Raw genomic sequence first — 44,211 nt, forward strand, 5'->3', positions numbered from 1 at the left:
CGGTTACATTCCGAACCCGGAAGCTAAGCCTTACAGCGCCGATGGTACTGCAGGGGGGACCCTGTGGGAGAGTAGGACGCCGCCGAACAAATTTTGAGGAAAACCCCCGTGTCATTCGGCACGGGGGTTTTCTGCGTTTACGCACCGTACCAGGGGCTTACGCCCCCGTCCCCTGCTCTTTTGCTCTCTCTTTCAAAGTCTTCCCGCTGTCTTCAGCGCCAGATAGGCGTCTGCCAGCGCCGGCGCCAGATCGTCCGGTGTGGCGTCGACGACGGTGACTCCGTGGCGGCGGAGTTGCTCCGCGGTGCGGTGGCGCTCGGTCTGCGCCTGGGCCGCGGCGGCGGCTTCGTAGACCGCGTCCACGCTTCCCCGGGACGCGGCCATCTGTGTCACCAGCGGATCCGCCACCGAGGCCACCAGGACCGTGTGGCGCTGGGTGAGTTGAGGGAGCACGGGCAGCAGGCCCTCCTCGACGGGCGCCGCGTCCAGGCTGGTCAGCAGGACGATCAGCGACCGGCGCGGTGCCGTACGCAGGGCTGTGGCCGTAAGGCCCCGGGCGTCCGTCTCGATGAGTTCGGGTTCCAGTGTCGCCATGGCGTCGACCAGGGACGGCAGGACATCGCCTGCGGAGCGGCCCTGGACGAGGGCGCGAAGCCGGCGATCGTAGGCCAGGAGGTCCACGCGGTCGCCGGCGCGGGAGGCTAGGGCCGCGAGGAGCAGGGCGGCGTCCATGGAGGCGTCCAGGCGCGGGGCGTCGCCCACACGGCCCGCGGAGGTGCGGCCGGTGTCCAGGACGAGCAGGATGTGCCGGTCGCGTTCGGGGCGCCAAGTACGGACGGCGACCGAGGACTGGCGGGCGGTGGCGCGCCAGTCGATGGAGCGGGTGTCGTCACCGGGGACGTACTCGCGCAGGCTGTCGAACTCCGTTCCCTCTCCGCGGATGAGCACACTGGTGCGGCCGTCGAGTTCCCGCAGCCGGGCGAGTTTCGAGGGCAGGTGCTTGCGGCTGGTGAACGGCGGCAGCACGCGTACCGTCCAGGGGACCTTGTGGGTGCCCTGGCGGGCGAAGAGCCCGAGGGGGCCGTAAGAGCGGATGGTCACGCGGTCGGCCTGGCGGTCGCCGCGACGGGTGGGGCGCAGGCGTGTGGTGACACGGCGCCGTTCGCCGGGCGGCACGCTCAGGCGATGCCGGGAGGCCGTCATCTCGGTGCCCGACTGCCAGCTGCTGGGGGGCCAGGCGTCACGGAGGCGGGCGCGCAGCAGGCGGCGTGAGGGGTTGGTGACCGTGAGGGTGATGTCGGCGCTCTCTCCCAGGCGCACGGAGGTGTCCCCGGAGCGGGTTAGGCCGAGGCGTCGCACCGGCGCCGCCAGGGCGTAGTCGCAGGCGCAGGCCACGGCCAGGGGCGCGTTCACGGCGAGGATGCCCGACCAGCCCGGGTCCCAGATGCCGACGGGGAGGGAGCCGAGGGCCGCGAGGAGCGCGGCGCGTCCGGTGAGGGGCATCAGCGGGGGACCGGCACGTGAGCGAGGATCGCGTTGATCACCGAGTCGGCGGTCACGCCTTCCATCTCGGCCTCCGGGCGCAGTTGTAGTCGGTGGCGGAGTGTGGACAGGGCCAGAGCCTTGACGTCGTCGGGGATGACGTAGTCGCGGCCGGTCAGCCAGGCCCACGCACGGGACGTCGACAGCAGCGCCGTCGCTCCGCGCGGGGAGACGCCGAGGGCCAGGGACGGTGATTCCCGGGTCGCCCGGCAGATGTCGACGACGTAGGCCGTGATCTCGGGGGAGACGGTCGTCCTGGCGATCGCGGCGCGGGCCGCGTCCAGGTCGGCGCGGCCGGCCACTGGGCGTACGCCGGCGGCGCGCAGGTCGCGCGGGTTGAAGCCGTCGGCGTGGCGGGTCAAGACGTCTATCTCGTCCTGGCGGGAGGGCAGCGGGATGGTCAGCTTGAGGAGGAAGCGGTCCAGTTGGGCCTCGGGGAGGGGGTAGGTGCCCTCGTACTCGACCGGGTTCTGGGTCGCGACGACCAGGAAGGGATCGGGGAGCGGGCGCGGGGTGCCGTCGACGGTGACCTGGCGCTCCTCCATGGCCTCCAGCAGCGACGACTGGGTCTTGGGCGGGGTGCGGTTGATCTCGTCGGCGAGGAGGAGGTTGGTGAAGACCGGGCCGGGCTGGAAGGAGAACTCGGCGGTGCGGGCGTCGTAGACCAGCGAGCCGGTCACGTCGCTCGGCATCAGGTCGGGGGTGAACTGGACGCGCTTGGTGTCGATGTCGAGCGCGGCGGCGAGCGTGCGGACGAGCAGGGTCTTCGCCACTCCGGGGACTCCTTCGAGGAGGACGTGTCCACGGCAGAGGAGGGCGACGACGAGACCGGTCACGGCGGGATCCTGGCCGACCACGGCCTTGGCGATCTCGGCGCGCAGGGCTTCCAGGGAGGACCGGGCGTGGCCCGTGTCCCCGGTGCGCCCGGCGTTGTCAGTGGTCGGGTCCATCATGGACGGCGTACCTCTCTTTCGAGGGCGTCGAGTCGGTCGGCGAGGGTGACGAGGGCCGCGTCGTCGCCGGGCGGCGGGCCGAAGAGCAGGTCGTGCAGGGGCTGTCCCTCGCCGTGGAGGCGGGCGGACAGGGCGGGGAGCAGGGCCTCGGGCGTGTGCGCCTGGGTGACGGGGACGCCGACGAGGGGGGCCAGGCGGGTGCGTGTGGTGGAGCGAAGAGCGGTGGCGGCGCGGTCGCGGGCGTTCGCCTTGCGGTAGAGGCGGGCGCGGCCTTCGACGGTTTCGGAGGCGCGGATCGCCACGGGGAGTTTTTCGGGCACGAGGGGACCGAGCCGGCGTGCCCGCCACAGGGCGGCCAGGGCCGCGGCGATGAAGAGTTGCAGGGTGCCCCAGAGCCAGCCCGAGGGGAGCAGATCGAAGAAGCCGCGGTCGCCGGTGTCGGGGGCCGACGCGTCGGAGAGCGAGGGGAGGTACCAGACCAGATGGGGGCGGGAGCCGAGGAGTTGCAGGGCGAGCGAGGCGTTGCCCTGCTTGGCGAGACGGTTGTTGTAGAGGATGTCGGGGGTGCCGAGGACGACGGTGTCTCCGCCCTTGGTGGTGTGCGGGATGCGCAGCAGGGTGGGCAGGCCGTCGCTGGGGTAGCAGGCGTCCGCGTTCTTGGCGGTGGTGGAGTAGCGGATGCCGCCGCCGGTGTCCGCGATACCGGCGCGGCGGGCGGCGGGCAGGGCGCAGCCGGGGGAGAGGGCGGTGTCGAAACTGGGTGTGTGAGCCGCGGTGACGCCCGGGGCCAGGCCGCTGACGGAGGGAAAGTCGGGGGCGACGAGGACGGTCCGTCCGCCGGTGGCGTCGGTCGCGTGGCGCAGCCGGGACTGCTGTCCGTCCGTCAGCAGGTCGGGGACGGCGACCAGCAGGGTGGTGTCGGGTCCGGCGGCGGCGCGTGCCTGGTCGAGGGTGGCGACCACGCGTGTGGACACGTCGTGGTCGGCGAGGAGCGCGGCGACGGCGCGGCTGCCGTAGGGGTCGGCGGAGCGCGGGTCCAGGCGGCCGTGCTGGGCGCCCGACTGGACCGCGGCGATCGCGACGGCGGCGGCGAGGAGGAGGACGAGGGCGAGCAGGATCCCGCGCGTGCGGGTCCACACCTGGCGGCCGGTGCGCGAGACCGAGGTGGAGGGGAGCGTGGCCTCGGTGGTCATCCGGCGGCTCCCTGGTGGCCGCTGGGCGCCGTGCCGTGGCCGGTGCCGGCGAGTTGGGGCCTGGCGCGTTCGAGGTCGGAGTCGAGTTCGGCGATGCGGTGGTACGCCGCTTTGGTCGCCTGGCGGCCGCCGTATGTGACGTCGTCGAAGTCCCGGGAGGCGGCGCGCAGCCGGTCGGTGTGCGCGGGAAGGGCGCGGCCCGCCTCGGCGGCGGCCTCGTCGGCGGTGCGGCCGGGGCGGACGTCGAGCAGGGCTCGCTCCTCCAGGGAGCGGACGATGGCGCGCATGCGTTCCTGGACGGCCTGGTTCCAGTGGCCCTGGACGGCGTGCGCCTCGGCGGCGGCGCGGTGTTCGGCGGCGCTGCGGGGGCGGTCGTCGAACAGGGCTGCGGAGGAAGTGGGTTCGCGGCGCGGTGTGCCGAGGCGCCACCACAGGGCACCGAGCACGGCGAGGACGGCCACGATGACGACGATCAGTCCGACGCTCCCGCCAGGGGTGGCGACCGAGGCGGAGTCGAACAGTTTGCCGACCCAGTTCCAGAAGGCGTTCAGGGCGCGTTGCAGCAGGCCTGGGTCGTGCTCGTGGTACATCGGCTTGGACAGTTCGCGCCGGGCCTCCTCGCGTGCCGGGTCACGCGGGACGGTCACCGGTGGCTCGGTTGCGGAGCGCGACTGTGCCAGGGCCGTGCCGTGGGTGTGCAGCGCGATCCGCATGGCTTTGTCCGCGGCGCGTGGGAACGCCGGCAGTGCTGCGAGAACTCCCCCCGCCAGACTCACGGCATCAGCTCCCGGAGGCTGGTGCGTCGGATCCGTAGCCCTGGACGCCCGCGGCACGGGCCAGGTCGAGATCGAGAGCCTCGCGGCGGATGCGCTGGTCGATGTAGAGCAGCACGGTGACACCGGCCGTGATCGGGAAGGTGATCGTGGAGCCGAGCACGGCCCCGATCCCGGTGATGATCAGGTAGGCCCAGCCGACGTTCGGGGTGCCGCTGAGGAAGGCGGACATGCCTCCCCCGCCGAAGACCAGGGCGAGGGCGAAGAAGGGGACGGCGATGACCGCGGAGACGAGGCCCGCGATGAGTCCCCCCAGCAGCTGGATGCCGAAGACGCGCCACCAGGAGCCGCGGATCAGCTTGGCGGAGCGGCTCATCGACTTGGCGATGCCCTGCTTCTCCAGCATCAGGGCGGGCGAGGCGAGCGAGAAGCGGACCGCCAGCCACAGGGCGGGTACGCAGGCGACCAGGCCGCCCAGGAAGGCCAGTGCTATGCCCCCCAGGGTCGAGGACGTGGTGGCGACGAGGATGCCGGGCAGCGCGCCGACGGCGATGACGCCGAGGCAGATGATGAGCAGCAGGATGACCAGCCCGAACAGCTTGAGCACCTGGGGGCGGGCGTCCCGCCAGGCCTCCGCGGTGGTGACCGGCTTGCCGAGGACCGCGCGGCTGGTGACCGTGGTGAGCAGTGCGGTGGCCATGACGGTGGCGACCAAGGAGACGATGAGGACGGCGCCGGAGCCGAGCATGGCGTCGCCCATGGCGCGGCCGACTTCGCCGGGGGTGGCGTTCGGGTCGCTGAGGACCTGGTTGCTCGTGCTGTCGAGGACCAGGCGCTGCAGCAGGACGACGATGATCTGGGAGAAGACCGCGACGACCAGGGTGATGCCCAGGACGGTGCGCCAGTGGGCGCGCATGGTGGACACCGTGCCGTCGAGGATCTCGCCCACGCCCAGCGGGCGCAGCGGGATCACGCCGGGCTTGGCCGCGGGGGGCGGGCCGCCCCAGCCGCCGCCGCCCCAGCCGCCGCCGCCCCAGGCGCCGTAGCCGGCCGGACCGCCGTAACCGGGAGCGCCGTAACCACCTGGGCCGCCGTAACCACCAGGGCCTTGCCCGCCGGGGCCGTAGCCGGCCGGGGGCTGTCCGCCCCAGGAGGGGCCGGCGGGTGGCGGTGGTGCCTGACCGGGGGCCGGGGCTCCCGTGGGCGCGGACCACTGGCCCGGCGGCGGCTGCTCCTTGGACCACTTCACGCCGGGGCCCTGCGGCTGCTCGCCCGACTGGTCCGCGGGTGGTGCGGCGTCGGGGCGGCCGGCGGCGTCGGCAGGTCCGGACGCGCCGGTCTCCTGTCCGTCGGACGGGGCGGATCCGGGCGAGGCCCAGCCCGGAGTGTCAGTCATCGTCGCTCCTTCACGGTGCCCGTCCGCCGTCGCGGCGGCAGGTTGGCAGCCATCGTGCCATGGGGTGGTCTTCGGGCGACCGGCGGTGGTGGCGGCTGCGTACCTTCAAATGTCCGCCGGATAGGGGGCACACTGACGGCATGGCTGATCAGTACGCGCAGACCCGCGAGGACGACCGGGCGGTCGGTACCTCGGCGATCCGCTGGGAAGAGCCGCCCGAGGGCCCGGTGCTGGTCCTCCTCGACCAGACCAGGCTTCCCGCCGAGGAGGTCGAGTTGGTGTGCACGGACGCGCCCGCGCTGGTGGAGGCGATCCGGTCGCTGGCCGTGCGCGGGGCGCCGGTGCTCGGCATCGCCGGGGCATACGGCGTCGCGCTCGCCGCCGCGCGCGGCTTCGACGTGGACGAGGCCGCGACCGCGCTGGCGGCCGCCCGGCCCACGGCCGTGAACCTCTCCGTCGGTGTGCGCCGGGCGCGGTCCGCCCATCAGGCGGCGCTCGCCAGGACCGGCGACCCCGGGCAGGCCGCCTCGGCGGCGCTGGCCGCGGCGCGGCAGCTGCACCAGGAGGACGCCCGGGCCAGCGCGCGGATGGCCGAGCACGGGCTGGCGCTGCTGGACGAGCTGCTGCCCGGCGGCGGGCACCGCGTCCTCACTCACTGCAACACCGGGTCGCTGATCTCGGGTGGGGAGGGCACGGCTTTCGCGGTGGCGCTCGCGGCGCATCGAGCCGGACGGCTGCGGCGGCTGTGGGTGGACGAGACCCGGCCGTTGCTCCAGGGCGCCCGTCTGACGGCGTACGAGGCGGCCCGCAACGACATGTCGTACACCCTGCTCACCGACAACGCGGCGGGCTCCCTGTTCGCGGCCGGTGAGGTGGACGCCGTGCTGGTCGGCGCGGACCGTATCGCCGCCGACGGCTCGGTGGCGAACAAGGTGGGCAGCTATCCGCTCGCGGTGCTCGCGCGCTACCACCACGTGCCGTTCATCGTGGTGGCGCCGGTGACGACAGTGGACCCGGCGACCCCGGACGGCGCGGCGATCGAGGTCGAGCAGCGACCGGGCTACGAGGTGACCGAGTTCATCGCGCCCCAGGTCCCGGTCACGGGAGCCGGCGGCGGTCTCCCGGTCGCGCCGCTGGGCACGCAGGCGTACAACCCGGCGTTCGACGTGACCCCGCCGGAGCTGGTGACGGCGATCGTCACCGAGGAGGGAGCCGTCTCGCCGGTGACCGCCAAGGGACTGGCCGAATTGTGCGCCAGGTCGAGGGGGACCACGACAGACTGAGCACCGGCACCCCCGTTCTCGGGCCGCAGGCAGACAGTGACGGCTCCGTACGACTATCGTCACAGGCCAGTGAGCTGTCTCACCTGGATCTTCGCCACCGTTACGAGAATGGGATGATGTCGGTTATGAAGGGACGAGTCCTTGTCGTCGACGACGACACCGCACTGGCCGAGATGCTCGGGATCGTGCTGCGTGGTGAAGGTTTCGAGCCGTCTTTCGTGGCCGACGGCGACAAGGCGCTGGCCGCTTTTCGTGAGACGAAACCCGATCTGGTCCTGCTCGACCTGATGCTGCCCGGCCGTGACGGCATCGAGGTGTGCCGCCTGATCAGGGCGGAGTCCGGCGTGCCGATCGTGATGCTGACGGCCAAGAGCGACACCGTGGACGTCGTCGTGGGCCTGGAGTCCGGCGCCGACGACTACATCGTGAAGCCGTTCAAGCCGAAGGAGCTCGTGGCCCGTATCCGGGCGCGGCTGCGCAGGTCGGAGGAGCCCGCACCGGAGCAGCTCGCCATCGGCGACCTCGTCATCGATGTCGCGGGGCACTCCGTGAAGCGGGACGGGCAGTCGATCGCGCTGACGCCGCTGGAGTTCGACCTGCTGGTCGCGCTGGCCCGCAAGCCGTGGCAGGTGTTCACCCGCGAGGTGCTCCTGGAGCAGGTCTGGGGCTACCGGCACGCGGCCGACACCCGCCTGGTGAACGTGCACGTCCAGCGGCTGCGCTCCAAGGTCGAGAAGGACCCGGAGAAGCCGGAGATCGTGGTGACCGTCCGCGGTGTCGGTTACAAGGCCGGACCGAGCTGACGTGTCGGGGGACAGCGCCGCTTCGGCGCCCGGGGGTTCCGGGGCCGGCGCGGGGCGGCCTGTCGGCCGGACGACCGTCGGCTCCCGCTGGGGACGCCTCCTGGAGGGCGGGCTGCTGCACGGTGGTGTCCAGGGCAGCCCGGTCCTGCGTCTCTTTCTGCGCTGGGTGCGCCGGCCGTTGCTGCCCGTGATGCGGCTGTGGCGGCGCAACATCCAGCTCAGGGTCGTCGCCACCACCCTGCTGATGTCGCTGGGCGTCGTAATGCTGCTGGGTTTCGTCGTCATCGGCCAGGTGCGCAACGGACTGCTCGACGCCAAGGTGAAGGCCTCGCAGAGCCAGGCCACCGGTGGTTTCGCGGCGGCCAAGCAGCGGGCCGACGAGAAGGCGACCGGCCTCGGCGACAACGTCTCCGCCGTGGACGGCCACTCCTCGCAGAACGTCATCCAGTGGATGAGCGACCTGGTGTCGTCGTTGTCCAGCGGCGGTCAGGGCGCCTTCGACGTGGTCACGCTGCCCGCCGGCGACGACAGCGGTGGCGGGCGCGGTCCGCGCGCCTCCGGCGGCGTGGATTGGACGGCGAGCGTTCCGGAGGAGCTGCGCGCCCGCGTCAACAACGGCATGGTGGCCGCCCAGAGTTACGCCCGCATCGTCTACCAGGGCGGCGACAAGGGCTCCCAGCCCGCGCTGGTCATCGGTAAGCAGGTCAATGACCCCAACGGCGATCCGTACCAGCTGTACTACCTCTTCCCGCTCACCCAGGAGGAGAAGTCGCTGAGCCTGGTCAAGGGCACGCTGGCGACGGCCGGTCTCTTCGTCGTCGTACTCCTCGGAGCCATCGCCTGGCTGGTGGTGCGGCAGGTCGTCACGCCCGTGCGGATGGCGGCGGGGATCGCCGAGCGGCTGTCGGCCGGGCGGCTCCAGGAGCGGATGAAGGTCACCGGTGAGGACGACATCGCGCGGCTCGGCGAGGCCTTCAACAAGATGGCGCAGAACCTTCAGCTGAAGATCCAGCAGTTGGAGGAGCTGTCGCGGATGCAGCGCCGGTTCGTCTCCGACGTCTCGCACGAGCTGCGCACGCCGTTGACGACCGTGCGGATGGCCGCCGACGTCATCCATGAGGCGCGCGAGGACTTCGACCCGGTCACCGCCCGCTCCGCGGAACTGCTCGCCGACCAGCTCGACCGGTTCGAGTCGCTGCTCGCGGACCTGCTGGAGATCAGTCGTTTCGACGCGGGCGCGGCGGCGCTGGAGGCCGAGCCGATCGACCTCAGGGAGGTCGTGCACCGGGTCGTCAGCGGCGCCGAGCCGCTCGCCGAACGCAAAGGGACGCGGATACGGGTCGTCGGCGACCAGCAGCCGGTCGTCGCGGAGGCCGACACCCGGCGTGTGGAGCGCATCCTGCGCAATCTGGTCGTCAACGCTGTTGAGCACGGCGACGGCAGGGACGTCGTCGTCAGACTCGCCGCGGCGGGCGGCGCGGTCGCGGTCGCGGTGCGCGACTACGGCGTGGGGCTCAAGCCGGGTGAGGCGACTCGTGTGTTCAGCCGCTTCTGGCGGGCGGATCCGGCGCGTGCCCGCACCACGGGCGGCACCGGTCTGGGGCTGTCGATCGCCTTGGAGGACGCCCGTCTGCACGGTGGCTGGCTTCAGGCGTGGGGCGAGCCGGGCGGCGGCTCGCAGTTCCGCCTGACGCTGCCGAGGACCGCGGACGAGCCGCTGCGGGGCTCGCCCGTCCCACTGGAGCCGAAGGACTCGCGCCGCAACCGCGGGCTCGACGACGCCGGTCTGCCGAGCGGGAAGCGTGCCACCGTGCCGGTCCAGGCGACGGGTGAGCGGATGGCGTCCTCACGGGACCCGATCGCGTCCCGGTCGGCGGGGGCGGCCCCGACGGCCGATCCGACGGCGCTGCCCGGCAACGGCGCGCGTGTGGTGCCCCGGCCGGCCGCGGGCGGGCGACGTCAGGAGGCGACGTCCGCCGTGGACGCCGCAGGGGAGGGGCCTGCGGACTCCGCTGCTGCCGAGGAAGCCGGGCCGCGGGACAACGTGACACAGCAAGGGGAGGCATTTCGTGGGCGCTGACCGCGTGGGGGGCGTGCGGCGGCCGGTGCGCGCGGTGGCGTACGCCGCTTGCGGGGTCGTACTGCTGGCGGGGTGCGCCTCGATGCCGGACAGCGGGGATCTGCGGGACGTGGAGTCCACCCCGCGCCAGGACAGCCAGTTGCGGGTGTTCGCCATGCCGCCCCGGGAGGATGCCCCGCCGGCGGAGATCGTGCAGGGCTTTCTGGAGGCCCTGACCAGCGACGATCCGCAGTATGCGACGGCGCGTCAGTATCTGACGGGGACGGCGTCGGGGCACTGGCGGCCGGAGCAGTCCACGACCGTGCTCGCGGGCGGCCCGGACATCCAGGTCGATCGCACCACGGGACACGACACCAGCCACGACAACAGCGACGACTACGCGTTCATGCTGACCGGTACGAAGGTGGCCCGGGTGGACGTGCAGCAGTCGTACACGCCGATGGGCGGCGATTACAGTCAGCCGGTTCATCTGACGCGGGACAAGAAGAGTGGGCAGTGGCGCATCGACGTGCTGCCGCAGGGCGTCGTCATGGGGCAGTCGGACTTCCAGCGCAACTACATGTCCGTCAACAAGTACTACTTCGCCTCCAACACCTGGGCGGATTCGGCCACATCGGCGACCGCCGTCTCCGACCCCGTCTTCGTGCGCCGGCGCGTGGACGCGATGACGCAGGTGGTGCGCTCCGTGCTGAGCGGGCCCACGCACTGGCTCGAGCCGGCGGTCAGTTCGAGCTTCCCGGCCGGGACGGAGCTGCGCCGCGGGGTCACCTCGCTGGCGCCCGACGACCAGAACCGGCTGACGGTGCCGCTGAACGAGAAGGCCTCCGGGGTCGGGCGCGAGAAGTGCCGGGAGATGGCGACCCAGCTGCTGTTCACGCTGCAGAACCTGACACCCACCGTGGACAGCGTCACGCTCCAGCGCGCCGACGGCGGCACACTGTGCTCGCTCGATGAGGAACAGGCCGAGGCCGTCGCCACGCGCGGGTCGGTGAAGCGGCCCGACTACCTGTACTACGTCGTTGACAAGCAACGGCTGGTGCGGATCGCCGGCGGCGGCACCGCCACGAGCGCCGAACCCGTGCCGGGGGCGCTGGGTGAGGGCGTCCAGAAGCTCCAGGCGGCGGCGGTGTCGTGGGACGAGCGCACCGCGGCCGGGGTCGGCGACGACGGCAAGTCGCTGTTCGTGGGCTCCCTCGTGGCGGGCGGCGCCCTCGACGCGCCGGTCCTGCAGAGCCAGGGCAAGGCCGAGGGCGACCGGCTGACGGTACCGAGCTGGGACGCGCGAGGTGACCTGTGGGTGGCCGACCGCGATCCCGCCCGACCGCGGCTGGTGGTGTTGGAGCAGGGCGGGGGCCAGCCGCTCGACGTGCGAGTCCCCGGGCTGAAGGGGCGTGTCCACGCGGTGCGGGTGGCCGCCGACGGGGTGCGGATCGCCCTGGTCGTGCGGGCGGAGAACGGCAGCAAATCCCTGTTCGTCGGGCGGATCGAACGCGACGACAAGGCCGGGGACCGGCCGGTGGTGTCGGTGCGCGAGTTGCGTTCGGCGGCTCCGGAGCTGGAGGACGTCACCGCCATGTCGTGGGCCGGCGACAGCCGCCTCGTGGTGGCCGGGCGGGAGAAAGGGGGCGTGCAGACGATGCGGTACGTCCAGGTCGACGGCTCCACGCCGGAGGGCCCGCCACCGGCGGCGCTCACGGGGGTGCAGTCGCTCGCCGCGGCCGAGGACGACCGGTCGCCGCTGGTGGCGTACTCCTCGGAGGACGGGATCGTCCGGCTGCCGTCCGGGGCGCAGTGGCAGAAGGTGCCCAAGGACGGGTTGGCGCCGGTCTACCCGGGCTGAGCGGCCTTCCGTCCCGACCGGGCCGAGCCTCTTTCCTCCTGAGCGGGTCGAGAGCTCTTCTCCCTCCCGAGCGGGCCGAGAGTCTTCCTCCCTCCCGACCGGGCCGGGGGCATCCGTCGGTCGCCCGTGTGGGGGAAGCCCCGGGGCCGGTTGGGGGGAGTTGTCCACAGGGGGTTGTCCACAGGGCTGGCCGGGACGGTGCGCCGTAGGCACAGTGGAAGTCATGCACGGGTGGTGGCAGGACCTCACCGACCTGGTGCTGCCGACCGAGTGCGGCGGCTGTGGCAGGCCTCGCGCGGTGCTCTGTCCTCGGTGCCGTGCCGCTCTGAGCCGGGGCGCACCACGCCGGGTGCGACCGGTGCCGGAGCCGTCCGGACTGCCGGTGGTGTACGCGGCGGCGGCGTACGCGGACGCGGCGCGGGCGGCCCTGCTCGCCCACAAGGAGCGGGGCGCACTGGCTCTCGCGCGCCCGCTGGGTACGGCGCTGGCGGGTGCGGTACGGGCCGGGCTGCGGGCGGCGGCGACGGGAGCGGGGAGAACGGGAGCGGGAGCCGGGGCGGCTGAGGTGGCGGGTGGGGCCGTGCTGCTCGTCCCCGTGCCGTCCGCGCGGCGTGCGGTGCGGGCCCGGGGGCACGATCCCGCGCGGCGGATCGCGCTCGCGGCGGCCGGTGGGCTGCGGCGGTCCGGGACTCCGGCCCGGGCCCTGGCGGTGCTGCGCCAGCGGCGCGTCGTGGCGGACCAGTCGGGGCTGACCTCCCGGCAGCGGCTCGAGAACCTCGCGGGCGCGCTGGAGGTGGCCGCGGGCGGTGCGCGGTTGCTGCTGAGCGGTCCGGTGGTGCTGGTCGACGACGTCATGACGACGGGAGCCTCGTTGGCGGAGGCGGCGCGGGCGGTCAGGACGGCCGTGTACACGGCGCGGGGCCGGGAAGGGATGAGGAAACAGAAGTCGAGATCAAGGCAGAACGAGCAGAAGGAGGGGGACTCGATGTATGGCACACCGGAAATGGTGAGGCTGTACGGCGCCGGTGATGTGGTCTGCGCGGCGGTCGTCGCGGCCTCTCCGGATTCCTTCGGAATAGACCGGAACTGACTGAGAACTTGCATCGTTGCAGGTAATGAGCGGGTCAATTCACCTGAACGGAGGTACGCCGCAGTAGAGGGTGACGTCATCCGTCCGGGCGAGATATGTTCGGGTTGTGAGGGAAAGGCGCAGGCCATCCCCGTCATATCCGAACGCCGTGCTGCGGGTTTTCGCTATCACCCGTACCGGCCGGGTGGACATCTCGCCCGCGGGGCAGGAGGAGGTGGACGTCACCGAGTCCGAGGTTCCGGAGCTCACCGGAACCGGGTGCACAAGGGAGATGCTCCGCCGTCGGAGCGGAGCGATCCGGGAACGGAGTTCTGCGTGGACATCGTCGTCAAGGGCCGCAAGACCGAGGTGCCCGAGCGGTTCCGCAAGCACGTGGCCGAGAAGCTGAACCTGGAGAAGATCCAGAAGCTCGATGGCAAGGTGATCAGCCTCGACGTCGAGGTGTCCAAGGAGCCCAACCCCCGACAAGCCGACCGCTGCGACCGGGTGGAGATCACGCTCCGCTCCCGCGGTCCGGTGATCCGGGCGGAGGCAGCGGCCAGCGATCCGTACGCCGCGCTCGACCTGGCGGCGGAGAAGCTCGGTGCCCGGCTGCGCAAGCAGCACGACAAGCGTTTCTCGCGGCGTGGCGCACGACGGATCTCGGCCGCCGAGGTCCCCGACCACGTTCCCGGTGCGGCGACCCTGAACGGCAGCGGTCAGACCGTCACGGAAGCGGACGCGGGCCAGGTGCCCACCAAGAAGGTCGGCTCGCTGGAGGTGCAGGGGGAGGGGCCCCTCGTCGTCCGCGAGAAGACCCACCTCGCCTCCCCGATGACCCTCGACCAGGCCCTCTACGAGATGGAGCTGGTCGGGCACGACTTCTATCTCTTCGTCGACTCCGAGACCAAGGAACCCAGCGTCGTCTACCGGCGGCATGCCTATGACTACGGAGTGATCCACCTCCGGACGGACACGATGGTCACTCAGGCGCCCGAGGCGGGCGGCACACTGGGCGGTTGAGCCACCCCGGCGACAACAACAGCTGCGACGGTGCCCCTGGAGCGCGGTGTGCGCCCCCAGGGGCACCGGTGTGCGCCCCCTTCACACGCCGCTTGGTCACCGCAGTGTCGGCCGGGCATGGAATCATGGCGGCAACGGCCCAACCGATGGGCCGTTGCCTTGGGTTGGCCACCGCACCACAGACCGGGCCACAGCCTCAGGGGGAGGAACAACGATGGCGGACAGCTTCGGACCGATGAGGGACGCGGACGCCGACGGTGGCGTCGTCGGCGTGGCACCGGAGGCGGGCACTGCGCGCAAGGAGCCGATCAGAGTCCTTGTCGTGGACGACCACGCGCTCTTCCGTCGCGGCCTGGAGATCGTGCTCGCCGCCGAGGAGGACATCCAGGTGGTCGGCGAGGCGGGTGACGGGGCCGAAGCCGTCGACAAGGCCGCCGACCTGCTGCCCGACATCGTGCTGATGGACGTGCGCATGCCCAAGCGCGGCGGGATCGAGGCGTGCACGTCCATCAAGGAGGTCGCGCCCAGCGCCAAGATCATCATGCTGACGATCAGCGACGAGGAGGCCGACCTCTACGAGGCGATCAAGGCCGGCGCCACCGGCTACCTCCTCAAGGAGATCTCCACGGACGAGGTGTCCACCGCCATTCGCGCCGTGGCCGACGGGCAGTCGCAGATCAGCCCCTCCATGGCGTCGAAGCTGCTTACCGAGTTCAAGTCGATGATCCAGCGGACCGATGAACGCCGCCTCGTCCCCGCCCCCCGGCTGACCGACCGTGAGCTGGAGGTCCTCAAGCTCGTCGCCACGGGGATGAACAACAAGGACATCGCCAAGGAGCTGTTCATCTCCGAGAACACGGTGAAGAACCACGTCCGCAACATCCTGGAGAAGCTCCAGCTGCACTCCAGGATGGAGGCCGTGGTCTACGCGATGCGGGAGAAGATCCTCGAGATCCGGTAGGGCCCGGTAAGGCCCGGCGGGGCTGCCCGGAAGGTCAGCCGTCGGCGCGGGAGAGTTCCAGCACGAGGGGCTCGCGCAGCTTGGGCGGTTCCACCCGTTCCACGCGTACGTCCGTGCAGTCCACCCAGCCCGCCGCCTCGACGAGCGCCTGGGCGACGGCGGGTACGGACCGGACGCCGTCCAGGGTGACCTGCTTGGCCACGAGGGTGCGGCCCTCCCGGGCGGGGTCCACGCGGCCGACGAGGCGGCCGCCGGCGAGCACGGGCATCGCGAAGTAGCCGTGGACCCGCTTGGGCTTGGGGACGTAGGCCTCCAGGCGGTGGGTGAAGCCGAAGATCCGCTCGGTGCGCGCCCGCTCCCAGACCAGCGAGTCGAAGGGCGACAGCAGAGTGGTGCGGTGGCGGCCGCGCAGGGGTGTGGCCAGCGCCTCCGGGTCCGTCCAGGCCGGCTTGCCCCAGCCCTCGACCGTGACCGGGACCAGCCCCGAGTCCCCGATCACCGCGTCGACCTGCTCGCCCTTGAGGCGGTGGTAGTCCGCGATGTCCGCGCGGGTGCCCACGCCCAGGGACTGGCCGGCCAGGCGGACCAGCCGGCGCAGGCACTCGGTGTCGTCCAGCTCGTCGTGCAGCAGTTCCTCGGGGACGGCGCGCTCGGCGAGGTCGTACACCCGCTTCCAGCCCCGGCGCTCCACGCAGACCACCTCGCCGTACATCAGGGCGCGCTCGACGGCGACCTTGGCGCCCGACCAGTCCCACCACTCGCTGGTCCTCTTGGCCCCGCCCAGCTCCGTCGCCGTCAGCGGGCCCTCGGCGTGCAGCTGCTTGACGACCTGGTCGTACGCCCCGTCGGGCAGTTCGTGGTTCCAGTGCGGGCGGTTGCGGTAGGCGCGGCGGCGGAAGGCGAAGTGGGGCCACTCCTCGATGGGCAGGATGCAGGCGGCGTGCGACCAGTACTCGAAGGCGTGCGGGCGCGCCGACGAGGAGCCGGTGGACGCGGCCGTCCAGTAGGCCCGCTCGACGGTCCTGCGGCCGACCGCGCCGAGGCGGGCGTAGGGCACGAGCTCGTGGGAGCGGGCGAGCACCGAGATGGTGTCGAGCTGGACCGCGCCGAGGTGCCGGAGGACACCGCGCACACCGGACCGCCGGTCGGGTGCGCCGAGGAAACCCTGGGCACGCAGGGCGATGCGGCGGGCTTCGTCCGCCGAGAGATCGGTGCTGGGACGCGGGAGCGAGGTCATGGCATCGCACGATAAGGGGCGGCACCGACAACGCGGGCCGAGCTGCGCTTTCGCCGACGGCTCCTAGGCGGGAGCGGGCAGGTAGGGCGCCGCCGAGGGCAGGCTCAGGTCCGACGGCAGCAGGGAACCCACCCAGCAGTCCCGTCGTACGCCCTTGTTGTTGAGCCCCGAGCGCAGGGTGCCCTCCACGGTGAAGCCGACCCGTTCGGCGACCGCGCGGGAGGCGTGGTTCCCGACCTCGGCACGCCATTCCAGGCGGTCGACGGCGAGGTGGGTGAAGGCCCAGCGGGCGGCGGTGAGGGAGGCCTCGGTCACATAGCCGTTGCCGCGGTGCTCCTTCGTGGCCCAGTAGCCGATCTCGGCCTCGCCGAGCGAACGCATCGTTATGCCGAGCGTGCCCACGAGGTCTCCTCCGGAGCCGGGGAGGAAGAGGCCGAAGGTGAACATCGAACCGTTGGCCCAGCCCAGGGGGACCATGTCCCCGGTGAAGCTCTGCGCGTGCTCGGGCAGGTAGGGCGAAGGAAGCTGGGAGAGCCAGCGCTGTATGTCGGGGTCCTGCACGGCCGCGTACACCGCGTCGGAGTCCTGGGGGCCGAGCGTGCGCAGGAGCAGACGGTCGGTGGTGAGCGTCACGGGTTCCATCGCCCGATTCTGCTCGGGGGCCGCGGGAGGCGCCATCCCTTTTCCCGGTGTGTGAGGAGTTGATCGCATTTCTCGGTGCATGAGGAAGTGATCACAATTCGCGCAAATCGCCGCCGGAACACGGCACCATTCGCGACCCCCGGACGTTGTTCACGTTGAGGCCCCCGTGAAGCAGCGGACGGGTGGCCTTGCGGCAGGCCCTCCCGGCTTGGCTGTGTCCTCGCATACGATGGCCGTTGCTCAGTACGTCAGGAAACCGACCGTCCCAGGCCCGACCGGCAAGGAGACCAACCCCCGTGTCCGTCCTCTCGAAGATCATGCGTGCAGGCGAAGGCAAGATCCTGCGCAAGCTGCACCGCATCGCGGGCCAGGTCAACTCCATCGAAGAGGACTTCGTCGCCCTCTCCGACGCCGATCTGCGTGCCCTCACCGATGAGTACAAGCAGCGGTACGCGGACGGCGAGAGCCTGGACGACCTGCTGCCCGAGGCGTTCGCCACGGTGCGCGAGGCGGCACGGCGCGTCCTCGGCCAGCGGCACTACGACGTCCAGCTGATGGGTGGCGCCGCCCTGCACCTGGGCTATGTCGCCGAGATGAAGACCGGCGAGGGCAAGACCCTGGTCGGCACCCTGCCCGCCTATCTGAACGCGATCTCGGGCGACGGCGTCCACATCGTCACGGTCAACGACTACCTGGCCGAGCGCGACTCGGAGATGATGGGCCGCGTCCACAAGTTCCTGGGCCTGTCCGTCGGCTGCATCCTCGCCAACATGACGCCGGCCCAGCGCCGCGAGCAGTACGGCTGCGACATCACCTACGGCACGAACAACGAGTTCGGCTTCGACTACCTCCGCGACAACATGGCGTGGTCCCAGGACGAGCTCGTCCAGCGCGGCCACAACTTCGCGATCGTCGACGAGGTCGACTCCATCCTCGTCGACGAGGCCCGTACGCCGCTGATCATCTCCGGCCCGGCCGACCAGGCCACCAAGTGGTACGGCGACTTCGCCAAGCTGGTCACCCGCCTGAAGAAGGGCGAGGCGGGCAACCCGCTCAAGGGCGTCGAGGAGACCGGCGACTACGACGTCGACGAGAAGAAGCGCACGGTCGCCATCCACGAGGCCGGTGTCTCCAAGGTCGAGGACTGGCTGGGCATCGACAACCTCTACGAGTCGGTGAACACCCCGCTCGTGGGCTACCTGAACAACGCCATCAAGGCCAAGGAGCTCTTCAAGCGCGACAAGGACTACGTCGTCATCGACGGCGAAGTCATGATCGTCGACGAGCACACCGGCCGTATCCTCGCCGGCCGCCGCTACAACGAGGGCATGCACCAGGCGATCGAGGCGAAGGAGGGGGTGGACATCAAGGACGAGAACCAGACGCTCGCCACGATCACCCTGCAGAACTTCTTCCGCCTCTACAACAAGCTCTCCGGCATGACCGGTACGGCGATGACCGAGGCCGCCGAGTTCCACCAGATCTACAAGCTCGGCGTGGTCCCGATCCCGACCAACAGGCCGATGGTCCGCAAGGACCAGGCGGACCTGATCTACCGCACCGAGGTCGCCAAGTTCGAGGCGGTCGTCGACGACATCTCCGAGAAGCACGAGAAGGGCCAGCCGATCCTGGTCGGCACCACCTCGGTGGAGAAGTCGGAGTACCTCTCGCAGCAGCTCAGCAAGCGCGGCGTCCAGCACGAGGTGCTCAACGCCAAGCACCATGAGCGCGAGGCGTCGATCGTCGCCCAGGCCGGCCGCAAGGGTGCGGTGACCGTGGCGACGAACATGGCCGGCCGCGGTACGGACATCAAGCTCGGCGGCAACCCCGAGGACCTCGCCGAGGCGGAGCTGCGCCAGCGCGGCCTCGACCCCGAGGAGCACATCGAGGAGTGGGCCGCGGCCCTGCCGGACGCGCTGCAGCGCGCCGAGGCGGCGGTCAAGACCGAGAAGGACGAGGTCGAGAAGCTCGGCGGCCTGTACGTGCTCGGCACCGAGCGGCACGAGTCGCGTCGTATCGACAACCAGCTGCGCGGTCGTAGCGGCCGGCAGGGCGACCCGGGCGAGTCCCGCTTCTACCTCTCCCTGGGCGACGACCTGATGCGCCTGTTCAAGGCGCAGATGGTCGAGCGCGTGATGTCGATGGCGAACGTCCCGGACGACGTGCCGATCGAGAACAAGATGGTCACGCGCGCGATCGCGTCCGCCCAGTCGCAGGTCGAGCAGCAGAACTTCGAGACGCGCAAGAACGTTCTGAAGTACGACGAGGTGCTCAACCGGCAGCGCGAGGTCATCTACGGCGAGCGGCGCCGCGTCCTGGAGGGTGAGGACCTTCAGGAGCAGGTGCAGCACTTCATGGACGACACCATCGACGCGTACGTGGGGGCGGAGACCGCCGAGGGCTTCCCGGAGGACTGGGACCTCGACCGGCTGTGGGGCGCCTTCAAGCAGCTCTACCCGGTGAAGATCACCATCGAGGAGCTGGAGGAGGCGGCCGGGGACCGCGCGGGTCTGACGGCGGAGTTCATCAGCGAGTCCATCAAGGACGACATCCGCGAGCAGTACGAGGCCCGCGAGGCGCAGCTCGGCTCCGAGATCATGCGTGAGCTGGAGCGCCGGGTGGTGCTGTCGGTGCTGGACCGCAAGTGGCGCGAGCACCTCTACGAGATGGACTACCTCCAGGAGGGCATCGGCCTGCGCGCGATGGCGCAGAAGGACCCGCTGGTCGAGTACCAGCGCGAGGGCTTCGACATGTTCACCGCGATGATGGAGGGCATCAAGGAGGAGTCCGTCGGCTACCTGTTCAACCTGGAGGTCCAGGTCGAGCAGCAGGTCGAGGAGGTGCCGGTCGAGGACACGAAGCCGGTGGCCGACCTGGAGAAGCACGACGCGGTTCCGGCCCAGGCCGGCGCGCGTCCGGAGATCCGGGCCAAGGGGCTGGACGCGCCGCAGCGGCGTGACCTGCACTTCTCGGCGCCGACTGTGGACGGCGAGGGCGGCATCGTCGAGGGTGAGTTCGCCACGGACGGCGAGCCCGTGCGTTCGGAGGCCGACGGCCTCACGCGTGCGGAGCGGCGCAAGCAGGCCAAGGCCGGGCGCCGCCGCAAGAAGTGACCGGCGCGCTCTGAGCGAGCCGGCTGCGGACTGGGAAGGGCCGGGCACTTGGGTGCCCGGCCCTTCGGCTTGGGCTGCGGTCCGCCGTCAGGGCAGGTCGTCCTTCGTGCGGGGCATACGGGGGCCGCCCAGTTCCACCGCCGTGCAGCGCCAGCGCCGGTCCCGGCCCTGCTCCAGCCGGAACGCCATCGCGCGCAGCTGGTCGCCCGCGCCGATGCGGGCGAAGGCCTCCACGGCGCCGGGGCGGGGCTCGTAGTAGCCGATGTCGCGCACGACGGGGCGGGCGCCGCGGGTGCGCAGCGCGCCGCGCTCCGCGAGCCAGGCGAGCTCGTCGTAGGCCCGGCCCGCGGTGTGCCGGAGCATCCAGTGCACGGGCCGCTGCCCGCTGAGAACGGCGAGCAGCCGATCGGCGAACAGATCGGTGGCAACGGGCAGCGAAACCGCCCGCACGGCGTCCTGAGCACCGGCCCCGGTCCCCACCGCGCCCGCGGCGCGGGCCGCGCCCGCGTAGCCGCCCGGCTCGGACCTGTGGGCACCCACCCGACGGGCTCCGGCCGCGGCCGCCGTGCGGCCTGGGGCAGCCCCGGCGGATGCGCCCGCCGCGCGGGCTGCCGCGCTGGCCGTGGGCGCCGGGTTGGTGCCCGGGTGTGCCGTGTCCGACCTGCGGGCTGCGGCCGCCGGGAGCCCTGGGGTCGCTCTGGCGGCTGCCCTTGCCGTGCCGGCAGCCGCGTTGACGGCCGGGTGTGCCGTGCCCGTCCTGCGGGCTGTGCCCGTCGTGCCCGCTGCCGCAGTGGCCGTGGGCGCCGGGTCGGCGGCCGGGTGTGTCGTGTCCGTCCGGTGGGCTGCGTCCGTCGAGGGGGCTGGTGCCGGCCTGGCGGCTTTGCTCAGCGGGCGGTCTGCGGCTGTTCTGGTGGTTGCTGCCGTTGTTCGCGGTGCGCCCGTGGTGCGGGGCGCTGGGCTGGGGGCGCTCGTGTCCGTCCCGCGGGACCGCGCGGGACGGGGGCGGAGTGGGGTGGCTGGAGGGCGGGTGTCGCGGGGGCCCGTCGGGGGTGTGGAGCTGTTGCGGGGTGGGGGGTTGTCGTCGGCTGTGCGGGGGAGGGTTCCGCCTGGGGTGCGGGGTGGGTAGCCGCCGGGGCGGCGGGGGTCGCGGCGGCCCGGCGGGTGGGTGCCCGGGCGGCGCTGGGTCCTGGTCATGACCTTGTTCATGAGTCCCCGTTCGGTCGTTGTCCGGCGCCGGCGCCCAGGGCACCGGTTTATACCGGGCAGTAACTTTCTGCTGGGGCTCTTGTACGGGGCCGAGGGCGCCGCGGCAAGGAAGGCGCGGCGCGCGTCGGACCGTGGACGAGTTCACCTGTACGTGTGATCGCGAGGACCGTGGGCCGTGTGGGGACTGGGGCGGACCGGGTGAGGCGAGGGGCACGCGGTGGACGGGTCGGGTGGTGTGGGCGGGACTCGAAAGGGGGCTCCCGCACGTATCCTGAAGGCCGTCCGGGCGGCGAGCCCTCCGACCACGAAAGCGGCCTGCCATGCGTGTCTACGTCCCCCTGACCCTCTCGGGCCTCGTCGAGGCGCACAAGGCGGGGGAGCTGGGGACGGGGGCGCTCACCGCGTACGCCGTGACGCCCGCCCTGCGCGAGTGGTACCTCTCCGACGACATCGAGGAGCTGGAGTACGCCGCGCTGAACCGGGCCGCGCTCGCCTCGCTGCGGCTGCTGGCGCTGGACCCGGGCGCACCGAGGCGCCGTGTGGTGGTCGCCGTGGACGTGCCCGACGGCGCGGCGACGGCCGACCCCGACCGCGGGCTCGACCCGGCCGCGCTCGGCGAGGTGCGGGTGGCCGGTCCGGTGCGGCTGGCCAAGGCGGCCGCCGTGCACGTTGACTCCGATGACGCGGAGGCGGACGTGACCGCCGCGGCGGAGGCCCTGGGAGCGGCGGACGCGGGGGACGACGACGCCCAGTTCGTGGTGGACGGGGCCGAGGACCACGAGCTGCTCTGGTACGCCACACAGGAGATCCCGAACCTCGTCGGGCTCGGCGGCTGAAGCCCCCGGACCGCGACCGCAGCACGGGTCGCGACCTGCCGTTCTCCTGATTGTCAGTGGCGGCGGGTACGTTTTCTGGTATGGGGAATCAGTCAGGGGCGCACATCGTCTGGGACTGGAACGGCACGCTGTTCCACGACAACGACGCGGTCATCGGCGCGACGAACGCGGCGTTCGCCGAGCTGGGCCTGGAGCCGATCACGCTGGAGCAGTACCGCGCGCTGTACTGCGTGCCGGTCCCGAAGTTCTACGAGCGGCTGCTGGGCCGGCTGCCCACCGAGGCCGAGTGGGACACGATGGACGGCGTCTTCCACCGGTACTACTCCGAGCACCGCACCAGATGCACCCTGACCGAGGGGGCCGTGGAGCTGCTCACCGGATGGACGTCGGCCGGGCACAGCCAGTCGATCCTCAGCATGTACGGGCACGAGGACCTCGTCCCGCTGGTCCGGGGCTTCGGGATCGAGACGCACTTCCTCCGGGTGGACGGGCGGACGGGCCGCTCCGGCGGCAGCAAGGCCGAGCACATGGTGCGGCACCTGGGCGCGCTGTCCGAGATGGTGAACCCCGCGCGCACGGTGGTGATCGGCGACGCGGCGGACGACGCGGTGGCCGCGCGGCACGTCGGGGCGCGGGCGGTGCTCTACACCGGCGGTTCGCACAGCCGGGCCAGCCTGGAGGAGGCGGGCGTGCCGGTCGTGGACACCCTGCGGGAGGCGGTCACGGAGGCGCAGCGGCTGGCCGAGTGAGCGGCACGCGGCGAGAAGCGTGGGACAAGAGCGGGGAGCCGCGGGGGGAGGAAGAAACGGGGGTGACGAACGTGGAGTGGGAAGCGTGGAGCGGGAAACGCGGTACGGCGGGGCCCGGCGGAGCCATACGCCGCCTTCGACGTCCCCACTCCTGTGCAGAACGTCAAACTTCCACCCCCGGTTTTGTACACATACGGCTCATGACGGGCCCCCCGTGAGGAGCGATAGCCTTGTGGCGTGATCAGCGCGATAGTTCGCGGGGGCACCGTCGCCTCCGCTGTGCGCCCGGTGAGCACGGACCACATCCGTGTCCGGGCGGCGGTCGCTGGTCCTCGCGGGCGGGAAGGGGCCTCGACGGCCTCCAGGACGCCGCGTCATCCACGGGTACAGGCGCTGCCGAGAGCAGCGTCACACCCGTCGGACGCGTCGAAGAAGGCTGATATCCGCCCGCTCATCTCACTTTCCGGCATAGCGTCGAAGCACACCGGACATCCCGGGCCGCGGCGTCACGCCGGAGGGGAAGAGACCGTACTTCCTTCTACGTCACGCAACGGCGCGCGACAGGAGCCAGAGGACAATGCAGACCAAGCTGGACGAAGCCAAGGCCGAGCTGCTCGAGAGGGCCGCCCGGGTAGCTGAGAACAGTCCGCTCGGGGGACATATCCCGACCGGGTCGACGGGCGAGGGCACGCCGGACCGGGAGTCCGTGCTCGCGTTCCTCCAGCGTTTCTACCTGCACACCGCCCCCGAGGACCTCGCGGGCCGTGACCCGGTCGACGTTTTCGGCACCGCCTACTCCCACTACCGCCTGGCCGAGAACCGCCCCCAGGGCACGGCCAACGTCCGGGTCCACACCCCGACCGTCGAGGAGAACGGCTGGACGTGCAGCCACTCCGTCGTCGAGGTCGTCACCGACGACATGCCCTTCCTCGTGGACTCCGTGACGAACGAGCTGACCCGCCAGGGCCGCGGCATCCACGTGGTGATCCACCCGCAGTACGTGGTGCGCCGTGACGTCACCGGCAAGCTCATCGAGGTGCTGCCCGCCGCGGCGCCCGGCGAGGAGCTGCCGCACGACGCGCACACCGAGTCCTGGATCCACGTCGAGACCGACCGCGAGACCGACCGCGCCGACCTGAAGCAGATCACCGCCGACCTGCTGCGCGTGCTGTCCGACGTCCGCGAGGCCGTCGAGGACTGGGAGAAGATGCGCCAGGCGGCGACCAGCCTCGCCGAGGACCTGCCCGGTGAGCCGGCGCCCGGCGACCTGCGCGCGCAGGAGGTCGAGGAGGCCCGCGAGCTGCTGCGCTGGCTGTCCGAAGACCACTTCACCTTCCTCGGCTACCGCGAGTACCGGCTGCGCGACGACGACTCCCTGGCCGCCGTGCCCGGTACCGGGCTGGGCATACTGCGCGCGGACCCGCCGCACGCCGGCGACGACAGCCACCCGGTCAGCCCGTCCTTCGAGCGGCTGCCCGCCGACGCCCGCGCCAAGGCGCGCGAGCACAAGCTGCTGGTGCTGACCAAGGCCAACAGCCGGGCCACCGTCCACCGGCCGTCCTACCTGGACTACGTGGGCGTCAAGAAGTTCAACGACAAGGGCGAGGTCGTCGGCGAGCGCCGCTTCCTCGGCCTGTTCTCGTCCGCCGCCTACACCGAGTCCGTGCGCCGGGTCCCGGTCATCCGCCGCAAGGTCGACGAGGTCCTCGAGCGCGCCGGCTTCTCGCCCAACAGCCACGACGGGCGCGATCTGCTCCAGATCCTGGAGACCTACCCGCGCGACGAGCTCTTCCAGACCCCGGTCGCTGAGCTCCAGGCGATCGCCACCTCCGTGCTGTACCTCCAGGAGCGCCGCCGGCTGCGCCTGTACCTGCGCCAGGACGAGTACGGCCGCTACTACTCGGCCCTCGTGTACCTCCCGCGCGACCGCTACACCACCGGCGTACGCCTGCGGATCATCGACATCCTGAAGGAGGAGCTGGGCGGCACCAGCGTCGACTTCACCGCCTGGAACACCGAGTCGGTGCTCTCCCGGCTGCACTTCGTCGTCCGTGTGCCGCAGGGCACCGAGCTGCCGGAGCTGTCCGACAGCGACAAGGAGCGCATCGAGGCCCGCCTGGTCGAGGCCGCCCGCTCCTGGACGGACGCCTTCTCCGAGGCGCTGACCGCCGAACTCGGCGAGGAGCGCGCCGCGGAGCTGCTGCGCCGTTACTCGGGTGCCTTCCCCGAGGGCTACAAGGCCGACCACACCCCGCGCGCGGCGGTCGCCGACCTGTGCAACCTCGAGCAGCTGAACGAGGACAGGACCTTCGGGCTGAGCCTGTACGAGCCGGTGGGCGCCGCCCCCGAGGAGCGCCGGTTCAAGATCTACCAGAAGGGCGGCTCGGTCTCCCTGTCCGCCGTGCTGCCGGTGCTCAGCCGGCTCGGCGTCGAGGTCACCGACGAGCGGCCGTACGAACTGCGCTGCGCGGACCGTACGACGGCGTGGGTCTACGACTTCGGCCTGCGGATGCCGAAGGAGTCCGGGGGTACCGGCGACCACCTCGGCGACGACGCCCGTGAGCGCTTCCAGGACGCCTTCACCGCCACCTGGACGGGCAAGGCGGAGAACGACGGGTTCAACGCCCTGGTGCTGGGCGCCGGGCTGACCTGGCGCCAGGCGATGGTGCTGCGCGCGTACGCCAAGTACCTGCGCCAGGCCGGCTCGACCTTCAGCCAGGACTACATGGAGGACACCCTCCGCAACAATGTCCACACCACCCGGCTGCTGGTCTCCCTGTTCGAGGCGCGGATGTCGCCGGAGCGCCAGCGCGCCGGACACGAGCTCGTGGACGCGCTGCTGGAAGAGGTCGACGCGGCCCTGGACCAGGTGGCCTCCCTCGACGAGGACCGGATCCTGCGGTCCTTCCTCACCGTGATCAAGGCGACCCTGCGCACCAACTTCTTCCAGGAGGCGCGGGAGGGCGGCCGGCCGCACGACTACGTCTCCATGAAGTTCGACCCGCGGGCCATCCCGGATCTGCCGGCGCCGCGCCCGGCGTACGAGATCTGGGTGTACTCGCCGCGCGTGGAGGGCGTGCACCTGCGCTTCGGCAAGGTCGCCCGAGGCGGTCTGCGCTGGTCCGACCGGCGTGAGGACTTCCGCACCGAGATCCTCGGCCTGGTCAAGGCGCAGATGGTGAAGAACACCGTCATCGTGCCGGTCGGCGCCAAGGGCGGGTTCGTCGCCAAGCAGCTGCCCGACCCGAGCGTGGACCGGGACGCGTGGATGGCGGAGGGCATCGCCAGCTACAAGACCTTCATCTCGGCGCTGCTCGACATCACCGACAACATGGTCGCCGGCGAGGTCGTGCCCCCGCAGGACGTCGTGCGGCACGACGGCGAGGACACCTACCTGGTGGTCGCCGCCGACAAGGGCACGGCGCGGTTCTCGGACATCGCCAACGAGGTCGCCCAGTCGTACGACTTCTGGCTCGGCGACGCCTTCGCCTCCGGCGGCTCGGCGGGCTACGACCACAAGGGCATGGGCATCACCGCCCGCGGTGCCTGGGAGTCCGTCAAGCGGCACTTCCGGGAGCTGGGCGTGGACACCCAGACCCAGGACTTCACGGTCGTCGGCATCGGCGACATGTCCGGTGACGTGTTCGGCAACGGCATGCTGCTCAGCGAGCACATCCGCCTCGTCGCCGCCTTCGACCACCGGCACATCTTCATCGACCCCGAGCCGGACGCGGCCGTCTCCTACGCCGAGCGCCGCCGCCTGTTCGAGCTGCCGCGCTCCTCGTGGGCGGACTACAACGCCGAGCTGATCTCGGCCGGCGGCGGGGTGTTCCCCCGTACGGCCAAGTCGATCCCGGTCAACGCGCACATCCGCGAGGCCCTCGGCATCGAGGCCGGCGTCACCAAGCTGACCCCGGCCGACCTGATGCGGGCGATCCTCAAGGCCCCGGTGGACCTGCTGTGGAACGGCGGCATCGGCACGTACGTCAAGGCGTCCACCGAGTCCCACACCGACGTCGGCGACAAGGCCAACGACGCCATCCGCGTCGACGGCCGCGACCTGCGGGTCCAGGTCGTCGGCGAGGGCGGCAACCTGGGCTTCACCCAGCTCGGCCGGATCGAGTGCGCGATGCAGGGCGCCCGGATCAACACCGACGCCATCGACAACAGCGCCGGCGTGGACACCTCCGACCACGAGGTGAACATCAAGGTCCTGCTCAACGGGCTGGTCGCGGAAGGCGACATGACGGTCAAGCAGCGCAACAAGCTGCTCGCCGAGATGACCGACGAGGTCGGCGCCCTGGTGCTGCGCACCAACTACGCGCAGAACACGGCGATCGCCAACGCGCTCGCCCAGTCCAAGGACATGCTCCACGCCCAGCAGCGCTTCATGAAGCACCTGGTGCGCGAGGGGCACCTGGACCGGGCGCTGGAGTTCCTGCCCACCGACCGGCAGATCCGTGAGCGGCTGGCCGCCGGGCACGGCCTGACCGGTCCGGAGACGGCCGTCCTGCTGGCGTACACGAAGATCACGGTCGCCGAGGAGCTGCTGCACACCTCGCTGCCGGACGACCCGTACCTGCACACCCTGCTGCACGCCTACTTCCCGACCGCGCTGCGCGAGCAGTTCGCCGAGCGGATCGACAACCACCCGCTGCGCCGCGAGATCACGACGACCGTCCTGGTCAACGACACGGTCAACACGGGCGGTACGACCTATCTGCACCGCCTGCGGGAGGAGACCGGGGCGTCGCTGGAGGAGATCGTCAGGGCGCAGACGGTGGCCCGCACGATCTTCCGCTCGGCTCCGGTGTGGGACGCGGTCGAGGCGCTGGACAACAAGGTCGAGGCCGACGTCCAGACCCGGATCCGCCTGCACTCGCGCCGCCTGGTCGAGCGCGGCACGCGCTGGCTGCTGAACAACCGGCCGCAGCCGCTGGAGCTCGCCGAGACCATCGCGTTCTTCTCCGAGCGGGTCGGGCAGGTGTGGGCGGAGCTGCCCAAGCTGCTCAAGGGCGCGGACCTGGAGTGGTACCAGCAGGTCTACGACGAGCTGTCCGGCGCCGGCGTCCCGGACGAGCTGGCCACCCGCGTGGCCGGGTTCTCCTCCGCCTTCCCGGCGCTCGACATCGTCTCGGTGGCCGACCGTATGGGCAAGGACCCGATGGACGTCGCCGAGGTGTACTACGACCTCGCCGACCGCCTCCACATCACCCAGCTGATGGACCGCATCATCGAGCTGCCGCGCGCCGACCGGTGGCAGTCCATGGCCCGTGCGGCGATCCGCGAGGACCTGTACGCGGCGCACTCGGCGCTGACCGCGGACGTGTTGGCCGCGGGCAACGGCAGTGCCACGCCGGAGCAGCGCTTCAAGGTGTGGGAGCAGAAGAACGGGGCGATCCTGGCCCGGGCGCGTGCCACGCTCGAGGAGATCCGCAGCTCGGACGCGTTCGACCTGGCCAACCTGTCGGTGGCGATGCGGACGATGCGCACGCTGCTGCGCACGCACTCGTAACGGGCGGGAGGCCGACCCGTACCCGAGGGCGCCCCGGACCTTTCCGGTCCGGGGCGTCCTCATGCCGTTCGCGCCGTCTTCTTGCCGTCGTCCAGGAAACGCCGCACGCCGAAATTACCCGTTCCTGCTAAACGGGATCATTCGTATAAAGTTGCCGCGTGAACACCCTCGGTAGTCGCACCTGGCTCTTCCGGCGCGATGCGCTCCTCGCCGCCTGAGGCACCCTCAGCGGGCACGGCCGTCGCCCGGCCGCCGACCTCCTCGGGAGCGGCCTACGCGCCCCGCGCGGCCGCCGCGCTCCTCGCCGCCCTGCTGCTTCTGGTGATCGTCCGGCTGCCCTGGGCCGGTGACCTGGGCATGCACGCGGCGACCATCCAGCGGCTGCGCCACAGCCTGCTCCACCCCGGCAACCCGCTCGTCGACGCCGGTACCCCGAGCCCGTACTACTCGCCGTGGATACTGCTCCTCGGCTCTGTCGCCCGGGTCGGCGGCCTGTCGGTGTTCGTCGTGCTGCGGCTCGCCGCGCTCACCGGGCTCACGCTGCTGGCGACAGGCGTCTGGCGGTACGTCAGAACGCTGAGCGCGCACCGGGCCGCGCCCGCACTGGCCGCACTGAGCCTGGTGCTGCTGTGGGGTACGGAACTCATCAACTGGAGCGGCTTCCTCTCCCTCAACTCCCTCGCGCTGACGGTGTCGTACCCCAGCGTGCTGGCCCTCGGCCTCGCCTTCCACTACTGGGCCTGGCTCACCCGGGCGCTGCGGGCGGCGGCCGGGTGGGAGGTGTGGCTGGGGCTCGGGGCGCTGTGGGCACTGATCCTGCTGTGCCATCAGTTCACCGGGTTCGTCGCCACGCTCGGCGGTCTCGCCGCGGTGCTCACGGCCCGGCCCCCGCGTGCCCTGTGGCCGCGGCTCGGCGCCGGGGCGGCCCTGGGGCTGCTGGTGCTGTGGCTGTGGCCGTACTACGACTTCTTCGCCCTGTTCTCGGCCGGAAGCGATCTGGAGGAGGTGCACCGGGCGCTCTACACGCACTTCCTCGGCCGCTACTGGCTGGCCCTGCTCGGAGTGGCCGCGCTGGTCGTGCGGTGGCGGCGCGACCGGCGGGACCCGCTGGTGACCTTCTTCCTGCTGGGCGCGCTGATGTGCGCGACGGGGTTCGCCACGGGTCACTACGCCTGGGGCCGGACGCTGCCCGCCGCCCTCGTCCCGGCCCAGATCGCCGCCGCGCTGGAGGTGGTGCAGGGCGGCCGGCGGGCCGTGCGGACCCGCTGGGCGTGGGCGCTGGGCGGCGCGCTGGCCCTGGGCGCGTGGACCCAGGCCGGCGTGCTCGGGTACGCCGTCGGGCGCGAGGCGCTGCCGGACGTGCTCGCGGCCGGCTACACCCCGACCTGGACCGGGTACTACTGGATCACGCCGTATGTGAAGTACGGGGACGTGGTCATGGCCCGGGACCTGCCCTCCCGGCTGATCCCGGCCTACGGCCCCTACACGGTCGCCCCCGGTTACCCGGACTTCTTCCTGCCGGACGAGTCCCGGCGCGAGTGGGCGGTGCGGCGCTACTACACGCTCCGCACACCGGAGGCCGTACGCAGGGACATCCTGCGCACCTATGACGTGCGCTGGGTCGTGGACGGAAGCAGACCGCGCCACGACCCCGAACTGCGCGTGGTGACCCACGGCCCGGGCGGCCAGGTCCTCTACGCGGTCACTCCCTGACCGGCCCGCCGGGCGCGGGACGGCGTCGGGCTATCGCTTGGCCTTCTTCTTGTCGGAGCCGCCCGTGAAGGCCTCGTAGGCCTCGAGGACCTCCTCGGTGGGGCCGTCCATGCGCAGTTCGCCGCGTTCCAGCCACAGGACGCGCTCGCAGGTGTCGCGGATGGAGGCGTTGCTGTGGCTGACCAGGAACACCGTGCCGGCCTGCGCGCGCAGTTCGCGGATCCGCTTCTCCGAGCGCCGCTGGAAGGAGCGGTCGCCCGTGGCCAGTGCCTCGTCGATCAGCAGCACGTCGTGGTCCTTGGCGGCGGCGATGGAGAAGCGCAGCCGGGCGGCCATGCCGGAGGAGTACGTGCGCATCGGGAGGCTGATGAAGTCGCCCTTCTCGTTGATGCCGGAGAAGTCGACGATGTCCTGGTAGCGCTCCTTGACCTCCTCGCGGGACATGCCCATGGCCAGTCCGCCGAGGAGGACGTTGCGCTCGCCGGTCAGGTCGTTCATCAGCGCCGCGTTCACGCCGAGCAGGGAGGGCTGGCCGTCGGTGTAGATCCTGCCGTTCTCCACAGGCAGGAGTCCGGCGACCGCCTTGAGCAGCGTGGACTTGCCGGAGCCGTTGGTGCCGATCAGGCCGATGGCCTCGCCCTTGTAGGCGACGAACGAGACCTTCTTGACCGCGTGCACCCGGCGTACGCCGGCCGCCTTCTCAGCCTTCTCGCGGCGCAGGATCCGGTTGAGGGCGGCGGTCGCCGAACCGCGGCCGGAACCGGTGCCGTTGACCCGGTAGACGATGTCGACCCCGTCGACCACGACGGTGGGGATCTTGTCGGTTTTCAGCTCAGCCACGGCCGTACGTCTCCTCAGCCTTCCAGAAGTAGATGAAGCCGCCGACCCCGGCGAGCAGGGCCCAGCCCAGCGCGTACGCCCACACATGGTGGGGGAGCTGGTGCGCCTTGAAGCTGTCGATCAGCGCGAAGCGCATCAGGTCGATGTAGACGGCGGCGGGATTGGACTGCAGCAGCACCTTCAGCACGTGTGGCATGTGGCTGCGGTTCAGTGTCGTGTCGATGCTCCACATCACACCGGAGACGTACATCCAGGTGCGCAGGAGGAACGGCATCAGCTGGGCGATGTCCGGCGTCCTGGCGCCCATCCGGGCCATGATCATGGAGACGCCGGCGTTGAACACGAACTGGAGCAGCAGCACCGGGACGGCCAGGACCCACGACATGGTGGGCGTCATGCCGAAGCAGAGCAGGATCGCCAGGAGGGCGACCATCGAGAACAGCAGCTGCTGGAGCTGCTGAAGCGCGAAGGAGACCGGCAGCGCGGCCCGCGGGAAGTGCAGGGCCCGCACCAGACCGAGGTTGCCGGAGATCGCCCGGGTGCCCGCCATGATCGAGTTCTGTGTGAACGTCCAGATGAACACGCCCGTCACCAGGAACGGGATGTAGTCCGCAACGCCACGGCTGGTGCCCATGAGGATGCCGAAGATGAAGTAGTACACCGCCGCGTTCAGCAGCGGGGTGGCGACCTGCCAGACCTGGCCGAGCTTCGCCTGGCTGTACTGGGCGGTGAGCTTGGCGGTGGCGAAGGCGCTGATGAAGTGGCGCCGCGCCCACAGTTGCCGGACGTACTCGGGCAGGGAGGGGCGGGCGCCGCTGACCGACAGGCCGTGGCGGGTGGCGACCGTCGCGAGGTCGTCCTCGGCCAGGGCCGTGGTGTGGGGCGGTGTGTGGAGGACCTGGCTCACATCCGCTGCTTTCGCTCGGGGGGGAGGTGGTGCCGGCGTCCGGCTCCGTGCCGCCGTCGGTTTCCTTACGGTTCTCTTCACGTTTTCTTACGTCGGAACGGCACCGTATCGTCGCAACGTGAGCGTACGGCGAAGTGACGCCGCAACGCAACCGTTTCGTCGTAACGCCCTATGCTTGGCCGCATGACGACGAACGCCGACCAGCCCCAGACGCGCCCCCGCCGCCGGGCCCCCGCCGGGGCGGCCGTGCTCCGCGAGGACGTGACGGAGGCGATCCGGGCGGCGGTCTTCGAGGAACTGGCGTCCGTCGGCTACGCGCGGATGTCCATCGAGGGGATCGCGCGGCGCGCGGGTGTCGGCAAGACGGCCGTCTACCGCCGGTGGCGCTCCAAGCTGCACCTGGTGCTGGACATCGTCTCGGCGCTCGCCGTGCAGGGCCTGCCCGCGCCGGACACCGGCTCCCTGGAGAGCGACCTGCGGCTGCTGTACGAGGTGACCTCGCGTGCCCTGCGCCACCCCATCGCCTCGCAGGTCATCCCCGACCTCCAGGCGGAGGCGGCCCGCAACCCGGACATCGCCGAGGCCATGCAGAAGGCCCTGCGCGACGGTCAGGAGAGCGTGGCCAGCAGCATCCTGGCGGCGGCCGAGCGCCGCGACGAGATCCGCCCCGGTCTGGACCGGGACCTGGCCCTCGACCTGATCTCGGGCCCGCTGTACTGGCGTGCGGTCGTCATCCGCACACCGAAACTCCCCAAGGGCTACCTGGACGCCCTCGCCCGGGGCACGGCCGAGGCGATCAAGGCGCTCTGACCAAGGGGTCCTCGTGCGGGCCCGGGTGGGTCGTCGCAGCACCCTCACGGGCCGGGCGGGAACGGGATCCGCGGCGTCCGGACGGGACACCCCGCCCGGACCGAATCAACCAGCCCCCGCGGGCCGGGCGGGACGGGGCCTGCGGCGGTTGGATCAGGACAGCCCGCACACCGGTGGTGGGCGTGTGGCGGCCCGTGTCCGCGTGTGACGGCGCCACCGGGTCGCGGGAGCGGCCCGGTGACGGCAGGCGGTGGGGTCAGATGCGGGCTGCTTCCGGGTGGTGGTGGAGCCAGCCCTGCCAGGCTGAGGTGATCATGTCGTGGAGGCCGCGTCGGGCCTTCCAGCCGAGTTCCGTGGCGATGCGGTCGGCGGAGGCGACGACGCGGGCGGGGTCGCCGGGGCGGCGCGGGGTGACCGTCGGGGGGCTGTTGTAGCCGGTGACGGCGTTGATCGTGTCGATCATCTCGCGCACCGAGACCCCCTCCCCGCGGCCGATGTTCAGCGTGAGGTCGAGGCCGGGGGAGGAGCGCAGGGCGCGAGCCGCGGCCACGTGGGCCTCCGCGAGGTCGGCCACGTGGATGTAGTCGCGGATGCAGGTGCCGTCCGGCGTGGGGTAGTCGTCCCCGAAGATGCGCGGGGGCATGTTCTCGGTCAGTCGTTCGAAGACCATCGGGACCAGGTTGAAGACGCCGACGTCCGCGAGGCGCGGACTCGCCGCGCCCGCCACGTTGAAGTACCGCAGGGACGCCGTGGACAGCCCCGTCGCCCGGCCGGTCGCGCGCACCAGCCACTCGCCGGCCAGCTTCGTCTCGCCGTACGGAGACATCGGCGCGCACGGCGTCTCCTCCGTGACCAGGGCGTCGTTCCGCGCGGGATACGGCATGCCGTACACGGCCGCCGAGGAGGAGAACACGAACGAACCGACCCCGGCCGCCGTCACCGCCTCCAGCAGGACCCGCAGGCCCTCGACGTTCTCCCGGTAGTAGTGCAGGGGCCGCTCCACCGACTCGCCCACCTGCTTCTTCGCCGCCAGGTGGACGACACCGGTGACCTCGTGCTCGGCGAGTGCACGCGCCAGACGGTCGCCGTCCAGCGTGGAGCCCTCCACCAGTGGGACGTCCCGCGGGACACGCTCGGCGATGCCGGTGGACAGGTCGTCGTACACCACCGCACGCTCGCCCGCCTCGGTCATCGCGTGGACGACGTGCGCTCCGATGTAGCCGGCGCCGCCGGTGATCAGCCAGGTCATGCGGGCGTCTCCTCGTCAGTTGGCCCAGGTCGTCGTATGGATGCGGGTCGTGGCGCGCTCACTGGCGCGGCCCGGTGGAGCAGCCGGTGCAGTCTGCCCTGGAGGACGGACGTCACCCCGCGCAGTCCCGCCGCCAGCCGCACGGCCAGCGCACCGGAGTGCGTGGCGTACGGCTGGACCAGCAGAACGCCGTAGCGCACGCTCGGTACGACGCGGCGGCGCAGCAGACCGGCGCCCGCGCGCGCGTGCGCCGTCACCTTGCGGCTCGTGCCGTCGGCGAAGCACACCCGCAGCCGCAGGTCCCAGGTGCCGGCTCCCAGCCCCGCGAGGTCCACGCCCGTCTCGGCCGACCAGGTGCCGTCCGCGGCCGGCGTGAGCGGGACGGTGGCGCCCCGGACCGTGCGCCCCGCCTCACGGTGCAGCCACTCCACCTCCAGGGCCTCGGGCCCGGCGGACGTCACCCTGCCGTACAGGTCGTGCAGGCGCAGCCGCAGCAGGCTCGTCCCCGCGTGGGGACGCACTTCCGCGTCCACGGCCAGGGGCAGGACGTGGACCGGCCGGACCAGGTAGGGCTCCAGGCTGATCTGCGGAAGGTCGTCCGCCCAGACGGGGCTGCCGTCCTTGTCACGGGCGTAGGGCGGGCACAGCCGGGCCGGGCGCGCGGCGAGCTCCTTCAGGCGCGGCAGGTCGCGCGGCTCGGGCGACGCGAGAATCACCCGTCCGAGGAGGTGCCCGGCGGTCGTCGGGTTGACGGCCCAGTCGGCCGCGTCGTACTCGCCGAGGTACTGCCGCGTGTGCTCCCACCAGGCGCACCGGTACCCGGCGTCGCGCAGGCCCAGCTCACGCGCGTACATGCGCAGCTCGTGGTCGAGGAACTTGGCGCGCGCCGCCCGCGCGAGCTCCTTCTGCCCGGCGCTCAGCAGGATGTCGTACGCCGACCGGCTCGCCTCGGTGCGCGCCCGCCAGTTCTCGATGTTCGCGCGGTCCAGAGAGATCGACAGCTGCCCGGCGGACCGGCGCACGTTCCACACGTACACCTGGTCCGGGATGAGGGCCACGCGTGGGTCGGCGGCCAGTACACGCGCGGTGAACACGAAGTCCTCGTACGGGAAGTGGCCTTCCGGGAAGCGGATCGCGTGCTCGCGCAGGAAGTCGGTGCGGTACAGCTTGTTGACGCACAGGGTGTCGTGCACGAGACGCGGGAGCTTCGCGGGGTGCGTGAGGACGGCGCCCGTGCTGTAGAGCTTCCGCTGCCACGGCACTTCCCGCCCGGAGGGCAGCTCACGGCGCACGCACAGGCCGCTCACGACCTCGGCCTGCTCCTCCCGGGCGGCGGCGAGCAGCGCGTCCACCGCGCCCGGCGGCAGCACGTCGTCGCTGTCGAGGAACATCACGTACGGCGTCGTGACCGCGTCGATGCCGGTGTTGCGCGGGCTGCCGCAGCCGCCGCTGTTCTCCTCGCGCCGGATCACCCGCACCCTCGGTTCGGCCGCGGCCAGGCGGTCGAGCAGCTCGAAGGTGCCGTCGGTCGAGCAGTCGTCGACGGCGACGACCTCGCTGACGGAGGGACCCTGCGCGAGGGCCGAGCGCACGGCGTCGGCCATGTGGGCGATGTCGTTGTAACCGATCACGACGACGCTGACGTCGGTGGCCTGGTCGGGGTGCAGATGCATGGAATCCACGGGCCGAAATAGTAGGGGTGGTCGGTAATCTCCCGTTAAGAGGGGCTTAGCGTCCCGTGCGGAAGACGGTGAATGTCCGACCCGGGTTCCCCTTCGGGGGTCATCAATTTCGTCGATCGCCACAACCGGGCGAAAGAGAATAGCGCGGCGGCGGCCAGCAGACCGTTGCGCATGAGCATGAGTGCACAACCTGTCCACGAACAGGCCACCACCTGGTGGTAGAGGGTGGGATATGCGACCACGCTGACCAGGCTCGCCAGCGCGATCAGCGCGGCGACCGGACGCTGTGTGGTCAGCGGTGACGTCAGGCACACCGCCGCGAGGCCGAGCAGCCAGACCATGTACTGCGGGCTGATCACCCGGCTGGTGACGGTGAACAGCAGGACGGCGCTCAGCGCGGCGTCGTACGGTGTCGCCCCCGTCCAGCGCCGGGCCCGGATCCGCCAGAGCAGCAGCAGCCCGAACGCGCTCGCCGACAGGACCAGCGAGAGGTGCGCGACGGTGGAGACGTACGGTCCGGTGAACTCCAGGGCCCCGTACCGGTAGCGCACCCGGCCCGGCCAGCCGGCGTGTGTGGCCAGCGCGAGCGCGGTGCCGCCGAACGACTCGATCTGCACGCCCCGGCCGCCCTGCTGGCGCGCGAAGGCGAGCGGGTTCCTGAACAAGCCGGCGAGGACGGTCAGCGCCACTGCGCCGGTGGCGGCAGCCCATGTCCACGCCGACCGGGTCGCACGGCCCCGGGGCATGCCGATCAGCGCGAGCGCCGGCCACACCTTCACCAGGGCGCCCAGTGCGGCGAGCGCGCCGCACGCGCGCGTGGAGCGCGAGAACGCCAGCAGGGAGAGCACGGCCAGGGCGGTGGCCTGGACGTCGTAGCGGGCCAGCGGGACGTGCAGCAGCAGGGGCAGGCCCAGCGTCCAGTAGCCGGCCCCGCGCAGGCTGCGGCCGGGGCGGGTGCCCGCGTGCGCCAGTGCCAGCGTGACCAGCGCGTCGGCGGCGACGGTGAGCACCACGAAGGCCTGGAAGTACGTCAGGCCCGGCAGCAGCGCGGGCGACAGCAGCACCGGTCCGGCGCCCGGCGGGTACTGCCACAGCGTGTCGTGCGCCGGGAACGCGCCGTGGGACAGCAGGACGTACCAGTGCTGGTACAGCTTCCACACCTCGCGCGCCACCGAGCCCCGGCCCAGCCGGGGCAGTCCGTTGTGGGCGAGCAGCCACAGCATCAGGGCGCGCGTGAGGAGCCAGGCGGCCGTCAGGGCGAGGAGGCTGTGTCTCGTCGACGGACGCGTGAGAAGACGCGTCACGCTCTGGAAGGCGCTCATCACGGCGGATCGTAATCCGCGTGAAAGCCGTATATGTGCTGATACGCGTCCAGTCGTTGGTAAGAGCCTGCCAAGTGGACCAAAGCGGTCGCTGCACCCGGGCCGCGGGTCCGCGCGGGGCCGCGCTCTGCCCGGTCAGCCGCATCATGTCGTCGCCCTTCATCGAGTGACCGGGCTCCACTCGTCCGGCCGGCTGTGGGTACGCGGACCCGGGACGTCCGCCGCCGGCCGGGGCACCACGCGCTCCAGCAGCAGCGGTACGCCCACCACCGGCAGCAGCCAGGCCAGCACGATCAGCCGTTCGCCCCACACGGTGATGTCGGGATGCGCCGCCTGCGTGAGGAACCCGGTGAACGCCGTCGCCACCACGAAGAGGCCGAACGCCCCCCGCCGCCGCAGCGCGCCCCACGCGCCGGCGGCGAGCAGGGCGGCGAACAGCGGCTGCCACAGCTGCCGGCGCAGCCACTCCAGCCAGAACTCGCCCTCCAGCCGCAGCAGCTCCGGCCATGGACGCTCGCGGTCGGGCAGGGCGTAGTGGCCGGTGAGCAGGTCCTGAAGGCTGTCGCTCCCGGTCGGGTAGCGCAGCGCCCGTGCCAGGAGCACCGTGCCGACGGCGGCGCCGCAGGCCACCGCCGTGACCGCCAGGACACCCCGCCCCGCCGGGCGCCGCCGCGTCCACCGTCGTACGGCGACGGCCGCGCCCGCGGCGGCCAGGCTCAGCCCGAGGAACAGTGCCTGGGAGTGCTTGACCGTGAACAGCGCGAGCAGCGCACCCGCGACCAGGGTGGTGCCGGCCCGCGCGCGCCCGTCCAGTGCCAGCGAGCAGCCCCACAGCGCCGCCAGGGTCAGCGCCAGCATCAGGCCCTCGGCCATCGGCCGCATGGCCGTCGTGCCGCACGGCAGCACGTAGTAGAGGACCTGGCCGGTCAGCGCCAGGGGCACGGGCACCCGGCGGCCGCGCAGCACCAGGAAGACGAGGACGCCGCCCGCCGCCGTCACGACGACGCCCGCCGCCCACACCCCCCAGGTCACGCCGAACACCGTGATGAAGGGGATCAGGAACACCGGGTAGCCCGGCCGCGCCTCGAAGATCCGCATGAAGCGCTCCGGCATGAACGGCAGGGTGTGCCCGCCGGTCTGCCCGGCCCGCAGCCGTGCCTCCACCTCGCGCCACAGCTTGGCCCGGCACGCGCCCGCCACCCGGGCCGCCGGGCTCGGCTCGCGGAAGCGCAGCACGTCCACGCTCTGCGCGCGGCTCGCCCGGGCCGCCTTCCCGGCGCACACGTAGTCGATCGTGACGGCCGCCGCCTCCCGTTTGTCCGCACCGCGCAGACTCAGCGCGTACGACAGGTAGTTCTTCGTGTCGGGGGTGTCCCGGCCGGTGACGGTGCCGAGCTGGAGCAGCGCGAAGAGGGCGGCCAGGACCAGCACCCACGTGCTCGGGCGTCGTGCGCGCGACTTCCAGCGGGGCCGCCTCACGAGGGCGCCAGCAGATCGCGGCCGGAGGCCTGGGCGGGCAGGTGGGCGACCGCTGCGGAGGACGCGGGCGCCGCCGTCGGATCCGGTGTCCACTCCCCGTCGCCGAGGATCAGGGTCCGTACCACCCGCTCGGCCGCCCAGCCGTCGTCGAACTCGCAGAAGCGCTCCCGGAAGCCGGTCCGCAGCCGCGCCGACTCGGCGTCCCGCCAGCCGCCGGAGGTGAACAGCCATGCCAACTCCTCGTAGGAACGCGAGACATGGCCCGGCGGCTCGGCGGTGATGTCGAAGTAGGCGCCCCGGCTCGCGGTGTACGCGCCCCAGTCGTCGGCGTGCACCACGATCGGGCGGTCCAGGTTGGCGTAGTCGAACATGAGGGCCGAGTAGTCGGTGACCAGTACGTCGGAGGCGAGCATGAGCTCCTCCACGTGCGGCTCGTCGGTCGCGTCGACGAGCACTCCGCGCCGGTGCAGCTCGGCCAGTCCCATGCCGCGCGCCGGTCCGATGGCCAGCGAGGGGTGCAGACGTACGACGAGGGTGTGGCCCTCGCCGAGGTCCGCGGCGAACCGGGCCGGGTCGAAGCGCTCGACGTGGCCGCCACGCCGGTAGTCCCGGCGGGTCGGCGCGTACAGCACCAGCGTGTGTTCCGGCGGGACGCCGAGCCGGTCGCGGAGGGCGGCGCCGTCGTCCGCACGCGCGGTGACGAGCACGTCGTTGCGCGGGCTGCCGGTGCGCGCGGAGGTGAACCGGCAGGGGTAGGCGCGCTCCCACACCAGCTCGGAGTGGCGGTTGGCGACCAGGCTGTAGTCCCAGCGGTCGGCGCGCGACAGCAGGCCCGGCACGTCGACGCCCTGCCGGGCGCCGGGCTTGCCCAGCAGATCGGCCGCCATGAACTTCAGCGGGGTGCCCTGATGGGTGTGGATGTGTGTGCTGCCGGGCCGCTTGGCCAGGGCCGCGGGCCAGTTCGCGTTGTTGACGAAGAACGCGGCGCGGGCGGCGAGCTGCCGGTGGCGCAGCGTGCCGGGCAGGACGTACTCCACGTCCGGCGGCAGCAGCGCGGCCTGCTCCCTGTCGCGGACCACCCACACCCCGCGCAGATGCGGCGCGATCTCCCGCGCCTTGCGGTGGACGGCCGCCGGGTCGCCGAGCACGCCCCGGTGTGAGAACGCCGAGTACAGGACGAGGTCCTGGTCCAGTGCCCGGCGGGTGTGCAGCGCGGCCCAGCCGCCCTTCACCCGTCCGGCCGCCGCCCTGCGGACCCGCAGCGTCCGGCGCCCGAGCTCCCGGCGGGCGCGCCCGGCCTGCCGCCCGGCCCGGTAGGCGGCCCAGCCGCCCTCCAGTACCCGGACCTCACCGGTCGTGTCCGCTTCCGGGGGCCGGTGGGCGCGGAACATCCGCGCCGTACGGCGGAAGAACTCGGCCTTGTCCGACGGCGGCAGCCGGTCCGGCTTGGCGAGGATGTCCAGGCAGTGCTCGCCCATCTTCCGGTGCAGATAGGGACGCCAACTCGCCAGCTCCGGGCGGGAGCCGAGGAAGGTGAAGACCCGCTCGTACTGGTCGTGGATGTCGAAGTGCTTGCGGCTGGTGGTGGACAGGATGTTGCCCTGCCGGCGCTGGCGGTAGTACAGGCAGATCCGGTCGAGCGTGGCGATCCGCCGGGCGGTGAGCAGGACCGGGAACGTCCAGGGCGTGTCCTCGTAGTAGCCGGGCGGGAAGGCGAAGCCGTGCTCCTCGACGAAGTCGCGCCGGTAGACCTTGTTCCAGACCACCATCAACAGGTCCAGGATCCGCGGCTGTTCGGCGGCCGTGAAGGTGCCGGGACCGGCCTCGGCCAGCACCGCGGCCAGCACGTTGCGCCGGGTCCCGCCCCACCAGTAGGTGCGGGCGTAGTCGAAGACCAGCACGTCCGGGTCGCCGGTCTCCTCCAGCCGGTCGGCGATGGCCCGCAGCGCGCCCGGGGTGAGGGTGTCGTCGCTGTCGAGGAAGAACAGGAAGTCGCCGGTGGCGAGCGGCATTCCGGCGTTGCGGGCGCGGCCGAGACCGACGTTCTCCGGCAGGTGCAGCACCCGTACGCGCGGGTCGCGGGCGGCGTACTCGTCGAGGATGGTGCCGCTGCCGTCCGGGGAGCAGTCGTCGACGGCGATCACCTCGACGTCGCCGAAGGACTGTGTCAGAACCGAGTCCAGGCATTCGCGCAGGAATCCCTGCACCTTGAAGCAGGGGACGATGATGCTGAAGCGGGGCACTGCTGCGTCAGCTCCTTAGTGGGTGGCGGCGGGGGCCGGGACGCGCTCGGCGAGCGGGATCACGGGCGGTAGCGCTTCGGGCGGCTGGCCGAGGAACACCCGGCGGACGACTCGCTCGGCGGCCCGCCCGTCGTCGAACTGGCAGAACCGCTCCCGGAACCGGGCCCGCAGCGCCGCCGACTCCGGGCCCGCGTACGAGCCGTCGCGGAAGACCGCCGCCAGCTCCTCCGGTGTGCGGACGACCGGGCCGGGCGGCGTGTCCATGAGGTCGAAGCAGACGCCGCGGGTCTCCCGGTAGACCTCCCAGTCGTCGGCGTACACGACGATCGGGCGGTCCAGGTTGGCGTAGTCGAACATGATCGACGAGTAGTCGGTGATCAGCGCGTCGGCGGCCAGGCACACGTCCTCCGAGGAGCGGTGCGCGGTGACGTCGATGATCCGGCCGCCGCTCCGCGGTCCGCCCCGGTCGTAGAAGTAGTGGGCGCGCAGCAGGACGACGACGTCCTCGCCGGCCGCCGCGCAGAAGGCCTCCAGGTCCGGGCCGGGCTCGAAGCCGGTGTGGTGGTCGCGGTGGGTGGGCGCGTACAGGACGGCCGTCTTCCCCTCCGGGACGCCCAGCTCGCGGCGGACGCGGGCCACGTCCTCGGCGCGGGCCGCGCAGTAGACGTCGTTGCGCGGATAGCCGTACTCCAGGGGCTCGTAGGAGCCGGGGAAGGCCCGTTCCCACATCTCGGTGGAATGGCGGTTGGAGGAGAGGTTGTAGTCCCAGCGGTCCACGCGGCGCAGCAGTTTGGTGAAGCTGCCGGACTGCGCCGCGACCACCGGGTACGTCGACTGGTCGCAGCCCATCGTCTTCAGCGGGGTGCCGTGCTGGGTCTGGAGGTGCACGCTGCCGGGGCGTTTGACGACGGCGTTGGCGAAGTTTGCGTTGTTCACCAGGTACTTGGCGCGGGCCAGCACCTTCCAGTACCGGCGGCTGCCGATCACCGCGTGGTCGACGCCCTCCGGAACGGTGTGTTCCTGGCCGGGCTCCACCAGGAACACACCGCGCAGGTGCGGGGCGAGTTCGCGGGCCTTGGCGTGCAGGGCGGCCGGGCTGCACGCGTAACCCCGGCCCCAGTAGGCGCAGTACACGACGAGGTTCTCGTCGAGCGGGCGGTGCAGGTGCCCGCGGTAGGCGAGGTGGGCGCGCAGCCTGCCGCCGCGCGGCAGGCGACGGCCGGCCGCCACCGCCGCCCGGGAGGTGGCGCAGCGCGCGCGGAACGCCGTGTACGCCCCGGCCGCCAGCAGCCGGTGCGGCACGCCGGACCGGCCGCGTGGGGCGCGGTGGCCGGCCGGGCGGTGGCGGCGGTACAGGCGGTGGGCGCGGCGGAAGAACGAGCGGCGCCGGTGAGCGGGCACCTGTTCCGGATGCGCGGCCACCGTCAGCACCGCGTCGAAGAGCTGCTCGAACAGCGGCGCGAACCGTTCCTTGGGCAGTCCCTCGGCGACGGCCCGGACGAGCACCCGCTCGGTCTGGTCGAGGAGGTCGAACTGGTGCTCGCCCGGGAGATCCAGCCGGCTGCCCTGCCGACGCAGCAGATGCCGTACGACGACCCGCCGCAGCACCGCGACGCGCTCGGCCGCGACGGCGACCAGGCCGCCCCAGCCGACGTCGGTGCGGTGCCCGTCGGGGAAGGCCAGACCGTGCCCGGTCACGAAGGAGCGGCGGTAGACCGCGCTCCACGCGGGCAGCGGAACGCCGGTCAGGTGCGGGGCCTCGGCGGGGGAGAAGACGGGCGCGCGGACGGTGACCGGCGGCGGCCCGGCCGTGGTGGCCGGCTCGCCGTTCCACCAGGGAGTCCGCTCGTGCTCGAAGTAGAGCACGTCGACGTCGCCCGTCTCCTCCAGGCGGGCGGCCAGCGCGGACAGCGCGCCCGGCACCAGGGTGTCGTCGCCGTCGAGGAACAGCAGATACGCGCCGCTCGCCGCCCGCGTCCCGGCGTTGCGCGCCGCGCCGAGGCCCGCGGACGGGGGCGAGTGCACCAGGACCACCCGGGAATCCCGCCCCGCGTAGTCGGCGGCGACGCCGGCGGCCGGGGCGGCCGGGCCGTCGCACACCGCGATCAGCTCGAAGTCTCCGAAGGACTGGGCGAGGACCGAGTCCAGCGCCAGGGACAGCCGGCCCGCGACGCCATGCGACGGGACGACGATGCTGAATCGGGGCATTCTGCTCTTTCTTCTGTTGATCCGGTCCGCTGCGTGCATACGGACTCCCAAAAGAGCAAACGGTCTTTAAAGGCTCCGGGTGACGGCCTGTGGGCCGGCGGGTTGCGGCAGGGTTGCGAGCGGGCTTCGGCCCGGGGTCGTGACCTGCGACGACACCAGACGGCACGGGGAGACGGCGACCGGCTCGGCCACGCCGTGCGCGACCGGGCGCGCAGCACGGCGGCCCGCAGCACCCGCAGCGGCTTGACGGCCTGCTCGACCGCCCGGCGGCACAGGGCCGTCACCAGCCGCAGCACCCCGATCGCGCGGTGCGGGGCCAACCGGACCAGGGCGTACCGCAGCCCGGTGCGCAGCGCGGGCCGGAGGCCGAGGGCGCGGCAACGGCGGTGGCACGCCTCCAGGAACGCGCGCGGGTACGCCGGGGCCCGGTGCGCGGGGACGGTGACACTGAACCTGGGCAAGGGGGCATCCAAGGGCCGACGTGGGCGTTCTGCCCGGGAACGGCCGGTGGAGCGAGTCGGTCACGGCCCGCTGAGGCATGTGGGGGACGGCGGTCCGAGCGGTTCGGGGCGGGCCGGTGCCGGACCGCCCCGAACCGCTCGGACCGTGCGATTACTTGACCGCTCCCGCCATCACGCCCGAGACGAACTGCCGCTGGAAGGCGAAGAACACGGCCAGCGGGATCACCATGGAGATGAACGCCCCGGGTGCCAGGACGTCGATGTTGTTGCCGAACTGGCGTACCTGCGTCTGGAGGGCGACCGTGATCGGCTGCGTACCGGACTTGGTGAACACCAGCGCGACCAGCATGTCGTTCCACACCCACAGGAACTGGAAGATGCCCAGGCTCGCGATCGCGGGCCCGCCCAGCGGCATCACCACGCGGGCGAACAGCCGCAGTTCACCGGCGCCGTCGAGGCGGGCCGCCTCCAGCAGTTCGCGGGGGATCTCCGCGAAGAAGTTCCGCAGCAGGAACACCGCGAACGGCAGGCCGTAGCCCGTGTGGAACAGGATCACCCCGAAGATCGTGCCGAACAGGCCGACGTTGCCGAACAGTTCGGCGATCGGGATGAGCGCGACCTGCACCGGCACGACCAGCAGGCCGACCACGGCCAGGAACCACCAGTCCCGGCCGGGGAACTCCATCCAGGCGAAGGCGTAGCCCGCCAGCGAGCCGACCAGGACCACCAGGACCGTCGCCGGCACGGTGATCAGGACCGTGTTCACCAGGGAGTCGGTGATGTCGCCGTTCTGCAGCAGGTTCCGGTAACTGCCGAAGGTGAGCTGCGCGGGCTTGCTGAAGACGGTCCACCAACCGCTCGCGCTCATGTCCTCCGGCGCGCGAAGCGACGACAGCAGCAGGCCGATCGTCGGGACCAGCCAGAACAGGCCCACCACGATCAGGAAGACCCTCAGCGCGCCACCGCTCACGGCCTCCGCCAGCCGCGACCCCAGGGACGGCTTCGCCTTCACGGCCTCGGGAACGGGCGCCGCCTTCGTCGGACTCCCGGTCTGCGCCGTCATCGCCGCACCTCCCGCCGCAG

30 protein-coding genes and 1 rRNA gene are annotated in these 44,211 nt (G+C 71.9%); 14 read left to right on the forward strand and 17 right to left on the reverse strand.

Annotation, left to right across the window (positions count from 1 at the left end):
* Positions 1-88 (forward strand): 5S ribosomal RNA (gene rrf, locus ACFY3J_RS27235); the annotation flags it as partial.
* Between the two features lie 104 nt (positions 89-192).
* Here rrf and ACFY3J_RS27240 read toward each other — a convergent pair.
* Genes ACFY3J_RS27240 through ACFY3J_RS27260 form a run of 5 tightly spaced genes read right to left on the reverse strand, consistent with a single transcriptional unit; the run spans position 193 to position 5,857 of the window.
* Positions 193-1,503, reverse strand: coding sequence for a DUF58 domain-containing protein (locus tag ACFY3J_RS27240; RefSeq protein WP_390841924.1), 1,311 nt, complete (start codon positions 1,501-1,503; stop codon positions 193-195).
* The gene (locus tag ACFY3J_RS27245; protein ID WP_390841972.1) at positions 1,503-2,492 is read right to left on the reverse strand and encodes an AAA family ATPase; all 990 of its coding nucleotides are present in this window, start codon (positions 2,490-2,492) and stop codon (positions 1,503-1,505) included. Before ACFY3J_RS27245 ends, ACFY3J_RS27240 begins: the two co-directional genes overlap by 1 nt.
* The gene (locus ACFY3J_RS27250; RefSeq protein ID WP_384179619.1) at positions 2,492-3,688 is read right to left on the reverse strand and encodes a DUF4350 domain-containing protein; all 1,197 of its coding nucleotides are present in this window, start codon (positions 3,686-3,688) and stop codon (positions 2,492-2,494) included. The genes ACFY3J_RS27245 and ACFY3J_RS27250 overlap by 1 nt, the downstream gene beginning before the upstream one ends.
* Complete coding sequence (locus ACFY3J_RS27255; protein ID WP_384179617.1) at positions 3,685-4,464, reverse strand: DUF4129 domain-containing protein; 780 nt, start codon at positions 4,462-4,464, stop codon at positions 3,685-3,687. Before ACFY3J_RS27255 ends, ACFY3J_RS27250 begins: the two co-directional genes overlap by 4 nt.
* Before the next feature lie 4 nt (positions 4,465-4,468).
* Positions 4,469-5,857, reverse strand: a complete 1,389-nt coding sequence (locus tag ACFY3J_RS27260) for a hypothetical protein (protein ID WP_390841925.1) — start codon at positions 5,855-5,857, stop codon at positions 4,469-4,471.
* 140 nt (positions 5,858-5,997) lie between these two features.
* Here ACFY3J_RS27260 and mtnA point away from each other — a divergent pair, with 140 nt between their 5' ends.
* The 7 genes from mtnA (at position 5,998) to ACFY3J_RS27295 (ending at position 14,916) form a co-directional block, all read left to right on the forward strand.
* Positions 5,998-7,140 carry an S-methyl-5-thioribose-1-phosphate isomerase gene (gene mtnA, locus ACFY3J_RS27265; RefSeq protein WP_390841926.1) on the forward strand — a complete coding sequence of 381 codons (1,143 nt, stop codon included), beginning with the start codon at positions 5,998-6,000 and terminating at the stop codon, positions 7,138-7,140.
* A 113-nt stretch (positions 7,141-7,253) separates the two neighbouring features.
* Entirely contained in the window at positions 7,254-7,943 is a 690-nt protein-coding gene (gene mtrA / locus ACFY3J_RS27270; protein WP_281156101.1) for a two-component system response regulator MtrA, read from the forward strand.
* Between the two features lies 1 nt (position 7,944).
* Entirely contained in the window at positions 7,945-10,023 is a 2,079-nt protein-coding gene (gene mtrB, locus ACFY3J_RS27275) for an MtrAB system histidine kinase MtrB (protein ID WP_384179611.1), read from the forward strand.
* Positions 10,013-11,863, forward strand: coding sequence for an LpqB family beta-propeller domain-containing protein (locus tag ACFY3J_RS27280; RefSeq protein WP_384179608.1), 1,851 nt, complete (start codon positions 10,013-10,015; stop codon positions 11,861-11,863). The genes mtrB and ACFY3J_RS27280 overlap by 11 nt, the downstream gene beginning before the upstream one ends.
* A gap of 223 nt (positions 11,864-12,086) precedes the next feature.
* Positions 12,087-12,953, forward strand: a complete 867-nt coding sequence (locus ACFY3J_RS27285; protein ID WP_384179606.1) for a ComF family protein — start codon at positions 12,087-12,089, stop codon at positions 12,951-12,953.
* 315 nt (positions 12,954-13,268) lie between these two features.
* A complete protein-coding gene (hpf, locus tag ACFY3J_RS27290; RefSeq protein WP_384179604.1) occupies positions 13,269-13,955 on the forward strand; it encodes a ribosome hibernation-promoting factor, HPF/YfiA family in 687 nt (228 codons plus the stop codon).
* Positions 13,956-14,169: 214 nt separating this feature from the next.
* Positions 14,170-14,916: a response regulator gene (locus tag ACFY3J_RS27295; protein WP_384179602.1), complete on the forward strand. Its 747-nt coding sequence runs from the start codon at positions 14,170-14,172 to the stop codon at positions 14,914-14,916.
* Between the two features lie 34 nt (positions 14,917-14,950).
* Here the strand turns inward: ACFY3J_RS27295 and ACFY3J_RS27300 are convergent, their stop codons facing one another.
* Both ACFY3J_RS27300 and ACFY3J_RS27305 read right to left on the reverse strand, forming a co-directional pair.
* Entirely contained in the window at positions 14,951-16,153 is a 1,203-nt protein-coding gene (locus tag ACFY3J_RS27300; RefSeq protein ID WP_390841927.1) for a winged helix-turn-helix domain-containing protein, read from the reverse strand.
* A 63-nt stretch (positions 16,154-16,216) separates the two neighbouring features.
* Entirely contained in the window at positions 16,217-16,795 is a 579-nt protein-coding gene (locus ACFY3J_RS27305; protein ID WP_384179597.1) for a GNAT family N-acetyltransferase, read from the reverse strand.
* 296 nt (positions 16,796-17,091) lie between these two features.
* On the opposite strand from ACFY3J_RS27305, the gene secA reads away from it, so the two are divergent.
* Complete coding sequence (gene secA / locus ACFY3J_RS27310; RefSeq protein ID WP_384179595.1) at positions 17,092-19,908, forward strand: preprotein translocase subunit SecA; 2,817 nt, start codon at positions 17,092-17,094, stop codon at positions 19,906-19,908.
* An 87-nt stretch (positions 19,909-19,995) separates the two neighbouring features.
* On the opposite strand, the gene ACFY3J_RS27315 is transcribed toward secA, so the two are convergent.
* Positions 19,996-20,448, reverse strand: coding sequence for an Rv3235 family protein (locus tag ACFY3J_RS27315; RefSeq protein WP_390841928.1), 453 nt, complete (start codon positions 20,446-20,448; stop codon positions 19,996-19,998).
* A 986-nt stretch (positions 20,449-21,434) separates the two neighbouring features.
* Between ACFY3J_RS27315 and ACFY3J_RS27320 the strand changes: the two genes are divergently transcribed.
* The 4 genes from ACFY3J_RS27320 to ACFY3J_RS27335 all read left to right on the forward strand — a co-directional run bounded on the left by ACFY3J_RS27320 (position 21,435) and on the right by ACFY3J_RS27335 (position 29,927).
* On the forward strand, positions 21,435-21,950 hold the full coding sequence (locus ACFY3J_RS27320) for a DUF6912 family protein (protein WP_384179591.1): 516 nt from the start codon (positions 21,435-21,437) through the stop codon (positions 21,948-21,950).
* Positions 21,951-22,030: 80 nt separating this feature from the next.
* A complete protein-coding gene (locus tag ACFY3J_RS27325; RefSeq protein WP_384179589.1) occupies positions 22,031-22,699 on the forward strand; it encodes an HAD family hydrolase in 669 nt (222 codons plus the stop codon).
* 577 nt (positions 22,700-23,276) lie between these two features.
* Positions 23,277-28,214 (forward strand): NAD-glutamate dehydrogenase, encoded by a 4,938-nt coding sequence (locus ACFY3J_RS27330; protein ID WP_384179587.1) that lies wholly within the window; start codon positions 23,277-23,279, stop codon positions 28,212-28,214.
* Between the two features lie 198 nt (positions 28,215-28,412).
* Positions 28,413-29,927, forward strand: a complete 1,515-nt coding sequence (locus ACFY3J_RS27335) for a hypothetical protein (RefSeq protein ID WP_390841929.1) — start codon at positions 28,413-28,415, stop codon at positions 29,925-29,927.
* A 30-nt stretch (positions 29,928-29,957) separates the two neighbouring features.
* Here the strand turns inward: ACFY3J_RS27335 and ACFY3J_RS27340 are convergent, their stop codons facing one another.
* Both ACFY3J_RS27340 and ACFY3J_RS27345 read right to left on the reverse strand, forming a co-directional pair.
* The gene (locus tag ACFY3J_RS27340) at positions 29,958-30,785 is read right to left on the reverse strand and encodes an ABC transporter ATP-binding protein (protein WP_384179651.1); all 828 of its coding nucleotides are present in this window, start codon (positions 30,783-30,785) and stop codon (positions 29,958-29,960) included.
* Positions 30,760-31,674: an ABC transporter permease gene (locus tag ACFY3J_RS27345; RefSeq protein WP_384179582.1), complete on the reverse strand. Its 915-nt coding sequence runs from the start codon at positions 31,672-31,674 to the stop codon at positions 30,760-30,762. The genes ACFY3J_RS27340 and ACFY3J_RS27345 overlap by 26 nt, the downstream gene beginning before the upstream one ends.
* A gap of 171 nt (positions 31,675-31,845) precedes the next feature.
* Here ACFY3J_RS27345 and ACFY3J_RS27350 point away from each other — a divergent pair, with 171 nt between their 5' ends.
* Positions 31,846-32,484, forward strand: a complete 639-nt coding sequence (locus ACFY3J_RS27350) for a TetR/AcrR family transcriptional regulator (RefSeq protein WP_390841930.1) — start codon at positions 31,846-31,848, stop codon at positions 32,482-32,484.
* 256 nt (positions 32,485-32,740) lie between these two features.
* Here the strand turns inward: ACFY3J_RS27350 and galE are convergent, their stop codons facing one another.
* The 7 genes from galE to ACFY3J_RS27385 all read right to left on the reverse strand — a co-directional run bounded on the left by galE (position 32,741) and on the right by ACFY3J_RS27385 (position 44,191).
* Positions 32,741-33,733, reverse strand: coding sequence for a UDP-glucose 4-epimerase GalE (gene galE, locus ACFY3J_RS27355; protein WP_384179580.1), 993 nt, complete (start codon positions 33,731-33,733; stop codon positions 32,741-32,743).
* Positions 33,730-35,406: a glycosyltransferase gene (locus tag ACFY3J_RS27360; RefSeq protein WP_384179649.1), complete on the reverse strand. Its 1,677-nt coding sequence runs from the start codon at positions 35,404-35,406 to the stop codon at positions 33,730-33,732. Before ACFY3J_RS27360 ends, galE begins: the two co-directional genes overlap by 4 nt.
* A 44-nt stretch (positions 35,407-35,450) precedes the next feature.
* A complete protein-coding gene (locus ACFY3J_RS27365; RefSeq protein ID WP_384179578.1) occupies positions 35,451-36,737 on the reverse strand; it encodes a glycosyltransferase 87 family protein in 1,287 nt (428 codons plus the stop codon).
* A 159-nt stretch (positions 36,738-36,896) separates the two neighbouring features.
* Entirely contained in the window at positions 36,897-38,216 is a 1,320-nt protein-coding gene (locus ACFY3J_RS27370) for a hypothetical protein (protein WP_390841931.1), read from the reverse strand.
* Positions 38,213-40,459: a CDP-glycerol glycerophosphotransferase family protein gene (locus ACFY3J_RS27375; protein ID WP_384179574.1), complete on the reverse strand. Its 2,247-nt coding sequence runs from the start codon at positions 40,457-40,459 to the stop codon at positions 38,213-38,215. The genes ACFY3J_RS27370 and ACFY3J_RS27375 overlap by 4 nt, the downstream gene beginning before the upstream one ends.
* Before the next feature lie 15 nt (positions 40,460-40,474).
* Positions 40,475-42,667 (reverse strand): CDP-glycerol glycerophosphotransferase family protein, encoded by a 2,193-nt coding sequence (locus ACFY3J_RS27380; RefSeq protein WP_390841932.1) that lies wholly within the window; start codon positions 42,665-42,667, stop codon positions 40,475-40,477.
* Between the two features lie 612 nt (positions 42,668-43,279).
* Positions 43,280-44,191 (reverse strand): carbohydrate ABC transporter permease, encoded by a 912-nt coding sequence (locus ACFY3J_RS27385; protein ID WP_384179570.1) that lies wholly within the window; start codon positions 44,189-44,191, stop codon positions 43,280-43,282.
* Positions 44,192-44,211: the final 20 nt, after the last annotated feature.

It is taken from the genome of Streptomyces sp. NPDC001231 (assembly GCF_042896885.1).
GTDB lineage: Bacteria > Actinomycetota > Actinomycetes > Streptomycetales > Streptomycetaceae > Streptomyces.

What these genes read in the sequence shown, in the direction of transcription:
- ACFY3J_RS27360 (WP_384179649.1), bottom strand. Translation starts at nt 35,406, where the DNA reads ATGCATCTGCACCCCGACCAGGCCACCGACGTCAGCGTCGTCGTGATC.
- ACFY3J_RS27325 (WP_384179589.1), top strand. Translation starts at nt 22,031, where the DNA reads ATGGGGAATCAGTCAGGGGCGCACATCGTCTGGGACTGGAACGGCACG.
- galE (WP_384179580.1), bottom strand. Translation starts at nt 33,733, where the DNA reads ATGACCTGGCTGATCACCGGCGGCGCCGGCTACATCGGAGCGCACGTC.
- ACFY3J_RS27305 (WP_384179597.1), bottom strand. Translation starts at nt 16,795, where the DNA reads ATGGAACCCGTGACGCTCACCACCGACCGTCTGCTCCTGCGCACGCTC.
- ACFY3J_RS27245 (WP_390841972.1), bottom strand. Translation starts at nt 2,492, where the DNA reads ATGGACCCGACCACTGACAACGCCGGGCGCACCGGGGACACGGGCCAC.
- ACFY3J_RS27385 (WP_384179570.1), bottom strand. Translation starts at nt 44,191, where the DNA reads ATGACGGCGCAGACCGGGAGTCCGACGAAGGCGGCGCCCGTTCCCGAG.
- ACFY3J_RS27320 (WP_384179591.1), top strand. Translation starts at nt 21,435, where the DNA reads ATGCGTGTCTACGTCCCCCTGACCCTCTCGGGCCTCGTCGAGGCGCAC.
- ACFY3J_RS27260 (WP_390841925.1), bottom strand. Translation starts at nt 5,857, where the DNA reads ATGACTGACACTCCGGGCTGGGCCTCGCCCGGATCCGCCCCGTCCGAC.
- ACFY3J_RS27365 (WP_384179578.1), bottom strand. Translation starts at nt 36,737, where the DNA reads ATGAGCGCCTTCCAGAGCGTGACGCGTCTTCTCACGCGTCCGTCGACG.
- ACFY3J_RS27350 (WP_390841930.1), top strand. Translation starts at nt 31,846, where the DNA reads ATGCTTGGCCGCATGACGACGAACGCCGACCAGCCCCAGACGCGCCCC.
- ACFY3J_RS27240 (WP_390841924.1), bottom strand. Translation starts at nt 1,503, where the DNA reads ATGCCCCTCACCGGACGCGCCGCGCTCCTCGCGGCCCTCGGCTCCCTC.
- mtrA (WP_281156101.1), top strand. Translation starts at nt 7,254, where the DNA reads ATGATGTCGGTTATGAAGGGACGAGTCCTTGTCGTCGACGACGACACC.
- ACFY3J_RS27380 (WP_390841932.1), bottom strand. Translation starts at nt 42,667, where the DNA reads ATGCCCCGATTCAGCATCGTCGTCCCGTCGCATGGCGTCGCGGGCCGG.
- ACFY3J_RS27285 (WP_384179606.1), top strand. Translation starts at nt 12,087, where the DNA reads ATGCACGGGTGGTGGCAGGACCTCACCGACCTGGTGCTGCCGACCGAG.
- ACFY3J_RS27300 (WP_390841927.1), bottom strand. Translation starts at nt 16,153, where the DNA reads ATGACCTCGCTCCCGCGTCCCAGCACCGATCTCTCGGCGGACGAAGCC.
- ACFY3J_RS27295 (WP_384179602.1), top strand. Translation starts at nt 14,170, where the DNA reads ATGGCGGACAGCTTCGGACCGATGAGGGACGCGGACGCCGACGGTGGC.
- mtnA (WP_390841926.1), top strand. Translation starts at nt 5,998, where the DNA reads ATGGCTGATCAGTACGCGCAGACCCGCGAGGACGACCGGGCGGTCGGT.
- ACFY3J_RS27250 (WP_384179619.1), bottom strand. Translation starts at nt 3,688, where the DNA reads ATGACCACCGAGGCCACGCTCCCCTCCACCTCGGTCTCGCGCACCGGC.
- ACFY3J_RS27335 (WP_390841929.1), top strand. Translation starts at nt 28,413, where the DNA reads ATGCGCTCCTCGCCGCCTGAGGCACCCTCAGCGGGCACGGCCGTCGCC.
- ACFY3J_RS27330 (WP_384179587.1), top strand. Translation starts at nt 23,277, where the DNA reads ATGCAGACCAAGCTGGACGAAGCCAAGGCCGAGCTGCTCGAGAGGGCC.